This window comes from Burkholderia sp. Ed8, from assembly GCF_040761425.1.
Lineage (GTDB): Bacteria > Pseudomonadota > Gammaproteobacteria > Burkholderiales > Burkholderiaceae > Burkholderia > Burkholderia seminalis.
In genome coordinates, this window is record NZ_CP142885.1 from 398,437 (window position 1) to 453,562 (window position 55,126).

The window sequence follows — 55,126 nt, forward strand, 5'->3', positions numbered from 1 at the left end:
GTACCTGTCGAGCAAGGAAGTCGAGCTGAAGCACTATGTCGAGCTCGCGACGAGCGCGATCATGCCGCTCTACGACGCGAGCGGCCGCAATGCGCGCGACGACGCGCTGCTGCGCACGCAGGCGCTCGCGATGCTGCAGAAAATGGATTTCGGCCCGGACGGCTATTTCTTCGTGTACGACCTGCACGGCAATGCGCTGATGCATCCGCGCGAGCCCGAACGGGTCGGCCACAACTACTGGTCGATGCGCGACCCGCAGGGCGCGCTGACGATCCAGAAGCTGATCGGCGCGGCGTCGAGCGGCGGCGGCTACGTGCGCTACGCATGGCAGCGACCGTCGACGGGCCGCGTCGCGCCGAAGCTCGGCTACGTCGTCGCGCTCGAACGCTGGGGCTGGATGGTCGGCACCGGCATCTATCTCGACGACGTCGACACCGCGCTGCAGCGCATCGACGCGCGGGCATCCGCGAACATCGAGCGCACGATGAGCTGGCTCACCGCGATCGCGCTGACCGGCGCGGCGGCGATCGCCGTGTGCGCGCTGGTGCTGAACGTCAGCGAGTCGCGCAGCACCGACGCGAAGCTCAAGCTGCTCGCGCAGCGCATCGTCGAATCGCAGGAGCAGGAGCGTGCGCGGCTGTCGCGCGAGCTGCACGACGGGATCAGCCAGATGATGGTGTCCGCGAAGCTGATGCTCGAATCCGCGCTCGCGCGCTTCGAGCGCGGCACGGCGCGCGTGCCCGAAGCCGAGCAGGCGCTCGCGTCGGGTGTCGGTCGGCTCGGCGACACGCTGCGCGAAGTGCGGCGCATCTCGCATGCGCTGCGGCCGTCGATGCTCGACGATCTCGGCCTCGCGGCCGCGCTCGAACAACTCGTGCGCGAACTCGGCGCCGAAAGCGGCATCGACATCGGCTATACGCAGGTCGCGCACAGCGGCGCGCAGCCGCTGCCCGAGGCCGTCAACACCGCGCTGTTCCGGATCGCGCAGGAAGCGTTGAGCAACATCGTGCATCATGCGCAGGCGTCGCGCGCGGCCGTCACGCTCGACGTCGGCGCGCACGCCGTCACGCTGACCATCGCCGACAACGGCTGCGGCTTCGACGCCGAACGCTCGCAGGCCGACGCGCGCCGCGGCATCGGCCTGCGCAACATGCGCGAGCGCCTCGACGCGCTCGGCGGCACGCTGACGATCGCGTCGCAGGTCGGCCACACGATCGTCGCCGCGCGCGTGCCGCTGCGCGGCGTGACGACACGCCCCATGACAGGAGACTTTCACGCATGAGCGCCCCCGACTCCGCCCGGCCCGCCGCCCGACTGCTGCTCGTCGACGATCATCCGCTCGTGCGCGACGGCCTGCGGATGCGGCTCGAGGCGGCCGACCTGTCGGTGGTCGGCGAAGCCGGCAACGCCGACGAGGCGCTCGCGCTCGCCGCGTCGCTCGAACCCGATCTCGCGCTGATGGACGTCGGCATGAACGGGATGAACGGCATCACGCTCGCGGGCGTGTTCCACGAGCGGTTTCCCGGCATCCGCGTGCTGATGCTGTCGATGCACGACAACGTCGAATACGTGACGCAAGCCGTGCGGGCCGGCGCGAGCGGCTACCTGCTGAAGGATTCGCCCGCGAGCGAGATCGTCCGCGCGATCGGCGCGGTGCTGGCCGGTCAGACGTTCTTCAGCGAAGGGCTGGCCGCGCGGATGATCCACGCGAGCGCGACCGCGTCGCCGCTCGATCGGCTGACGCCGCGCGAACGCGACATCCTCGATGCGCTGGCGCAAGGGTTGTCGAGCAAGCAGATCGCGCAGCAGACGGGGCTGTCGGTGCGCACGGTCGAAACGCACCGGCTCAACCTGAAGCGCAAGCTGGAGATCGAAGGGCAGGCCGAGCTGATCAAGTTCGCGGTCGAGCATCGGCGGCGGTAGGTCGGTACCCCAAGCGCATCCCCTCACGATTCGCCGTTCAATTTCATACTCGTCCAATCGACCGCTCCCCGGGTCGATGGAATCCTTTCGCTTGCCGCAGCAGGCGACATCGTCATGAGCCGCGCCCTCCCGCGCGTGACGTCGTCACGCGGCACACGGTATCGCCGGCACGGGTCGGCGACCGGAACCGGGGAGCGAAATCATGAAACGCCGTATCGCGGTGGTCGGCGACGCGCTGGAGACCGGGGGAAGCATCCTTGCCTATGCGGGGCCGACATTCACGTTCGGCAGCCCCGGTCGCCCGGTTGCGTTGATCGGCGGTCTCGCATTCTGCGATGCATGCCAAGGCACCGGGCCGATCGCCAAGGCCGGCGGGCCGCGACGTCTCGAATTCATGGGTGAAACGGCCGCCGATGGTGACGTCGTCTTATGCGGCTGCCCGACACCGCCGCGCATCGTCGCGGTCCTCGCCGGCGAATCATGGTGCGATGACATGGCGGAAACGGCAGGCATTGTGACGTCCGGCGAAAATCGGAAAGGCGGTGTCGTGTCGATCATCGCGGGCGCTTACGACGAATCCGTTCACGCCATCGGAAGTGGTGCGTCGACAGGCTATCCGTACGTTATCGAAACGTCGGACGGACGCATCCACTCGGGCCACCTCGACGACAGCGGGCATCTGCCGCGCATTCACACTGCCAGTGAGGATGAATACGTCGTCTATTGGGGCGACGAAGCGCTCGCCCGATCAAGCGGGGACGCATAGTGCCGAACCCGAGGACAACCGTGAAGACAACCGCCGTGCCGGAATCGCACAAGGCAGTCGAGTTGAAGTCCGTGACGTTTTCCGAGCTCTGGAACAACTACGCTCACGGCAACCCGTACGACGATCCGAACGGACAATACAAGAACCAGTGTGCAATCCGGATGAGCGTGACGCTGCACAAGGTCGGCATCGCAATGAAGTCGTTTTCGCAGAAGCGGGTTCGGCCGATGCCGGGCAAACCGACGATAGGCCGCCTTCTGATTGGCGGAAAGCCGACAGCCACACGCGCGTACGAATTCGCCGAGTGGTTAAAGCTGCGGCCGGTCGCGGGGCTTTCCGCTCCGGAGAACGTAACCGGTGCCGATTGGGAAAGCCGAGTCAGAAATCGCACCGGCATCATTTTCTTCTTCGGGTACTGGCAACAACAGGGAGACGCTATCGACGACTTGAGCGGCGGGCACATCGACCTCTGGAATGGTACCCGTCTGCCGGTATCCAGTACGCGCGGTATCGCCGCCTCGATAGGCAGACGGATCGGAATATCCAGTCTGCAGATTCCATTCACTGACCTCGGTTACTCCGATCTGGCAAAATCGAAAACCATTCTTTTTTGGGAAATCAGGTGAAACGAGCCGGCTTGTCGCTTGCGTACTGGATAGCAGGCCTCATCACGACCTGGCTCGCATGCTGGATCGGTAGTCGGATCGATTGGCGGATTCATACCGGTTGGCGACTGTACTTCGGCCGCCACTCGTGCCACGAAATCGACCTCTGCTCGCCGCCCTGGCCCGTTTTCGCATTGCTCATCGCATTTCTTCTCGGCCCGTCGCTCGCATTCGCCTTGGCGGGTTGGAGAATCGGTCGTCAGCGCGCCACGGCCCGAAAACGGGTGCTTTCCTTGATCGCCTTGGTGACACCCACGATGCTGATCTACATCGCGTCGTATGTGATTCGATAGCACGCATCGGCACATGACGCACAGTCAACGCGCAGCGATGAAAAAGGGCGCCCGAGGGCGCCCTTCATGCATCCGGACCGCGGCCTTGAATCAGCCGTCAGTTCGTCCGCGAATTGTGCTTCTGCAGATACGCGATGAGCCCGTCGATCCCGCCCGACGACAGCTGGCTCTTGAACTGCCCCTGGTACACCTGGATCAGCCACGCACCCGACATGTCGATGTCGTAGATCTTCCAGTCGTTGCCGACCTTGCCGAGACGGTAGCCGACCGACTGGCTGTCGCCCGGCGTCGTGACCGTCGACTGCACGAGCGCGTCGGCGCCCGACGCGCCGCCGGCCTTGAACGAGAACTTCGCGTCCTGGCTGCCGAGCTGCGCGAGCGACGCGGCGTAGGTGCGCGTCATCAGCAGCCGGAACTGCTTGTACAGCTCCTGCTGCTGTTGCGGCGTGGCCTGCTTCCACGCATCGCCGACCGCGATGCGGGTCGTGCGCTCGAAGTTGGTCGCGGGCAGGAAGCGCTGCTCGACGACTTGCGAGACTTTCGCCATGTCACCGCCGCGCGCGGCCGGGTCGGCCTTCATCGCATTGACGGTGCCCTCGACCGCATTGCGGACGATGTCGACCGGCGCGCTCTGCGCGAAAGCGGAAACCGACACGGCGGCGGCCGCGACGAAAGCAAACAGATGACGTTTCATACGGATATCGCACTCGATGGGAAAAAACGACCGGCTCCTTGCATCGGCCGGTGAAGCAAAGTATACCGGGCCCGACGCCCCGGTGCCTCACGGTGACCGACTGTTACCTTTCAGCCGCATTTGTCACAGGCCGCGCGGCCCCGCACCGATTATGTAAATATCCCCATACAAACGAACCGGTCATCGGTACCGATTTCGCCGCCACGAGCAAATCTCCTTCCCGCCCCGAAACCCGCAACGTCACGACCGCCGCCACGCCGCGCCGGTATACTTGGCTACTTTGCCCTTGCCAGCCGCTCCCCACCGCCACATGGTGACATCTCTCATCGTCCGACTCGTCGCATGGTCGGTGCGCCGCCCCGTCTGGGTCGTCGTCCTGTCGCTCGTCATCGCCGCCGTCAGCGGCGTCTACGTCGCGCAGCATTTCAAGATCAATACCGACATCAGCAAGCTCGTCGATGCCGAGCCGCAATGGGCCGCCCTCGGGCAGGCCGTCGACAAGGCGTTCCCGCAACGCAACGGCACGATCCTCGCGGTCGTCGAGGCCCCCGCGCCCGAATTCGCGACTGCCGCCGCGCATGCGCTGACCGAAGCACTGCGGAAGGACGCGGCCGCCGGCCGCATCGGCCAGGTCGCCGAGCCCGGCGGCGGGCCGTTCTTCGAGCACAACGGCCTGCTGTTCCTGTCGCCGCAGGAAGTCGCCGATACGACGTCGCAGCTCGCGAGCGCGCGACCGCTCGTCAACGAACTCGCGAAGAACCCGAGTCTGACCGGGCTCGCCACCACACTGGCCACCACGCTCGGCCAGCCGCTGCTGACGGGCCAGGTGAAACTGCCCGCGATGGCGAAGCTGCTCGCGCGCAGCGCGGCGACGGTCGACGACGTGCTGGCCGGCAAGCCGGCCGCGTTCTCGTGGCGCGCGCTGGTCGACAACGATGCCGCGCAGCTGCCCGCGCGCGCGTTCGTCACCGTGCAGCCGGTGGTCAACTACGGCGCGCTGAAGGCCGGCGCGGAAACGAGCCAGGTGATCCGCGACGCGGCCCGTTCGCTCGACCTCGAGAAGCGCTACGGCGCGGCCGTGCGCCTGACCGGCGAGCAGCCGCTCGCCGACGACGAATTCGCGTCGGTCGAAGACGGCGCCGCACTCAACGGCGTGCTCACGCTGCTCGCCGTGCTCGTGATCCTGTGGCTGGCGCTGCGCTCGAAGCGGATGATCGGCTCGGTGCTCGTCACGCTGTTCGTCGGTCTCGTCGTGACCGCCGCGCTCGGCCTCGCGATGGTCGGTTCGCTGAACATGATCTCGGTCGCGTTCATGGTGCTGTTCGTCGGCCTCGGCGTCGACTTCTCGATCCAGTACGGCGTGAAGTACCGCGAGGAACGCTTCCGGGATCCGCGCATCGATCACGCGCTGATCGGCGCCGCGCATTCGATGGGCATGCCGCTCGCGCTGGCCACCGCGGCCGTCGCCGCGAGCTTCTTCTCGTTCATCCCCACGGCTTATCGCGGCGTGTCCGAACTCGGGCTGATCGCGGGCGTCGGGATGTTCGTCGCGCTGCTGACCACGCTCACGCTGCTGCCCGCGCTGCTGCGCCTGTTCGCGCCGCCGGGCGAATCGAAGACGCCGGGCTTCCCGTGGCTCGCGCCGGTCGACGACTACCTCGATCGTCATCGCAAGCCGATCCTGATCGGCACGCTCGCGGTCGTGATCGGCGCGCTGCCGCTGCTCGCGTTCCTGCACTTCGACTTCAACCCGCTGCACCTGAAGGATCCGAACAGCGAATCGATGGCGACGCTGCTCGCGCTGAAGGATTCGCCGGAAGCCGCGGTCAACGATGTCACGCTGCTCGCGCCGTCGCTCGCCGAAGCCGACGCGGCCGCGAAGCGCCTCGACACGCTGCCCGAAGTCGGCCGCACGACCACGCTGTCGACCTTCATCCCCGCCGACCAGCCGGCCAAGCGCGCGGCGATCGCCGCGGCCGCGAGCGACCTGCTGCCGGCGCTGACGCAGCCGGCCGCGCCGCCCGCGACCGATGCGCAGCGCGTGGCCGCGCTCAAGCGCGTGTCGGACCTGCTCGGCTACGCGGCCGAAGATCACCCGGGCCCCGGCGCGGCCGCCGCGCAGCACCTGTCCGCGTCGCTCGCGAAGCTCGCGGCGGCCGACAGCGCGACGCGCGACCGCGCCGAGCGCGCGTTCGCCGACACGCTGCGCATCGCGCTCAACCAGCTCGCGTCGCTGCTGCAGCCGCAGGACATCACGCGCGAATCGCTGCCGCCGCAACTCGTGCGCGACTGGGTCGCGCCGGACGGCCACGCGCTCGTGCAGATCTCGCCGAAGGTGCCGAAGGGCGTCGACCCGAACGACGACACGATGCTGCGCCGTTTCGCGAAGGCGGTGAAGGCCGCGGAACCGGGCGCGACCGGCGGGCCGATCTCGATCCTGCATTCGGCCGACACGATCATCAACGCGTTCCTGCACGCGGCGCTGTGGTCGATCATCTCGATCACGATCCTGCTGTGGATTACGCTGCGCCGTTTCGGCGACGTGCTGCGCACGCTGGTGCCGCTGCTCGTGTCGGGCATCGTGACGCTCGAGATGTGCGTCGTGCTCGGCATGTCGCTCAACTTCGCGAACATCATCGCGCTGCCGCTGATGCTCGGCGTCGGCGTCGCGTTCAAGGTGTATTTCGTGATGGCATGGCGCGCGGGGCAGACGGGGTTGCTGCACTCGAGCCTCACGCATGCCGTGCTGTTCAGCGCCGCGACGACGGCGACCGCATTCGGCAGCCTGTGGCTGTCACACCATCCGGGCACGTCGAGCATGGGCAAGCTGCTCGCGCTGGCCCTGACCTGCACGCTGATCGGCGCCGTGGTGTTCCAGCCCGTCCTGATGGGCAAACCGCGCGTCAAACGTGCCAAGAACCAATCGCAAGGAATCAATGAATAAGGTGCGAATCATTGCGGCGACCGTCGCCGCCAGCGCGATGCTGTCCGGCTGCGCGACGGGACCGAACCGCAATCCCGACGACCCGCTCGAGCCGATGAACCGGGCGATGTACAAGTTCAACGACACGGTCGACACGAACATCGCCCAGCCGATCGCGAAGGGGTACCAGAAGGTCACGCCGACGCCGGTGCGGACCGCGATCAGCAACTTCTTCTCGAACCTCGGCGATCTCGGCAACATGGCGAACAACCTGCTGCAGTTGCGCATCACCGATGCGACGCAGGATCTGATGCGCGTGGCGATGAACTCGCTGTTCGGCGTCGCCGGCCTGATCGACATCGCGACGCCGGCCGGGCTGCCGAAGCATCACCAGGATTTCGGGTTGACGATGGCGCGCTGGGGCATGCCGTCCGGCCCGTACCTCGTGCTGCCCGTGTTCGGGCCGAGCACGGTCCGCGACGGCGTCGGCCGCGCGGTGGACGTGCGCTTCAACCTGCTGAACTACATCGAGCCGGCCGCGCGCAACCCGATGTACATCGCGCAGTTCATCAGCGCGCGTTCGGACCTGCTCGGCGCGACCGACCTGCTGAAGCAGGCCGCGCTCGATCCGTATTCGTTCGTGCGCGACGCATACCTGCAGCAGCGCAAGTCGCTGACGTACCGCAGCCAGTCGTCGTCGGCCGCGCTGCCGACCTACAACGAGCCGGGTGAAGCCGGCACCGTGCCGGCCGCGACGCCGGCCGTGCCGGGGCTGCCGAACTACGAGGATCCGGGCGATGCGGGCGGTGCATCGGGCGCCGCGCCGAACCCCGCGCCGGCTGCGCCGGGGTTGCCGCAGTACGACGACCCGGGCGCGGACAATGCGATGCCCGCGAGCGCGCCTGCCGCGGCGTCGGCCGTGGTACCGGCGGCGACCGTGCCGGCTGCTCCGGCGGCACCCGCAAGCAGTCCGGCCGCGCAGTAACGCCGCACCGGCGGCCGCGCAAGGACAAAGAGCGCTGCATCACGCAGCGCTCTTTTTTTGTCCGTACGAAACGGAGAATCCGGGAGGAGGGGAGACAGCCGCGGCGCGGGCCGCTCAGACGATCCGCATCGCGCCCGTCCGCTCGAACGCGTGCCGCGCCTGGATCAGCGTCGTACGCGCCGCGCGCGCGTCGCTGGCGACCTGCAGCAGCGGGCCGAGCTGCGACGGCTGCTTCAGCAGTTCACGCAGGATCGGCAGGATCGCCGTGCTGCCGTCGTCGCGCAGGCCGGCCGTCGCCGCGCGCGGCAGCGTGCGCCACGCCGGATCGACGATCGCGCGGCACACCGCGAACGGCACGCCGCGCGCCGCCGCGAAGGCCGCCGCGATGTGCGACTCCATGTCGACGGCCAGTGCGCCCTTCGCGTGGTGCAGCGACGTCTTCTCCTGTTCGCTGACGACCGGCGCGCCGACGGCCGCGATCGTGCCGCGCGTGACACGCGCCCACACCGGCGTGTCGTGCAGCGAGGCGACGAGCCGCGTACTCCAGCCCGCGTCGGTCTCCACACGGCCGAACGGCCCGTCGATCGCGTTCGCGATCACGAGCGCGCCGGGCGCCAGATCGGGCGAGAGCCCGCCGGCCGTACCGAAGCTGACGATGCCCGCGCAACCGCGCGCGGTCGCGTCGGCCAGCGCGCGTTCGAGCCGGTCGGCCCGCGCGGCAAACACGGCCTCGACGCCGTCGCCGCGCGCGATGCGCGCCTCGAACGCCATCCCCGTCACCGCGATGACGGGCAATGCGCCGTTGTGTCGTGACACGCCCACGCGTTACATCCCGACCGTGACGCGCGTCGCGTTGTCGCGCTTCAGGTTGCGGTAGCGCGCGAGCGCCCACAGCGGGAAGAACTTGCGATAGCCGTGGTAGCGCAGGTAGAACACGCGCGGGAAACCCGTCGCCGTGAAGCGCGTCTCGTCCCACAGGCCTTCTTCGTTCTGCTGCGCGATCAGGTAGTCGACCCCGCGCGCAACGGCCGGGTGGTTCACTTCGCCGGCCGCCATCAGGCCGAGCAACGCCCAGGCCGTCTGCGACGCCGTGCTCGGCGCCTGCTCGAAGCCGCGGTAGTTCAGCTTGTAGCTGTCGCCGTCCTCGCCCCAGCCGCCGTCCTTGTTCTGGATCGACAGCAGCCACTGCGCGCCGCGCTTCATGCGCGGATCGTCCGGCGTCAGGCCGGCCGCGTTCAGCGAGCACAGGGCCGTCCACGTGCCGTACACGTAGTTCATCCCCCAGCGGCCGTACCAGCTGCCGTCCGGTTCCTGTTCCTTCAGCATGTAGTCGAGCGCGCGGCGGGCCGGCTCGCTGTTCAGCGGCGTCTCGCCGAGCTGCGACAGCATCGACAGGCAGCGGCCCGACACGTCGGCCGTCGGCGGATCGAGCAGCGCGCCGTGATCGGAGAACGGGATGTTGTTCAGGTAGTACTGCGTGTTTTCCGGTTCGAACGCCCCCCAGCCGCCGTCGCTGCTCTGCATGCCGACGACCCATTCGCGCGCACGCGCCATCGAATCGCGATAGGTGTCCGACTGCTTGAGCTTCTGCGCGCGATCCATCGCCATCACGACCACGGCCGTATCGTCGACGTCCGGGTAGTGCGCGTTCGCGTACTGGAACGCCCAGCCGCCGGGCCGCACGTGCGGGCGGCGCGAGATCCAGTCGCCGCGCACGTCGAGGATCTGCAGCGGACGCAGCCATTCGAGGCCGCGCAGCACGGCTTCTTCCGCGCGCGCATCGCCCGTCTCGAGCAGCGCATGCGCGGCGAGCGACGTGTCCCACACCGGCGACAGGCACGGCTGGCAATACGCCTCGTCCTCGTGCACGACGAGCAGCTTCTCGACCGACTTGCGCGCGAGCGCGCGGTTCGGATGATCTTCCGCGTAGCCGAGCGCGTCGTACATCATCACCGCGTTGGCCATCGCCGGATAGATCGCGCCGAGGCCGTCCTCGCCGTTCAAGCGCTCGTCGACGAACGACACGGCCTGACGGATCGCGCGTTCGCGCGTATAGCTCGGGAACAGGCCGTCGACCGCGCGCAGCGCATGGTCGACCACACGGAAGAACGCGAACCAGCCGGCGCTTTGGTGGCCCTGGCGCGGCAGCAGCCCGGCGTTGACGGGCGGATCGATGAACAGCTCGTCGATGCGCACGCCGCGCGGGTTCTTCGCGATCGGGCGCTTCGCGTTCAGCACGAGCAGCGGCACGATCACGGTACGCGCCCAATACGACACCTTCGACAGGTGGAACGGGAACCACTGCGGCAGCAGCATGATCTCGACCGGCATCATCGGCACCGCGCGCCACGGAATCGCACCGTACAGCGCGAGCTGGATGCGCGTGAACACGTTCGACATCTCGGCGCCGCCCATCGCGTGGATCGCCTTGCGGGCGCGCTGCATGTGCTCGGCGTTCTCGTCGTCGCCGATCACCTTCAGCGCGAAGTACGCCTTCACGCTCGCGCTGATGTTCGGCGCGCCGTCGGTGAACAGCGGCCAGCCGCCGTCGGCCTGCTGAATCCGGCGCAGATAGTTGCCGATCTTCTGCTCGAGCGCGAGGTTCGGCGTCTCGCCGAGATAGTGGACGAGCAGCACGTATTCGGCGGGAATCGTCGAATCGGCTTCGAGTTCGTAGACCCAGTGTCCGTCCGCTTGCTGCGCGGCCAGCAGCGCGTCGGTCGCACGCGCGACGGCCGCGTCGACGCCGGCCGGCACCGCGCCGGCGGACAGGGTAGCCATTTCGGTGAGATCGTTCATTGGTCCCTCTGTTTATTGCGTCTGGAGCACGTCCGCGGCCAGCTGGCCGGAACGGATCGCGCCCTCGATCGTGGCGGGCAGGCCGGTGGCAATCCAGTCACCCGCGAGCACGAGATTGGTCCAGCGCGTACGCACGGCCGGACGTTTCATTTCCTGCGACGGCACCGCCGCAAAACCCGCGCGCGGCTCGACGACGAGCTGCCACGCGGGGATGGTTTCCGGGTTCGCGCCGGTCACGCGCGCGACGTCTTCCCAGATGCGCCGCGCGAGCGTGTCGCGCGGCGTGTCGAGCCAGCGGCCCGCGTCGCGGATCGTCGCCGCAAGCTGGCCGCCGCCGGTGCGCACCGCATCGACGATGCCGTTCACGACGGCCGTCTGCAGCGGATGGCCGGCTGGAGACTCCACAGCGAAATACGCGGTCACGACCGCGCTGAACGTGTCGGGCGCGGTGAGTTCGGGCACCAGCGGCCGCGCGACCTCGGGCGGCACGGCCAGCACCACGGCGTCGCCCGGCGCGAGATCGACGCGCTCGCCGCCGACCGAAACCGCATCGACCGCATTGCCGTGCGCGCCGAATTCGAATGCGTCGAGCCGCGAATTCAGCCGGATCTGCGCGCCGCCGTGCTGCAGCATCCGCAGCGCCGGTTCGACGAATGCGCTGCCGAGCCCGTGGCGCGCGACGAGCGGGCGGCTGCCGGGGCCACCCGCGCCGAACGTGCCGCACAGTGCGGCGCGCGCCAGCTCGGCGCTTGCGTGGCGCGGCTCGACGTTCAGCACACCGAGGAAATACGGCCGCAGCCAACGATCCCACAGCACGCCGTCGCATCGCATCGTCTGGGCGATCGAGCGGCCCGTGCGCGCGAACGCGAGCGGCGCGAGCGCGAGGTAGTCGAGCGGCGTCGTGCCCGGCGCGCGCGACGCGGCGTCGAACAGCCACGACGGCCAGCGCCCGTCGCCGAAGCGCAGCGTCCAGCGCTGCCGCGATGCGACGTCGACGACCGGACATTCAGGCAGCGCGGGCCCCGCGAGCTGATCGGCCGCGCCGATCGCGCGCAGGTAGCGCTGCGTCGCGGGCTGTCCCGCGAAGACCGTGTGCAATCCGCTGTCGAGCGTCGCGTTCAGCGTCCCGTCGAACCACGAACGGCAGCGGCCGCCCGCGTGTGCGTGCGCGTCGTGCAGCACGATGCGCCGCCCGCGGCGTTGCAGCTCGACCGCGGCCGACAGGCCCGCGAGTCCGGCGCCGATCACGTGGACGGTTCTGGGCATCGACGCGATCGGCTCAGAACAGCGCGTAGCGCGCGGCGATCATCAGCATGCGCGCCTTCGGCTTGCGCAGCGGCGCGCGCGGCGCGGCAAAGCCGCGTGCGATCGCGGCTTCGAGAATGCAGCGATACGCGCCCGACATGATGCGCGGCGCCTTCACCTGTGCACGCGGGCAGGTATCCATCACCGCGTCGGCCTGGCGGAAGTGCTCGAGCGCGCGCTCGACGAGCGTCGCGCACACGCGCGGCAGCGCCGGATCGCGCACGATCGTCGCCGGGTCGGTGATCGCGATGCCTTCGCGCGCGAGCAGTTCGCGCGGCAGGTAGCAGCGGTTGATCGCCGCGTCGTCGTCGATGTCGCGCAGGATGTTCGTCAGTTGCAGTGCGCGGCCGAGGTGGTGCGACAGCTTGATCCCTTCGGCTTCCGGCATCCCGAAAATCCTCACCGACAGCCGGCCGGCGGCGCTCGCCACGCGATCGCAGAAGAGGTCGAGCGTCGGCTCGTCGGGCGCGCAGATATCCTCGACCGCATCCATCGCCATCCCGTCGATCATCGCGTGGAAATCGGCGCGCTGCAGGTTGAACGCGCGGATCTCGCGGTCGAGCGCGACCAGGTGGCGCGGCGGGCGGCCCGCGAAGCACGCGTCGATGTCCGCGCGCCAGCGGTCGAGGCCCGCGTTGCGCTCGGCGCGCGGCAGGTCGCTGTCGGCGATGTCGTCGACCGAGCGGCAGAACGCGTAGACCTGGAACATCGCGTCGCGCTGCACGGCCGGCAGGATGCGCATCGCCAGATAGAAGGAACTGCCCGATGTGACGGCAGCGGCGTCGGTTTCTTGTTCGTCCACGACGGAATGGGAAACGGCCAAGACGAGCTCCACGGAGACACCCACGCGGGGCGATTGAAGAAGCCATGCCCGGCTGGGATGGTCAGGGTGTCAAATGCGTGCGAGATATGCGAACGATCGACACAGACAGGCACAAATTACCGGCCGGAAGCCGGAATTGGGCGAAAGTATAGCAATCTTTGAAGTTCGATGGCGGACACGCGCCAAGCCCGGCGGGGCGCCGGAGGCCGCCGGCAGCCGGGCGCGGCCGGCCCCGGCGGGACCGGGCGCCGGCGGCGGGTCAGCCGTAAACGATGTCGCGCTGCAGATCGAGCGCGATGAGCCCCATTTCACGCGTGAGCTGCAGCATCGAGCGGCGTTCGAGGCGCGAGCCCATGAAGCTCGTCACGCCGCCGTCGGGCTCCGCGGTGAACTGGAACACCGCACCGCCGGTGCCGAACCATGCGCCCGGCACGTCCGGCGATTCCTGCCAGTCGATCTGCTCGAACACGCGCGCGATACCCGCGCGCACCACGTCGCCCGGGCCGATCGGCGGCGCGATGTCGCCCAGGTCGTCGAGCGAATAGGGGCCGGGCTTGTCAGGCTTCCGGTAGAAAAGATAGTCGACGTTCATGGGGCGCAATCGCAAGTAAAGCGACAAAGTAGCGTGCTTCGGCACAAATGCCTATCGGATCCGGACGAAATGTGGCCTGCACGAGACAAAGGGGACGGATCGAGGCCCGTCACGCGATCGCCCTGCGCGTTCGCGTCTGGATGACGGCCGGTTCGTCTAAGATGACACCTTTCTCGAAAAAATACGGACATCATGGAGACGAACGATACCGCCACCCCGCCGTCCGGCCATCCCGTTTTCGTGCTCGTGCACGGCGCCTGGCACGGCGCCTGGTGTTACGCACACGTCACGGCGGCGCTGGCCGCGCGCGGCTATCTGTCGATCGCGCGCGACCTGCCCGCGCACGGCATCAATGCCCGCTTTCCCGCGTCGTATCTCGAACGGCCGCTCGACAAGGATGCGTTCGGCGCCGAACCGTCGCCGGTCGCGAACACGACGCTCGACGATTATGCGACACAGGTGATGCAGGCCGTCGACGACGCCTACGCGCTCGGCCGCGGCAAGGTCGTGCTGGTCGGCCACAGCATGGGCGGCCTCGCGATCACGGCGGCCGCCGAGCGCGCGCCGGAGAAGATCGCGAAGATCGTCTATCTCGCGGCCTTCATGCCGGGCTCGGGCGTGCCGGGCCTCGACTACGTGCGCGCGCCGGAGAACAAGGGCGAGATGCTCGGCCCGCTGATGCTCGCAAGCCCGCGCGTGGCCGGCGCGCTGCGCATCGATCCGCGCAGCGGCGACGCCGCGTATCGCGACACCATGAAACGCGCGCTCTATGAAGACGTGTCGCAGGCCGACTTCGACGCCGTCACGAACCTGATGACCTGCGACGTGCCGGCCGCGCCGTTCGCGACCGCGATCCCGACCACCGCCGCGCGCTGGGGTGCGATCGACCGCCACTACATCAAGTGTCTCGAGGATCGCGTGATCCTGCCCGCGCTGCAGCAGCGCTTCATTGACGAAGCCGACACGCTCGCGCCCGGCAATCCCACCCACGTGCACCAGCTCGACAGCAGCCACTCGCCGTTCGTGTCGCAACCGGCCGTGCTGGCCGGCGTGCTCGCCGACATCGCGAAAAGCTGAGCCAGGGGCGGGCGCGGTCTATGCGTAGGCAACCGAACGATCGCGCCCGAGCCGCTTCGCGCGATAGAGCGCGGCGTCGGCCTCGCTGACGAGCACGTCGCTGGTCGGCGCGCCGTTCCTCGCGCATGCGCCGCCGACGCTCGCCGTCACCGGCACGCTGACGCCCTCGGCATCGACCGGCATGCTGCCGATCGCGTCGCGCACCTTGTCGGCCACCCGCATCGCCTCGTCGAGATTCGTGCACGGCAGCAGCAGCGCGAATTCCTCGCCGCCGAAGCGGCCGAACGTATCCTGTCCGCGCACGATCGACGCGACGCGGCGCGCCGTCTCGCGCAGCACGGCGTCGCCCGCCGCATGCCCGAAGCGGTCGTTGATCGTCTTGAAATGGTCGAGATCGAACAGCAGCACCGACAGGTCGCCGCCGTAGCGCTGCCAGCGCGCGAATTCGTCGCCGAGCCGCGCCTCGAAGAAACGCCGGTTCGCGATGCCGGTCAGCCCGTCGCGATTCGCGTGTTCGCGCAGCTTCGCGACGGCTTCCTCGCGCTCGCGCTGCATCACGCTCACATGCGTGACGTCGGAAATCGTCACGCACACGGCCTCGACGTCGCGGCCGCGCGTGAGCGGCATGAACGTGCAGTCCTGCTGCATGTAGTCGACCCCGCCGGTGATCGGGCGGTCATGCTCGAAGCGGAACAGGTAGGGCCGCTGCTCCCACGAACTGAATGCGAAGCTGCCGAGCTGGAACACGCTTTCGAGCTTGCGCGACAGCCACGCGCGCGGCAGGTCCGGAAAGCAGTCGAACAGGTTGCGGCCGATCACGTCGGCCGCCGCAATGCCGCTGTGATCCTGCATGAAGCGGTTCCACATCAGCACGGTCATCGAGCGGTCGAGCACGAACAGGCCGAAGCCGACCCGCTCGATCACGAGGTCGCTCAGCGACGGAGCGGCGGCCGTCATAGCGCGGAGAGCAACGCGTCGAGCGCGTCGCCCATCAGCCGGATCGAATCCTCGGCCATCAGCATCACGAAGTGCGCGCGGAACGTGTGGTCCTCGAGCCCGAAGTTCACCTCGAGCAGCAGCGCGACGCTCCACGCGAGCATGTTCGGCTCGAACACGTCGTCGAACGATACGTTCGCGCCGAGCAGCCCCGGCGGGAAGAACACGGGCTTGCGGCCGAGCTCGTCGAGGATCGACGCGACGCACGCGCCCATCAGCACGTTCGCGACGTCGAACACGAGTTCGTCCGGGCTCGCCATCCCGCCGTAGACACCGTCGCCGAACGTGCGGTCGACGACCGACGTGAGCCGCGCGACGCTCGCGCTGCGGCACAGTACGATCGCCTCGCCCTTGATGTCGGAACGGAAGCCCTGGCGCACGGCGGTCACGTTGTCGTGAATGCCCGTCATCTCGCGCAGCGCATTGCCTGCGTCGGCCGCTTTCACGACGCGCACGCGCGGCACCGACAATTCGATGAAGCGCCCGAGCAACAACGCAAGCCGCGCGGCGGCGCGGCCCATTGCCAGGTTGGCGATCTCCTGCAACGCGTCGCGTTGCTCCGCCGTGAACACCGATTCAGGCATACAACCCATACTCCTTGAGAATGGGCAGCAATGCCTCCGACGTCACGGGCTTGGCAACGAATGCGATCGCGCCCAATTCACGCACGCGTGCTTGCGCCTGCGGCTGGATATCGGCGGATACCACGATCACGAACGTGTTCAGATCTTCGTGGCGCAGTGTCTCGAGGACCTGATATCCGCTCATGTCGGGCATCGTCAGGTCCAGAAACATCACGGAAGCTTTGCCGTCACGATAAAGCGCCAAGGCCTCGCGACCATTCGCGGCATACGCGACTTCAACGTCCCAGTCTCCCGGCAGCGCCTTTGTCAGAAGTTTGCGAGCGAGCAGCGAATCGTCGGCAATTACAATCGGCAAAGGCATGGGGCGATGCGGTATACGGAATGGTCTCTCTCGCGTTAACGACCGCGCGGCGCACTTCTTTAGGGGCCATGCGTTCGGGCGCGGGGCAACCGCCTTGCGGCCGTGCGCGGGTATCGCGACGCGGGTGCGCGCGATGCCCGCGCGGCGGTCGCCGGCGGGCGCATCTATCTGTCATAGGGAAAGCAAGGCGCGATTCTCGGAGTAAACCGGAGGCGATGCAACTCGCCATTTTCACCATTTCGAACAGAATTGGTCCGATCGCCCGTCATTCCGAAAACAGCCGCGATCATTTTCGAGATAAGCACGCAAAATTTTTCCTTGTGTACGTTTGCGCTGCCGGATTCGTCGCGTTTTCAATCTGACAATCTCCCCCTGTCGGAATCGACAGGATCGCGGCGCGGCGGGGCTGCGCGGCCGGCCGCCGCAACTCGTTTATGATGGCAGGCACCTCCGCTTCGCCCGCCTCTTCGATGACGTCCGACCGGCCCGCCGACTCCCACGCTCCCGCCTCCCCGCCCGCCGATGACTGGCAGGACGACGGCGGCTACGCGTCCGGCGCACCCGAACATGATTTCGCGGTCCGCCGCGTGACGCTGATCGTGCTGCTGGTCGCGGCGATCGTGCTGCCGTGCATCTACGTGGTGGTGATGGCGTACAACGACCTGAAGACGCGCGAGGCCGCCGCGAGCGACGTGACGATGCGCACCGTGCGGGTCGCCGAGGAACACGCGCTCAAGGTGTTCGACCTGAGCGAGACGCTCGACGCGCGCATCGTCGACCTCGTGCAGGACATGGACGACGCCGCCGTGCGCGACAAGGAGTCCGACATCCACGAAGCGCTGAACACGATCGGCGGCGGCTATCCGCAGGTGGCCGCCGTGTCGATCTTCGGCGCGAGCGGGATGCTGCTCGCCAACAGCCTCTACTACCCGGCGCCGTACGCGTCGATCGCGAACCGCGACGACTTCGCGGGCATCCGCGACGGCAAGGTCATCGAACACATCTCGCGGCTGATGATGGGTCCGCTCAAGCTCGAGAACATTCCGGTGTTCAACACGGGCGTCGCGCGCCGTCATAGCGACGGTTCGTTCGCCGGGATGGTGTCGATCGCGCTGAAGTCGTCGTATTTCAATGCGTTCTATCGCGACCTGCTCGGCGGCGCGAGCACGCCGATGACGATGGCGCTCGCACGCTCGGACGGCGCCGTGATCGCATCGTATCCGCCGCCGCCGTCGCTCGCGCACACCGATCGCTCGGTCACGTTCGGCGACACGCGCAACGATCCGCGCGCGGGCGTCGTGCGCGTGCGCCACGATGGCGCGAGCAGCGAGATCGTCGCGTACCGCCAGGTCGGCAGCTATCCCGTATACGTGACCTGCGCGTACCGCACGTCGGCGATCTGGCATGAATGGTACGAACACCTGAGCGTGCTGTTCATCTCGATGTTCGCACCGTCGATCGCGCTGTGGTCGGTGATCTGGCTGTCGCTCAAGCGGTTGAAGGCGGAAGAGGAGGCATGGGATCGCTGGCAGGCCGAAGCATCGATGCGGCGTTCGATCGAGTCGGCATACCGGCAGTCGCGCAAGATGCAGGCGCTCGGCAACCTCGTGGGCAGCGTCGCGCACGACTTCAACAACCTGCTGATGATCATCTCGAGCAACGTGCAGATCGCGCGGCGGCGCGGTGTCCAGCATCTCGACAAGGAACTCGGCGCGATCGAGCGCGCGCTGAAGAACGGGCAATCGCTCACGCGCCAGCTGCTCGGCGTCGCGCGCAAGCAGCCGCTGCACAACGAGACGATCGATGTCGGCCAATGGCTCGGCACGTGCCGCGAACTGCTGAAGACGTCGCTCGGTTCGAAGTCGTCGCTGGTCGTCGCGATCGAGCCCGGCGTCTGGCCGATCCGTGTCGACGTCGCGGAACTCGAGCTCGCGGTGATCAACCTCGCCGTCAACGCACGCGACGCCATGGCGGCCGGCGGGCGCTTCACGGTCGGCGCGCGCAACGTGACGCTGCGTCGCGAGGACGGCTTCCCGCTGACCGGCGACTTCGTGCAGATCTCGCTCGACGATACGGGTTCGGGCATGGCGCCCGACGTGCTCGCGCGCGCCTTCGAGCCGCTGTTCACGACCAAGGCGCCGGGGATGGGGACGGGGCTCGGCCTGCCGCAGGTGTTCGCGTTCTGCGAGCGCTCGGGCGGCCTGGCGACGATCGACAGCGCGGTCGGCGCCGGCACGTCGGTGCGCCTCTATCTGCCGCGCGCACGCGCCGAGGACGTCGTCGCGCGGCCGCAGGCCGTCGCGCACGATGCCGGTTCGGGCACGCTCGCCGGCCTGCACGTGCTGCTCGTCGAGGACAACAGCGAGGTCGCGGCCGGCACGGAAGCGCTGCTGTCGCTGCTCGGGCACCGCGTGACCTATGCGCCCACCGCCGACGACGCGTTGCGCCTGATCGAAGGCGCGGCCGCGAACGACGCGTTCGACCTCGTGATTTCGGATATCCACATGCCGGGCCGCCTGAACGGCATCGACCTCGCGGAAGCGGTCGACAAGCGGCCGGGGAAGTTGCCCGTGATTCTCGTCACGGGTTATGCGGAGGAACTCGACCGCACGCGCACCGTCAACGTCCGCGTGCTGTCGAAGCCGTTCGACATCGCGCTGCTCGACGAAATCCTGCTGGGCATCCGCGAGGCGCGCGACGCACGGCACGCCGGCGCGTGACCCGCTGCATGCGGGCCGGCGCCGGCGGCGGGGCGGGCGTGACGCTCAGGCCGATTTGAGCAGGCGCACCCAGCCCGCGTAGCGATCGACGAAGCCCTGCAGGAACTTGCGGGTGTCCTCGCTGACGATCTGGCCTTGATCGTCGATACGAGCGGGATCGTGCTTGATGAACATCTCGGGCTGACCGAGCGTCTTCACGTCGAGGTACGCGAGCACGTTGCGCAGGTGCTGCTGCGCGAGCGCGGTGCCCGCGGCGCCCGGCGACGTGCCGAGCACCGCACCCGGCTTGCCCGACCACGAGTTGGAACCCCACGGGCGCGAGCCCCAGTCGAGCGCATTCTTCAGCACGCCGGGAATCGACCGGTTGTATTCGGGCGTGACGAACAGCAGCGCGTCGGCGGCTTCGATCGACTGCTTGAAGCGCTTGGCGACGTCCGGGAAATCCGCGTCGTAGTCCTGGCTGTACAGCGGCAGTTCGCCGATCTCGACGAACTCGAACGAAAAATCGGCGGGGACGAGCGAGATCACGGCGTGCGCGAGCGCACGGTTCGTCGAAGTACGGCGCAGGCTGCCGACGACGACCGCAACACGATAGGACATAGCATTCTCCTTCCGGTGAGTGAGGAATCGGATCGATTGCTTCCGAATGGGCGACAAAGGTCTGTTTATAGGCAAGCCAGCCCGCGAGCCGTCCCACGGGGCCGTCCGGCCGACTTTCCACAAGGTTTTCCACAGAAATTGTGGATAACTCGACCGTTATGTTCCGACGTTACAGATTGCCCGCCGCGCGACGCCGTCGACGCGCGAGCCGGGGTTCGGCAAGCATAGCGCAGCCGGCAGGCCGGTTTCGTGAAATCGTGACGGAACATGCGTTGCGGGCAAGCGGCGCGCCCAGTAAGCTGCTCGCACCGCGATGCGCGCGCTCTGTCGCGCAGGCGCGACCGTTTCGACACACTGCAACCCAGACATGCCGTCCGCCTACGACGATCCCGTTTATCTCGCACAACTGCGGCGCGACCTGCTGCGCTTCGCGCGACTCCAGCTCCGCGATGCCGACGCGGCCGAAGACGCCGTGCAGGAGGCACTGACCGCCGCGTGGTCGCACGCGGGCGATTTCGCCGGGCTGTCGGCTCACAAGACGTGGGTGTTCGGTATCCTGCGCAACAAGCTGATCGACGTGCTGCGCGCGCGGCAGCGGACGGTCAATCTGTCCGCGCTCGACGCCGAACTCGACGGCGAATCGGTGCTCGACCGCGAACTGTTCAAGGAAAACGGGCACTGGGCCGCGCATGCGAAGCCGCGACCGTGGCCGAAGCCCGAGACGCTGTTGCAGCAGCAGCAGTTCTGGACGCTGTTCCAGGCCTGTCTCGACCACCTTCCGGAACAGATCGGGCGCGTGTTCATGATGCGGGAGTTCCTCGACGTCGAGATCACGGACATCTGCAGCGAATTGACGCTGACGACGAATCATTGCAGCGTGCTGCTGTATCGGGCGCGCACGCGCCTGCGAACCTGCCTGAGCGAAAAAGGGATGACGACCGAAGATGCTGCCGGGGAAATGTACTGACATCACGCGACTGCTGTCGGATGCGCTCGATCGGCATCTGACACTGCACGAGCGACTGCAGGTGCGCGTGCATCTGCCGACCTGCAGCGGATGCAGGGCCTATCGCGGACAGATTTCGCTGTTGCGGACGGCCGCGAAAGCGGCGGCGGGGCGGGCGCCGGACGATGACGGTGCGCCGTCCGGTGAACGCTAGGATCCGGTTCGTCGTGTTGCCGCCGTCGTCCGTCGCGTCGCGGACGGCCGATGGCCCGGCGATCGCGTCGGCGTCGGATGCCGGTGCGAACGTCGGGCTGATGCAATAAGAAAAATACGCCGGGCAATAATTATTCGAACAGCGCCTTCACCGATTCGGGCGGCCGGCCGATGGCCGCCTTGCCGCGGTACACGACGATGGGCCGCTGCAGCAGAATCGGGTGCGCGGCAATCGCGGCATAGGCTTCGGCGTCGGTGAGATCCGCGCGAGCCAGATTCAGCGCCTTGTACGGCTCCTCGCCATCGCGCAGCATGTCGCGAACGGGGCGGCCGAGCTGCCGATGCAGCGTTTCCAGTTCCTCGACCGTCGGCGGCGTCTTCAGGTACTCGACGACGTTCAGCGGCGTGCCGGCGGCATGCAGCGACTCGACCAACGCAAGCGTCTCGCGCGACTTCGAGCATCGGGGGTTGTGGTAGATCGTGATCATCATTCAGGCCTGGATGGTAGAGCCCGGTATTGTAGCCAGTCTGTGCCGGGGGCCCCGAAGGTGGTCAGGGGGCGATCGCGAGTGGGCTTGTGTATCGCCGCGGCGATCGGACAGGTGGCACCTCGTCGATGCGAGCCGCGAGAGGGGTGTGCTATCCGGAGAAACTTGAGTCCAAGAATGGATGTGTTTATGCGCATAAAGTCGGGCAGCGTGCGATCGCGGGATGAGGCGCGGAATCTGCGAGCCAATGCATCGTGGTTCCCTTTGCATTGAGAGAGGGGGCGGGGAATGGCGTGAGCCGCTTGGTTTATGCGCATAAATTCCGGTCGCCGGAGGAGGTGCGTCGCGATTCACGGCGTGGTTGCATGTCGATACTCCACGGCCTCGATGGACCGCCGAATCGATATGCGGCTTGGCCACGGCATCATCGCGCATCGGATTCAGGCGGAGACCGCGCGTGGCCCGTCGTTCATCGCCATCGAGCGTCACCGGTTTATGCGCATAAACGCGTCGCGCCTGAACAGGCCGTCGCATCGATGCCCACGCGCTCAAACCACACGCACCATTAAAGCCACATGCTTGGTCAGGGTACGCCGCTCACGACCCTCGCTCGCGAACGACAGCCCATTTGGCCTCGATGTTGATCCGCTCGATCCCCGCCGAGTTTATGCGCACAAACTCCCCGACTCTCTGGCAAGCGTCCCCCCATCCATCGAAAGGGCAGTGCTTCGGGACATCGTAGAGCGCGCCCACTCATCTCGCCGACATCGATCGCCGCGACACATCCATCGAGTAGTCCATCGACATCGCCAGGCCTCCGCCACACGATCCGATCGAGCCATCGATCTCCTCCGTCCCGTTTATGCGCATAAACCGATAGCCCGAATGGCTAATGCGTAGTTGTCGAACGACAATTTCATTGAAATTCAAATATCGTCCTGTAGAATTCCAACGACCAAAACAGGAGTGAAAATTGGCCGCGGAAATCATTGCAGTCACTCAACAAAAAGGTGGCGTCGGCAAAAGCACGATTGCCATGCACCTCGGCGCCGCGTTCCATGAAAAAGGGAAACGCGTCCTCGTCATCGACGCAGACCGTCAAAACACGCTGGTTCACTGGTCGAGCGCATCCGGCGACAGCGACGACGGCATCCCGTTTCCGGTCGTCAACCTCGCCGAAGCCGACGGCCAGATCCATCGCGAGATCAAGAAGTTCATCAACGACTACGACATCATCGTCGTGGACTGCCCACCGTCGATCACCGAGAAGGTGTCCGGTGTCGTCCTGCTCGCCGCATCGATTGCCGTGATCCCGACTTCGTCGTCGCCGGCCGACTACTGGTCGAGCGTCGGGCTGGTCAAGCTGATCCAGCAGGCGCAGGTCATGAACGAAGACCTCCGCGCGGTCTTCCTGCTGAACAAGACCGAAGAGAAGCGCATGCTGACCCGCGAGCTCAAGCGCGCGCTCGAGGAACTCGGCTTCCCGTTGCTGAAAACGCAGATCCCGACCCGGGAAGCGTACAAGCAGGCGATGGCGCTCGGTCAGACCGTGCTGCAGATGAACGATCGCGGCGGCAAGCTGGCCGCCGCCGAAATTCGCGCATGTGCCGACGAAATCGTCGCCATGCTGCCCTGACTTTATGCGCATAAAGGAGTCACATGAAACCTTCCCAATTTGCCAAAGGATTCCAAGCGCGCCCGGATATCACGACGAGCGAGAAGCGCACCGCGCTTGATCGGCTCAATGCGATCGACGGCATCGTCAAATCCGAGACGCCCACGCCGACGCCGACCAAATCCGCAAAGAAAGACATCGCTTCGCCGCCTGCTCCGGAATTCACGATCGATCCGTCGATCGACGAGTCGCCGCAATATCGTGCGTGGCGCCTCGAGAATCGTTACGCACCGGGCCAGGTGATCGAGCTGTCGCTGAAGGCGATCAAGCACAGCCCGTTCAACCCGCGGCACTTCTATCTGAAGGCGTCGATTGCCGAACTCGCGGTCAACCTCGCGAAGCAGGGGCAACAGCAGGCGATCCACGTGATTCCGGATTACGACAATCCGGGCACGTATTTCGTCAGCGACGGCGGTCGCCGCGTGCGGGCGCTGAAGGAAGCGAACAAGGAGTCGGTCAAGGCGATCGTGATCGACGTGCCGATCGGCATCCAGAGCTACAAGCTCGGCTACGACCTCAACGTCCAGCGCGATTCGCAGACGGTGTTCGACAACGCCGTCGTGTGGCGCCGCTTCCTCGACGACAAGCATTTCCAGAGCCAGAAGGAGCTCTCCGAGCACCTCGGGCTCGACGAGTCGACGGTGGCCGTTGCGCTGTCGATCGGCAAGCTGCCGGAAGCGATCATGCAGGAAATGGTCGCGCGTCCCGACCGCTTCGGTTCGAACATGGCGTATCAGGTCGGCCGCTATCACAATGCGCGCGGGACCGAGGCGACGCTGCGGCTGATCAACAAGATCGTGTCGGACGATCTCAGCACGCGCCAAGTGTCGGACATCGTCAAGGGCCGCGTCGCGGCGCAGGAAACGCCGAAGGCCGCGGGCCGCCAGCGCTATGCGCAGCGTCTAGAGATCAAGCTCGGCGGCAAGTCGGTTGGCGACCTGAAGTCGTATGGCGAGGATCGCATCGAGTTGCGCCTGCGCGGCCTCCCGAAGGACAAGCGCGACGCGATTCTCGAGCAGCTCGAACGGATGCTGTTGTCGGAGTGATGGAAACGGCCGGCAGGGCCTGGTGAGGACGCCGGGCCCGCCCGATCGAGGGGCGGGGCCGGCGGCGGCCCGTCAGCGGGCCTGAGCGGGCCTGAGCGGGCCTGAGCGGGCCTCAGGCGGCCCGCGACTGGTTCAGCGTGAACGACAGCAGGTCGCCGTCCGTCGGCTCGCCCCAGGTCTTCTGGGCCAGCCAGTCGAAAAAGGCCGTCTCGGCCAGCTTGGAATCGAGGCCGCGCTTGCGCCAGTCGTCGCGCAGATGCGAGCCCATCGTCGGCAGCGCCTCCGCTTCGAACGATTCGCGCGCCACTTCGCGTTCCGCGTCGCCCTGCTCTTCGTACAACACCTTCGCTTCCTTGCGGCGGAACGCCGAGAACTCGCTCAGCAGGCGCGCCTTCAGGTCGTCAGGCTGGGCCGCCGCGACCTTCGCGGACGGCGTGCCGGCCGGCAGCGCATCGACCGACTCGACCGGCGGCGCATAACCCTTCTTCAGCGCATCCTTGAACAACGCCGGCGCGCTGCGCACCGGCGGCAGCGTCGTGCTGCGCATCCGCTGTTCGGTCATCTGCAGTGCGGCGCGAATCCGATTCTCCTCGCTGTCCGCATAGAGCGTCTGCGCTTCCTTCAGCGGGATTCCGAGCTTCACCATCCGGTCGACCAGCGTGCTGTCGAACACGTTCGGGTGTTCGTCGAGCGCGAGCATCGGCTGCTTGCGCTCGGTCACGCGGAACTGGATCTCGGCCACCCGGCGTCCTTCGCGGTGCTCGATCAGCTCGACGAAGATGTTGGTGACCGCGTTGACTTCCGCGATCGCGGGGCGCAGGTAGTCGCGCTTGAAGTACTTGTACTCGCGCTTCGCCTCGTCGCCGGCTTCCGTATCGGGCGTACCCGACAGGATCGGCCGCCACCATTCCCACGGCTCGCGCATCGTCAGGTGGCTCGGGTTCGTCAGGTAGCGCACGCAGATCTCGTACAGTGCGAGACCCGCGCTGCTGCGCAGCTGGCTCTGGAACTGCAGGCTCAGGCGCGCGTACTGGACCGGGTCGAGCAGTTTCTTCTTGATCTTCGGCGCGAACGAGAATTCGACCCACACGCGGCGGGTCGTCGGATCCTCGAGAATTTCGGCGTCGGCGATCAGCGTCGAGATCCCCCACTTGCGGCCAGGCTTCTGGCTCGACGTCCCCGTGCTCCATTCGACCTGCACCGACACCATGCGACGCAGGTGTTCCTTCACCAGTGCGGTGTCGTTCGAATCGAAAGCGGAGTTGGCAACGATGTCCGACAGCAGCGCGCGGTAGGTATCGCCCGAGTCGTCGGCCTGCTGCGCGACGGCCAGCAGGACATTGAACAGCTTGCGAGTGAGGAGCGTGATCTTGCCGCTTTTCGGCTGAATGGCAATCGCCTCGACGGCCTTGCGCAATTCGGCGGAACTGGCACTCACCACATCCACATCGGTTTTCTTGGCGCGCTTCGTCGTGGCCATACGTCGGGTCGGAGGTGAAGTTTCCCGGAAGGATAGCGCCTGCGGTGATGTGCGTCCAGAACGACATGCTCACCATAGCCGGTGAAGCACGCGTGCAAAACAGCACTCACCCCAGTGACTCCCGAAAACCCTCACCGGTCCGTCATTGCGGCGTTCCGGACTCTTCCAGACGTGCCGCGGGATGCGCGGATTCACAGAATTTCACCTGTGCTCGACACGTGCGGAATTCGCTCCCGTATCAGCTCACCTTTCGATTTGTCGTAATTTTGCGACTTCACGGCCGGGGGTTCGGCACAGGGTTGCGATTGCCTTGCACCCTGCGTTCCGGATCGCCTCGCGGCGGCCTGTATGCATGTACAGGCGCGGCTCGCGGGAAGATCGGAATCGGGTCCGGCGTTCGACACGGCGCCGTCGAAACCGGCTCGTGCGGCCCGATCGGGCCTGATTTGCAGGTCCGGGCGCGCATTGTACAGCGGCCCAATCGGATCAGGTCCCGAAAATACTCACCTTGAGCACAGCTTGTTCTTTTACCTGGATGCCGACGAAGGCCCGACTCACGCGGGATTGACCGGTACCGCCTCCCGAAAACGCTCACCTTGCCGAAAAAAGGCTGTGCGTCGACAGGCACGGGAATGGCTCCCGAAAAACCTCACCGTAACCACCGCGGTATCAAAAACCTCAATGCGTTCCGATACTTATGCACAGAAGGCATTTGGCTGTGCGCGGTAGATGTCCCCCGAAAAACCTCACCTTTCGGCGGGAATCCTTCATACGACGACCCTGGGTCCGCCCCCGAAAAATCTCACCTGTGCCAAAAAGTGGCACAGCAAAAACGAGATTTCTTCCAGTCCTGGCGGGCTTTTCGGCGAATTCGGCCCCTCAAGGGTCCCGAAAAGCCTCACCTTTGCCCATTTTTCGGGCAAATTCCATTCCCGAAAAGTCTCACCTGTGAGCGAGCGCACAGCCTGTGATCCATGCCCCGAAAAAGCTCACCTCAGCGGGATCAGGGCAGGAAAACCCGGATTTCCCTCCCGAAAAACCTCACCTTTAGGGCATCACGGGCCCCTGAACGCACTTTTGCTGTGCAAAATGGCGCTCGGTTCCCGGAAATCCTCACAGCAAAATCTCGCGGAGTCCCGTGAAACCTCACCTTTCGCCCAAACTGCCTAAAAGATGGGCAGAATCGGGGCGCAAAGAAGGTCCCGCAAATTCTCACCTGTGTCTGCACAGGCAGAAAACTGTGCAGTCAGGCAGCGCGCGGGTTCTGTGGCTGTGCGGCCCCGAAAACGCTCACCTTTGGGAAATCTCGTGTTTCACTGTGATCCCGAATCCGCTCACGTCCTTTCCTGCAACGGCTCACGCTGCTCCCTGAACCCCATCACGTCAGCTCCCGCAGACGATCACCTTGGCTCCCGTAAAACTTCACCTTGTCGGCTGGAAAGCCTTGCTACATAAGGCTGTGCCGTGGCGTTAACGTTTTTAACTAAGGGTTCAAGGGTGTTTACTTCTAATACTCTCAAGACATCGGCTGACGAGTTTTCCACAGACACCCCAACCCCTGAACACCCGCCGGCAAACGGATCCGTCGGATGTGAAACAAATGCCCAAATTCGGGGTCCGCTGGAAAATGCTTGTACAACAAAGACTTGGCTGCTTTTCTTCGCTTTGTTTCACGGAATCCCGAACCACATTCGTCCGGATAGGCTCACAGACCCGCTTTCTGTGCATTACGACGTAAATTCACCACGCCTGCACAAAATTGGTATCAGGAAATACGTATTTCGTTATGATTGCCACACTTCAACGTTTGTGAGCCTGGTCATGACCCTGGATGAAATGCGCCAAGTCATTCGCGACGAACTGGAATCGCTGCGTGCCAGCGGTGCACGTCGTCAGGAATTGTCGCTGCATGCATGCAAGCGGTTGTTCTTCGATCTCGGCATCCGGCCATCGGCCGCCAATGTCCGCGATCTCACCCAGACCGGCAGCGCCAGCGACATTCCGAAAGACATCGATCATTTCTGGGAGCGCATCCGTTCCGCGTCCAAGATTCGGCTCGACGGTGCGGCGATCCCGAAGGCCGTCGAGGAAAAAGCCGGTGCATTGCTCGGCGCACTCTATGAAGAAGCGCTGAAAGCCGCGCGCGACAGCCTCGATGGCGATCGTGAACAGGTTCGCGCCGGCATGGCCGACGCCGAACGGCGGTTGCGCGACGCAACCATCCGCCAGCAGACGCTGGAAGAGGCGCTCGCCCGCGGCGAAACCCGGAACGAGCAACTGCAGGCCCGCGTGACCGAACTCGAAGTTCAACTCGTGTCGCAATCGACGCACGGTTCGGCAAGCGAAGCCACGTTGCTCACCACAATCGCCCGACTGGAAAAGGAACTGGCCGCGGCGGCGGCCCGCATCGACACCGAGCAGGCGCAAAACGCTGCGTTGCGCGACCGTATCGATGCATTGCAGGCCGAATTGCAGCAGCGCACCGAGCACTACGCGCAGCAAATCAAGGACGCCGTGGCCGAAGCCGAACGCCGCGTCAAGCCGATGCTGGTCGAGCTGGACTCGTTGCGCAGCATGGCGTCGAGCTATCAGAGCGGGTTACGCGACGTTCAGCGCAAGGAATTCGATTTTCTGCAGCAACTGAGTTCGGCCAAGGCCCGCGCGGACCGGCTCGAAGAACAGCTGCGCACCCAGGGCGATGAGCTGGAACGCGCGACTCGCGACGCGAATGCGCTCCGCGCGAGCCGAGGAATGAATCCGGAAATCGCCGCGCTGATCCGGCGCCTGGCGGATGCCGGGCAGCTGGATGCGGAAGCGTTTTCCGCGATCGGCACGGCACTGGATCAGGACATTCCGGTGCCGGCCGAGTGCCCGCATTGCGACGGGGAGCCCGAGCTGTCACACAGCGAAGAAGGGTTTGAAGTGGCGTGCCCGGAATGCGAACACGCGTCGGGCGCATGGCCGTCCCGGTTCGAAGCCGTCGCGCGTTTTGCGCGTTCCTGACCCGAAGATCGGCAGCGCTTGCACAGGTGAGAGGATCCGGGACGCTTGAGGTGAGGTTTTTCGGGAGCTGTGAAACGGTGAGGCTGCGTCACGCAAGGCTGCTCACGGATCGTGTCGCGTGAGCAGCCGTTTCCGGATCAGTGAGTTTCGTCGCTGTCGGTTGCGTCACCGTTGTGCGCGGCCAGGCCATCGCGCCAGTTTTTCCACGCGCGATGCAGGCGGTTCGACGAGACCGGCCGCATGAAGCCCAGCCATTTACCCACGCGCTCGGGTGGCACATCGTGTTCGAACAGTTCGGCCGCATAGGTATTGCGCAGCGTTTGCGGGCTCGCACGCGCGGTGCGCGATGACGTGAGCCCCGCCGATTCGACGATCGCGTCGATCGCGCGCAGCATCGTCGCCTTGTGCATCGGCCGCCCGGCGTGCGATGCCGGGAACACGAGTTCTCCGGGGATGTCCTGGCGCTTGCGTTCGGTGAGCCATGCCTCGAGCAGCGCGATCGCAAACGACGCCAGATGGGTTTCGCGCGCGTAATCCGGATGCGCCGCCTCGATCCGCAGCGACGTGCCGCTCGTATTGATGCAACTAATCGTAAGTGCCCGCGCTTCGCCGGTCTTGATGCCGGCGCCGAGAAACGCGGCGACGAGCGCCCGGTCGCGCCGTTCTTTCCAGTACGCGGAACCCGATACGCCGATCGGCGAAAACAGATAGGCGAGCAACGTCGCGCGCTCGGCCGGGGTGAGGAAGCCGGTCGGCTCGTTGTCGCGTGCCTTGCGCCAGTTCGCTTCGCCATCCTGAGCAATGAAGCGGGCCGGGTTCGTCGATGCGTATTCGGTGCGCCGGATGTGGTCGAGCACACGCTCGATCAGGCGCAGATAGCGCATGCGCTGCGTTTTCCTGATCGGCAGCTCGCCGACGAAGTTGGCGATGGTTGCCGTGTCGACCGTTGCCAGATTCTTTTGATGTGCACGCATCCACGTGAGAAAGGCGCCCCATTGCGCGCGATAGACGTCGGCCGACGAGCGACGATAGTCCTGCATCGCAAGCCATGCGTCGAACGCGGCTTCGGGCGAGACGATCCAGTCGGATGCACCGCGGTCGAACAGATCCGGTTCTTCCGGGCGTGTGGCGGTGCCGGGCGAGGTGGGAAGGGACATGGTATTTATTCCGTTAGTTGCGTATATGGTAGCCCTTTCCGCAACGTCTCGGGCAGCGGAGGCTGGACCGGCCGCCGTGCCCAACGGCCGGGGCTCGGCCATCAGTCGCCCCACGCCTTGGACGGACGATGAGCACGCTCGCGAGGCGCCGTGTCGTGCGACGCGGCCGCGGCCGCGGCTTCATACGCGAGGACCGCGAACGAAAAGACGGCGGGCAGCGCATTCGAGCGCCCGAAGTCGATGGGGTCGTCCGTTTCGGGAAACGTCATGTCCGACGGTCGTTCGAACAGTTGACGCATGCCGGCTTCGTGCCGGCTGGCAAAGCCGAGGTCGGCGAGCGCCTCGGCTTCGATCGCGTGCAGCAGGCGCCACGTGAGCGGCACGCGCTGGCGGATGTAGCGCCCGGCAATATGTCGGACGATCAGTTCGAGATCGTGCGCGGCAGCCTTGAAGCTGAGCGCGGCCAAATCTTGTTCTTCTGTCATTGCAGGCTCCTGTCGACCGGGGCGGGCGCCTCGGTGCGCCGGCTCCGGCCCGTGCATGGCGGAATGTCCGTATACTGTACAAACATACAGTATTTTCCGCAACTGGCCTGCATGGCCTGTTGGCCAGCTATCCGTGCCGTCAGCGATGGATCACGATCAGCAGTGCCCGCGCTTCGGCCTTGCCGGGGTTGCGGATCGCGTGCGGCTCGTCGGCCGGGTAGCGTGCGGTGTCGCCCACTTTCAGGCGCCGGCTGGCCGCGGCGGCTTCGATTTCCATCGCGCCCTGCAGCACGGTGAGGTGCTCGCGCGTGCCGGGTTCGTGTGCGTTCGATACCAATGCACCGCCGCCCGGCAGCGTCAGTTCGTACCACTCGAACTTGCCGGCGAGGTCGATCGGGCCCCATACGCGCAGCTGGTACCGGCCGTCGTGGCCGGCGAGCGTCGGAATGTCGTGCGGGCCGTCCACACGGATCGTCTCGGGCGCCTTCGGCTGCGAGAACAATTCGTCGAGCGTGATGCCGAGCGCATTCGTCAGCCGCCACGCGACGGCGATCGTCGGGTTGGCCTTGTCGCGTTCGATCTCGGAGAGCATCGATTTCGATACGCCGGCCGCGCGCGACAGGTCGTCGAGCGTCAGCTTGCGCTCGTTGCGCAGCCGCTGGATCTGTTCGCCGACACGCGGCGGTGTCGCGGCCGGCGGCTGCGGTGCGGCACCGGCAGGCGTGCGCCGCGATCCGGGGGAACTTGCCATTTGGATTCCGTTCGCTTAGAGTTGTTCGATATTTCGAATTCTAGTTCGGAATATCGGATAAATGCGGTCAACCGAACGACCGACTATAACAGTAGCAGGCCGTTGCGCCGCCGCCACGAGCGGTGCGCTGCGGAATGCGAATCCCTGTCAGGAGCTTTGCGATGCGTGATGCCTTTCTCGCCCAGGTGCGCGGGACGCTCGACCAGATCCGCGCGGACGGTTTTTACAAGACCGAGCGCGAGATCGCGAGTCCCCAGGCGGCGGCCGTGACGCTCGCCGGCGGTGCCGGCGTGCTCAATTTCTGCGCGAACAACTATCTGGGTCTGGCGAACGATCCGCGCCTGATCGATGCGGCGAAGGCCGGCCTCGACCAGGACGGCTTCGGCATGGCATCGGTGCGCTTCATTTGCGGCACGCAAACCGTCCACAAGCAACTGGAACGCGCGCTGGCCGCGTTTCTCGGCACCGAGGACAGCATCCTCTATTCGAGCTGCTTCGACGCGAACGGCGGGCTGTTCGAGACGCTGCTCGACGAGAACGACGCGATCATCAGCGACGAGCTGAACCACGCGAGCATCATCGACGGCATTCGCCTCTGCAAGGCGAAGCGCTTCCGCTACAAGAACAACGACCTGGCCGACCTCGAGGCGAAGCTCAAGGAAGCCGACGCGGCGGGCGCGCGCCACAAGCTGATCGCGACCGACGGCGTGTTCTCGATGGACGGCATCATCGCCGACCTGAAAGGCATCTGCGATCTCGCCGATCGCTACGGCGCGCTCGTGATGGTCGACGATTCGCACGCGGTCGGCTTCATCGGCGCGCACGGCCGCGGCACGCCCGAGCACTGCGGCGTCGAAGGCCGCGTCGACATCATCACGGGCACGCTCGGCAAGGCGCTCGGCGGCGCATCGGGCGGTTATGTCGCCGCGCGTCGCGAGGTGATCGAACTGCTGCGCCAGCGCTCGCGTCCGTACCTGTTCTCGAACACGCTCACACCGAGCATTGCCGCGGCATCGCTGAGGGTGCTGGAACTGCTCGGCAGCGACGAAGGCGCGAAGCTGCGCGCGCGCGTGCGCGAGAACGGCGTGCGTTTCCGCCAGCAGATGACCGAAGCGGGCTTCACGCTCGTCCCCGGCGCGCATCCGATCATCCCGGTGATGCTCGGCGACGCGCAGCTCGCGACGAACATGGCCGACAAGTTGCTCGGTGAAGGCGTCTACGTGATCGGCTTTTCGTTCCCGGTCGTGCCGCGTGGCCGCGCGCGCATCCGTACGCAGATGAGCGCCGCGCATACGCCCGAGCAGATCGACCAGACGGTCGCCGCGTTCGTGCGCGTCGGCCAGTCGCTCGGCATCATCTGACGGAGGCGCGACCATGAAAGCACTGGCAAAGCTCGAACGCGGCCCCGGTCTCACGCTCACGCGCGTGAAGCGTCCGGAAGTCGGCCACAACGACGTGCTGATCAAGATCCGCCGCACGGCGATCTGCGGCACCGATATCCATATCTGGAAGTGGGACGACTGGGCGCAGAAGACGATCCCCGTGCCGATGCACGTCGGTCACGAATACGTCGGGGAGATCGTCGAGATGGGGCAGGAAGTGCGCGGCTTCGCGATCGGCGATCGCGTGTCCGGCGAAGGCCACATCACGTGCGGCTTCTGCCGCAACTGCCGCGCGGGGCGCCGGCATCTGTGCCGCAACACGGTCGGCGTCGGCGTGAACCGCGAAGGCGCGTTCGCCGAGTATCTGGCGATTCCGGCGTTCAACGCGTTCAAGATTCCGCCGGAGATCTCCGACGATCTCGCGTCGATCTTCGATCCGTTCGGCAACGCGACGCATACGGCGCTGTCGTTCAACCTCGTCGGCGAAGACGTGCTGATCACCGGCGCGGGCCCGATCGGCATCATGGCCGTCGCGATCGCGAAGCACGTCGGCGCGCGCAACGTCGTGATCACCGACATCAACGACTACCGGCTGGAACTCGCCCGCAAGATGGGGGCGACGCGTGCGGTCAACGTCGCACGCGAGTCGCTGCGCGACGTGATGGCCGACCTGCACATGACCGAAGGCTTCGACGTCGGTCTCGAGATGTCGGGTGTGCCGAGCGCGTTCACGAGCATGCTCGAGGCGATGAACCACGGCGGCAAGGTCGCGCTGCTCGGCATCCCGCCCGCGCAGACGGCGATCGACTGGAACCAGGTGATCTTCAAGGGGCTCGAGATCAAGGGCATCTATGGCCGCGAGATGTTCGAGACCTGGTACAAGATGGTCGCGATGCTGCAGAGCGGCCTCGACCTGTCGCCGATCATCACGCATCGCTTCGCGGCCGACGATTACGAGCAAGGCTTCGCCGCGATGCTGTCCGGCGAAAGCGGCAAGGTGATTCTCGACTGGACGGCCTGAGTCGAGTATCGAGACGGGGCAGGGCGGCGCGTTTGCCGCCTGCCCCGCTTTCGTTGACATGCACATGGTCGGCATCGACGTGCGTGATTCAACGCTTGAGGTGAGACTATTCGGGAGCTGTGTTTGCGGGCGCGAATCGCACATCGGTGACTTGCGATTGCCCGTTCGCTTCACCTGTCAGCCTCTGCTTCGCTTCTTCCGTTTACGCCGTTCGGCGCCTGCCCTCCCTTTCCACGTGCTTCCCTGCTTCGCTCGCCGAGGGCTCGTTCGCGATGCGCCGCCTGCGAGGCCGAATCGAATCGCGCCATCAACCGTGAGCCTGCGAACGTCGTTGCGACTCACTCATACGCGTCGCGCACGGCGTTCGACGGTGCGCGGGTCGCTACCTGCTTCCTTCACCCTTCAACCATCGCGGTTCGAGCTGAAGATTCAGCACGACGAGCCAGCGTTTCGGGCATTGCGGCGCAACGTCAACGGGATCGCCGTGTGCACCGGGAACGGTGACGAACCCGTGCTGCGCCGCGTACCGATACGCGCGCAGGGCATCCGCCTGCAGCCAGAAGCTGACGAGCGCGCACGTCACGAAACGGAACAGCAGCACCGTTGCGGCGTCCGGCGCGAAACCGGCCGCGACCAGCAGGCGGTCGAACGCGAACGTCAGCACATGCGCAACCGCGATCGTGACGATCGTCAGCTTCATCACGCCGCGCAGTCGCAGCGCAGCACGCACGCGCGCCTGGCGGACGTCGAGCGGTGCGCGATCGTTGCCGCCGTCGCGTTTCGGCACGTCGTGTTTCATGACGCGGCACCTGCTTGCCGCACGACGACGCGGCCGACGAGCCGCTTCGCATAAGCCGCATGAGCGCGCGCGGGGCGCGCGGATTCCGGTCGCTGCATGATGTCCTTGTGCCCAGACAGGGTGACCGAAGTGTAGTGAGCGTCCCGTATCGCCTTCAAGAAAAAATGTCGTAAACGCGCGCCGTCAGGCCGCGCTTCAGCCCTTTCGCCGACAGGGCTTTTTCACACGGGGGTTGACGATGGAGAACGATCGTTCTACCGTAAACGCATGAACCCATCTCACGACTCCTCCGGCGAACCGGGTGTTCGCGACCGGCTGCTCGACGCGGCCGAAGCGCTGATCTATTCGGGCGGCATCCACGCAACGGGCATCGATGCGATCGTCAAGCGATCCGGCGCGGCACGCAAGAGCGTTTATTCGCATTTCGAATCGAAAGAGGCGCTGGTGGTCGCCGCCCTCGAACGCCGCGACGAGCGCTGGATGCGCTGGTTCGTCGATGCCACGCAGGCACGCGGCAAGGCGCCGCGCGCGCAGCTGCTCGGCATGTTCGACGTGCTGCGCGACTGGTTCGGGCAGCCCGACTTTCACGGCTGCGCGTTCCTGAATACGTCGGGCGAAATCCCCGACGCCGACGATCCCGTGCGTGTCGTCGCGCGCGAGCACAAGGCACGGCTGCTGGCATTCGTGCGCGCGTGCTTCGATGCGTACGCCGACGAAGCCGGCATCGAGCGCCGCGGGCTCGCCCGCCTCGCGCGCCAGTGGCTCGTGCTGATCGACGGCGCGATCGGCGTGGCGCTCGTCAGCGGCGATGCAAACGTCGCGCGCGATGCGCGCGCGACGGCTGAACTGCTGCTCGATACCGTGTCGCGGTAGCCGACGCAGCGAATTCGAACCGGCTGCGTTCGTTCGCGGCCAGAACCTGAACAGGAGCAACCCATGTCCGCTTCCCCCGAAGTCCGCCCGCCCGTTCCGCCCTTCACGCTCGAAACGGCACGCCAGAAGGTGCGCGCCGCCGAGGACGCGTGGAATACGCGCGACCCGCAACGCGTGTCGCTCGCCTATACGCCGCAAAGCCGATGGCGCAATCGCGCGGAGTTCGTGACGGGCCGCGACGAGATCGTCGGGCTGTTGCAGCGGAAGTGGACGCGCGAACTCGACTACCGGCTGATCAAGGAGCTGTGGGCGTTCGACGGCAATCGCATCGCGGTGCGTTTTGCGTACGAATGGCGCGACGACGCGGGCAACTGGTTCCGCTCGTACGGCAACGAGAACTGGGAGTTCGACGAGAACGGCCTGATGGCGCATCGTCATGCGAGCATCAATGATCTGCCGATTCGCGAGGCGGATCGGCTTTATCACTGGCCGCTCGGCCGTCGCCCGGACGATCATCCGGGGCTGTCCGACCTCGGGCTGTGAGATGCGTGTCGACTCGGCGGAACGCCGCACGCCTCGCCGAGGTTCAATGGTGAGGAAATTCGGGAGGCGATGCGCTGAGGTGAGATTATTCGGGAGGAGGTGAAATGTCGCGTCGGACTGTGTACTTCGCGCAGATCGACGCGACATGGCGCGGGTGACGCAGGCACGTCGATGCGCATCGGTGTGTTCCGCCGCGTGATGCATCTCACCGATCTCATCGGGTCAGGCATCGCCGATCGGTGTGCGCGCGCGTGACGTGCCACTCACCGATCGGATCGACTTCGTTGCGCACGCGTCCGGCGAGGCTGCACGAGTGCGCGAACGCATCGCGTGTTGCTCACCGCGCACGGATGCACGAAGTGCTGCCCGGCCCGCGCCGGGCATGACCGTCAGCCCGCGATCCGCGCGGCGATCGCCTCACCCACGGCCTGCGTTCCTGCGTCACCGCCGAGATCGCGCGTACGCGGCCCGGTGCGCAGCACATCCTCGATCGCGGCGACGATCGCGTCGTGTGCTTCGCGTTCGCGGCCCGCGCCGTTACCGAGAAAATCGAGCATCATCGCGGCCGACCAGATCATCGCGACCGGGTTCGCGATGTATTGCCCCGTGATGTCGGGCGCGGAACCGTGCACGGGTTCGAACAGCGACGGGAACGTGCGGTCCGGGTTCAGGTTCGCCGACGGCGCGATGCCGATCGTGCCCGTGCAGGCCGGCCCGAGATCCGACAGGATGTCGCCGAACAGGTTCGATGCGACGACGACGTCGAAGCGGTCCGGCTGCAGCACGAAGCGCGCGCACAGGATGTCGATGTGCTGCTTGTCGACGGCGATCTCCGGATAGCGTTCGGCCATGTCGGCCGCGCGCGCATCCCACCATGGCATGCTGATCGCGATGCCGTTGCTCTTCGTCGCGACGGTGAGGCGCTTCGCGCGCCGCTGCGCGAGCTCGAATGCGAATTTCAGCACGCGTTCGGTGCCGTGCCGCGTGAAGATCGATTGCTGCATCACGACTTCGCGATCGGTGCCTTCGAACATCGTGCCGCCGACCGACGAATATTCGCCCTCGGTGTTCTCGCGCACGATCATGAAGTCGATGTCGCCCGGGCGGCGGCCGGCGAGCGGCGACGGCACGCCGTCGAACAGGCGCGCGGGCCGCAGGTTGATGTACTGGTCGAATTCGCGGCGGAATTTCAGCAGCGAGCCCCACAGCGAGATGTGATCGGGCACCGTTGCGGGCCAGCCGACCGCGCCGAACAGGATCGCGTCCATGCCCGACAGCTGCGCCTTCCAGTCGTCCGGCATCATCTTGCCGTGCTGCGCGTAGTAGTCGCAGCTCGCCCAGTCGATCTCGACGAAGTCGAAGCGGATGCCGAAGCGCGCGGTCACGGCCGCGAGCGCACGCAGGCCCTCGGGCATCACTTCGCGGCCGATGCCGTCGCCGGGAATCACGGCAATTCTGTAAGTCCTGTCGGTCATGCAAATCTCCTTGGCTGGTCGGCCGGCTGCCGAGGGAGGCGGCGGCCCGTCACGTCATTCTATTTATTTCCATTCGGATTAGAATCGTGTGAAAGGTTAATCGACTTTCCACGAATCGTGAACAAATCCCCGAATCTCGACGACCTGCGCGTGTTCAGCCTGGTCGTCCGCCTGACGAGCTTCAGCGCGGCCGCCGAGCAGCTCGCGGTGTCGCCCGCGTACGTCAGCAAGCGCATCGCGCTGCTGGAGGCGCAGCTCGGTACGCGCCTGCTGCATCGCTCGACGCGCCGCGTGACGGTTACGGAAGCCGGCGAACGCGTGTTCGCGCGTGCCGAGAAGATTCTGGACGACGTCGATCATCTCGTCGAGGACGTGTCGACCACGCGCACGGTGCCGCGCGGCACGCTGCGCATCTCGAGCAGCTTCGGTTTCGGCCGGCATGTCGTCGCGCCGGCGCTGCTCGACTTCAGCGCGCGCTACCCGCAACTGAACGTGCGGCTCGATCTGTTCGACCGGCTCGTCGATGTCGCGGGCGAAGGCTACGACCTCGACGTGCGCATCGGCGACGAGATCGCCGATCACCTGATCGCGCGCCGCCTCGCCGCGAACCATCGCGTGCTGTGCGCGTCGCCCGACTATCTCGCACGACGCGGCACGCCGCGCTCGCTCGCGGATCTCGCGTCGCACGACTGTCTGGCGATCAAGGAGCGCGATCATCCGTTGGGTGTATGGCGACTGAACGTGCGCGGCGAGACGGTCACGGTGAAGGTCGGCGGCGCACTGTCGACGAACCACGGCGAGGTGGCCGTGCAATGGGCGCTTGCCGGGCGCGGGATCGTGTTGCGCTCGATCTGGGAGGCCGCGCCGCTGATCGAACGCGGTGAACTGTGTCGCGTGCTGCCGGACGCGATTCAGCCCGCGAACATCTGGGCCGTGTATCCGGAACGTGTGGCGGCGTCGGCGAAGGTGCGCGTGTGCGTGGATTTTCTGGCGGAGACGCTGGCCGGCCTGAATGCCGCGGCGGGTGGCGATACGGCCTGAAATCGGCGAAAGGTGAGCTTTTACGGGGGGCGTGCGCAGGCACCGGCGCAGCGCTGGACGCGACGCCGATCGGCCTGGCGGGCAGGCCTTCGACGATGCCCGCGAGCGAATCACGCTGCGCTCGACGCACCGAGCATCAGGTCGAGATTCTGTACGGCTGCACCGGATGCCCCTTTGCCGAGATTGTCGAACACGGCGGACAGCAGCACCTGACCGTGATCCTCGTTGACGAATACGCCGAGCCGCAGGTCATTGGTGCCGTTCAGCGCTTGCGGATCGAGATGCGTGATCGCGCGCGCATCGGCAAGCGGCGTGACGTCGACGTGACGCGTGCCGGCGTAATGGTGCGCGAGACACGCATGCAATCGCTCACCGGTCACGCCGGCCGGCAGCAAGCGCAGTTCGATCGGTATGGTGAGCACGATACCTTGCCGGTAGGCACCGTAGGCCGGCACGAAGAACGGGCGGTGTGCGAGCCCGGCGTGCAGCCGGATCTCGGGCGCATGCTTGTGCTCGAGTGCCAGGCCGTACACCTGCAGCGGCCGCCCGCGTGCGGCGGCATCACCCGATTCGAATGCTTCGACGGCCGCCCGTCCGCCTCCCGAGTAACCGGAAACCGCATGAATGCTCACCGGGTAGTCGCGCGGCAGCAGGCCGGCCTGTTGCAGCGGGCGAAGCAGGCCGATCGCGCCTGTCGGATAGCAGCCCGGATTGGTGACGCGCTTCGCTTGCGCGATGTGGTGCGCATGTCCGTCGGCCATCTCGGGAAAGCCGTAGACCCATTCGGGCTGCGTGCGGTGAGCGGAACTCGCATCGATCACGCGTACCGCCGGGTTCCGGATGAAACCGACCGCTTCGCGCGCGGCCGCATCGGGCAGGCACAGGATCGCGATGTCGCACGCGTTGAGCGCGTCGGCGCGGCGTACGGGGTCCTTGCGTTCGGCAGCCGGCAGCGTGAGCAGCCGCACGTCGGCGCGGTCGCGCAAGCGCTCGTGAATCAGCAGTCCGGTCGTACCCTGGTCGCCGTCGATGAAGACAGTGGGAAAGCGCATGATGGTCGTGCTCCTCGCGTTCGGTCGTCGGGGGAAAGCCGTATCGTCCATCGAACGCCTAGAATAGGAAAAGTTGAATTTACTGACTATCCGATTCAGCTTTCCTGAACGAGAGGTGCTTGATGCGCGAGATCAGTCTCGATCGCCTGCGTACGCTGGTCGCGATTGCCGACCAGGGATCCTTCGTCGCGGCGGCGCAATGGCTTCATCTCGCGCCGCCGACCGTCAGTCTTCATATCGCCGAGCTGGAAAGCCGCGTCGGCGCGCCGCTGCTGTCCCGCACGCGCGGAAACGTGCGGCCGTCGACGATCGGTGAAGTGCTGGTGGAGCGGGCGCGGCGTCTGCTGGCCGAGGTCGAGGCCACGCTGGACGACGTGCAGCGACAGGTGCAGGGGCTGACCGGGCGGGTACGCCTCGGCGCATCGACCGGGGCGATCGCACACCTGTTGCCGCAGGCGGTGGCGCGGCTGCGTGAACAGCATCCGGATATCGACGTCCAGATCGCGGTGCTCACGTCGCAGGACACGCTGGCGCGCATCGCGCAGGGCACGCTCGACGTCGGGCTGGTGGCGCTGCCGCAGGCGCCGGTCGCGGGGCTGTCGATCCGCGCATGGCGGCGCGATCCGGTGATGGCCTTCCTGCCTGCGGACTGGCGGCTTCCGGCGCGTGTGACGCCGGCCTATCTGGCGGCGCGTCCGCTGATTCTCAACGATGCGACCACGCGCCTGTCACGGCTCACGACGGAATGGTTCGCGCTCGGCGGCCATCGGCCCGAGCCGCGGATCGAGCTCAACTATAACGATGCGATCAAGAGCCTGGTCGCCGCGGGTTATGGGGCGACGCTGCTGCCGCACGAGGCCGGGGCGCCGCTGCCGGATGCGCGCATCGTCATGCGGCCGCTGCGCCCGGCGTTGTGGCGCGAACTGGGTATTGCCCATCGGGCCGGCCCCGTCGAACGAGCGACGCAGCACGTGCTCGATGCGCTGCGGGCGGTCGGCGCGCGATAGCGGATCGCGGCGCGGTTGCCCGCGCGCGCCGGGCGCGCATTGTTCAGAGCCGGTTGTCCTTCGCGAGCATCAGCACGCGTGCCCAGCGCTGCGCGTCGCGCTTGTCCGTCATCGGCAGCTTCCATTCGCCGCGCCCGGCGTCGCGCACACGTACGACGAGATGCCAGCGGCCGCCGATCGGGGCAGCCTGGCAGCCGTCGAGCTGCGACAGCGTATAACGACCGTCGGCGCCGTCGTGCGACAGCCAGAGCAGCCCTTGCGTCGCGGACAGCCGCAACTCGCCCCACGCGCGATGCACGATGTGCGTCCAGCCCTCTTCCTTCGTATTCGGTGCGATGTCGCGGCGGCGCTTGATCCACCACGCGACCAGTGCGATCGCGATGGCGGCGGCGAGCACGGCGGCCGCGATCGCGACCGGCTGGCCGAACTGCGCGGCGATGACGTGAAACAGGTGAACCGCGCCCCATCCAATCGCGATGAGCGCGAACAGTGCAATGAAAATCGGCATGGTGAATCTGAAAGGAGAACGGCCCGGCGCATGCATCGCGCCGGGCCGCCGTACACGGCATTACCGGCGGCGGTGAATGTCGTGCGTGACGAAGCCCGCGTCGTTGTTGGGCAGCGCGAGGCCGTCCTTCACCGCGAGCGTCTTGCGGATGTCGTCGAGCCCCGCGGACCAATGGTCGCGCATCGTCGACAGACCGAACTGATAGTCCTTGTAGTGATGTTCGTACGCCTTCTGCTGGTAGATCAGGTGCTGGATGTTGTACTTCTTCCCGCTCGACATCGCTTCTGCCTCGACGCACCACGGGTCGTTCTTGCGCTGCTCTTCCGGCACTTGTTCGAGCACGTGACGCAGCACGTTGCGATAGCGCTGTTCGCGCTGCAGCGTGTCGGTGACGAAACGCGTACGGCTCGAATACTGCACGTCCTTCGTGCGTTCGGCGACGTCGGCCATCGTGCGCGGCAGCGGCCCGCGTGCGCTCCACAGATCGACCTGGAACGCGAGCGTGTCGCGGCGCGGCCGGGCGCGGAGCACTTCCATCAGCGGCGTGTTCGACACGACGCCGCCGTCCCAGTAATACTCGCCGTCGATCTCGACGGGCGGGAACGCGGGCGGCAGCGCACCGGACGCCATGAAGTGCTCGGGCGCGAGGCGGATGCGCGAGTTGTCGAAGTACACGAAGTTGCCGGTGCCGACGTTGACCGCGCCGACCGACACGCGCGTCTCGCCCGAATTGATCCGGTCGAAATCGCACAGTTTCAGCAGCGTCGTGCGCAGCGCCGACGTGTCGTACCAGCTGATTTTCTCGGGATGGTCGGACACGCCCGGCAGCGGCGGCGGAAAGCGCGGCACGAAGAAGCCTTGCTGGCCCTGCATCATCGCGCTGGCCGCCTGCGACGCCGTGAAGAACGTGCGGATCTGGTCGATGCTGTTGAACAGCGCGAATTCGAACGCGGCCGGAACCGTCGGAAAGAATGCCGGCTGGCAGATCGTTTCCCAGAACTCGCGCAGGCGCTCGACGCGATGCTCGGGCGCATTGCCGGCGATCAGCGCGGTGTTCAGCGCGCCGATCGAGATGCCCGCGATCCAGTCGAGCGGAACACCCGCCTCGTGCAGTCCTTCGAACACGCCGGCCTGGTACGCGCCGAGCGCGCCGCCGCCCTGCAGGACGAGCGCGATCGTTTCGTACGGCAGCGATCGCGCGGGGGCCGGCGCGCCGGCTTCGTGTTGCAGGTCCGCCGCATCGACGGCCTGCTTTTCCGTGCGGGCATGCGGCTTCATTGCATGAACCAGCCGTGGCTGACGATGAACGATTGGCCCGTGAGCGCGGCGCTCGGGAACGCCGACAGGAACAGCACCGTCTGCGCGACGTCCTGCACCGTCGTGAACACGCCATCGACCGTGTTGCCGAGCATCACCTTCTTCACCACTTCCTCTTCGCTGATGCCGAGCTCCTTCGCCTGCTCCGGAATCTGCTTGTCGACCAGCGGCGTGCGCACGAAGCCCGGACACACGACGTGCGAGCGCACGTTGTGCTTCGCGCCTTCCTTCGCCAGCACGCGGGCGAGGCCCAGCAGGCCATGCTTGGCCGTCACGTACGCCGACTTCAGCGGCGACGCTTCGTGCGAGTGCACCGAACCCATGTAGATCACGACGCCGCCGCGATCGTCCTTGTACATGTGCTTGAGCGCGGCCTTCGTCGTCAGGAACGCGCCGTCGACGTGGATCGCCTGCATCTTCTTCCAGTCGGAGAACGAATAGTTCTCGATCGGGTTGACGATCTGGATGCCGGCGTTCGACACGAGGATGTCGACCGAGCCGAATGCCTCGGCAACCTTGTCGATGCCGCTGTTCACGGCGTCCTCGTTCGTTACGTCCATCGCGACGCCGATCGCCTTGCCGCCCGCCTTGTTGATCTCGTCGGCGACCGCGTTCGCGCCGTCCTGGTTCAGGTCGGCGATCGCGACGGCCGCGCCCGCCTTGGCGAGCTCGAGGGCGATTTCCTTGCCGATGCCGCTCGCGGCGCCCGTGACGACTGCGGTCTTGCCATTCAGGTTGCTCATGTTCGAATTCCCGTGATGAAAGGTTTGACAGGGAGAAGAGACTGCGGACGTGTTACTTGGCCAGGTAATCGTAGACGACTTCGCCGAGGCCCAGCGTCAAATCGGCGACCAGGTGCCGGGCCTCGACGATTTCGAGCACGGGCAGGTCGGCCACGGGCGCAAGCGCATGCGGCGCCAGTTCGAGCGACGCGGGGCCCGTCCACGCGCCTTTCATCTTGATGTCCTGCATGTAATAGCGCACGAGTTCGCAGACGCGCGCGGTGCCGTCGACGTGCGGGATGATCTTCAGCAGGAAATTGGGGCCGGCGAGCCGCTTCGTCTGCTCGTCGATGTCGAGTTCCTTGTGCTTGTAGCCCATCGTGCCGGTGGCGACGCGCACCTTGCCGTAGTCGAGCGTGCCGAGGATGTGATCGGTGTTCACGTGCAGCGTGGGCGACGCGAGCTTCTTCGGGAAGCCCCACAGCTCGCGGCCGCCGGCGATCGGCGGGTGATCGTCGAGATACATCGCAAGCGTATAGCCGCCCGGCTGGCCGTTGTACTCGACGGGGATGACCTGGCCGCTTTCGGTGTAGTCGCCGAAACCGGTCGAATCGGCCATGCGAATGAATTCGTAATGCACGAGCGGCTCGGTAACCTGCAGCGGCTCGGGGACAATTTCACGGAGACGGTCCGGATCGGTGCGATACGTGATGATCAGAAACTCACGATCGACGAAACGGTACGGGCCCATCGGGAAGGCAGGGCTGGTCAACGGCATCGCAAACGCTTTCGATCGGACATCGCTGGCTTTCATGCGGACTCCTTGTTGTTGATCGCTTCGTGGATGAGTGCTCGTAATCGTATGCCTGTGCGTTGCCGTTGTGCGATGCCGCATCTGGAATTAATTGTTGCCGATTTCGAATGATTTGCGGCGTAAATATTGAGATGAACGATACCAACGGCGGGGGAGGCGCCCGGCGGTCCGATGGTCGCACGCGCCGATGACACCACGATGTGAAAAAGGTGAGCCTTTTCGGGGGGGGTGAGCCTTTGCGGGAGACGGTCGCGCGGGAATATGACAATTGTGTGAACTTGTGTTGCGGTGCATGCTCTAAGTGCGTTCGCCGCGGCGGCCTTCGCCCCGGCGGCGAACGCATTAAGCATCGCTTAAGCGGGCGCGCCCTAGCATCGTTCGTATCAGGCCGGGCAACCGGTCGTTTTTTTGCCCCACGCAACCGGATTCATGCAGAACCTCAATCTCACCCTCTTTTCCGCCGTCAACGCCGGGGTTGCGCCGCAGCCGGGCGTCGCCCGCCTCGCGATCTTCGCTGCCGACTGGCTGGTCTATGTGCTGCCGGCGATGCTGCTGCTCACCTGGATCTTCGGCGCGCGCCCGACACGACGCCAGGCGATCGAAGCCGGCGTCGGCGTGTGCGTGGCGCTCGTGCTCGCGCAAGCGATCGGGCATGTCTGGTTCTCGCCGCGCCCGTTCATGGCCGGCGTCGGCACGCAACTGATTCCGCACGCGCCGGACAGCTCGTTTCCGAGCGATCACATGACGTTTGCGTGGAGCATGGCGGTCGGCCTGATGCTCGGCGGCACGACCCGCGTCACCGGGTTCGTGATGGCCGCGCTGGCCGTGGTGATTGCATGGGGGCGCGTGTATGCGGGTGTGCACTGGCCGTTCGACATGGCAGGCGGCGTGCTGGTCGGTACGGCCGGCGCGTTGGCCGCGCACCTGTGCGGGCAACGCGCGATCGCGCTGCTCGAACGGATCGGCGATTCGGTACACGCGGTCGTGATGGGGCGCCGGCACGCGCCCTGAATGAACGGAAATCGGGCAGGACGCCGTCAGCCGGGTGTCTTGGCCGAATCGGCCGAGGCGGACGGGCCGCCGCCCGCATCGTGCAGTTCGGACGTATCGGTCGGGTGCTGAGCGGCATCGCGCTCGAGGGCGCTTTCCTTCAGGATCGCGCACATCGCGACGAACAGCGCGAGCACTACCGCGGCGAGGCCGCAATAGCCGACGATCTTCAGGTGGCGAAGGAAAGGCGAAGCGTGGCTTTCTTTTGTCATGACCGGGCGCTCCTGGGCGGGCTGCGGCGGCTGTCGCCTGACAGCGGCGTCGCAGATACAGATATATACCAGCCGCGATACCGGTGCCAAGCCCGCTGGTGCGCGGACGCCACGATTGTGTCATCCGCCGGCCGACCGGGCGCCCGTTTACCGGGTACCCGCCCCCGTCAGTCTTCCAGCGTTTCGTGCACGGCCGCCGCGCCGCGCTTCCAGTAGGCCGCCGCGCGGATGCGCGACTTGTCGACGCCGCGCTCGCCGGTCAGGTGCTGGCGGACCGCCCGCATCGACAGCGCTTCGCCGGCCGCCCACACGTAGCCGTCGCCGGACGACGGCAACGGCAGGTCGCGGACGGCATCCAACAGCGCATCGCCGTCCGCCGCGTCGGCTTCGGCGCGGAAGCGCCAGACTTCATGCACGTCGGCGCGCGTGTCGAACGAGATTTGCGCGGCACGATCGGCGACTTCCAGCACGACGGCCGCACGCGCACCGGCAGGCAATTCCTCGAGACGCCGCGCGACGGCCGGCAGCGCCGTATCGTCGCCGATCAGCAGATGCCAGTCGAAACCGGTCGGGATGACGAACGAACCGCGCGGGCCGCCGATGCCGAGCCATTGGCCGACACGTGCCTGCGCGGCCCATTGCGACGCGGGGCCCGGATGGTTCAGCACGAATTCCAGATCGAGCTCGCGGGCGGCGCGATCGAAGCGGCGCGGCGTGAAGTCGCGCGCGACCGGCTTCGGTTCGCCTTCCGGAAACTCGGGGCCGTTCGCGCCGAGCGTCGGCATCGCGGGCCGTTCCGCACCGGGCGGGGGAAAAACACCTTCACGTGATCGTCGAACGACGCGGACTCGAAATCCGCGAGATCGGGGCCGCCGAGCGTGACGCGCAGCAGGTGCGGCGTCACGGCACGCACGCGTAGGACCTGCAGCAGGCGGAATTTGAGGGTATGGCGCACGCGGGTAACGGTGCGCTCGGATAGGTTCTGCATCAATCCGTTCTCCTTGAGGTTTGACGGGGCGGCGCGGATCACGCGCCGGAGCCGCCTTCGATTTCGGCCGTCGCACGGCGCATGATGGCCGCGATGCGGCGTTGTTCGTCGGCGTCGGCTGCGCTCTTGTGCAGCAGCGCCCGCTTGAGCGCGAGGCGCGCCTCGACGAACTCCGGCAGCCAGCCGGCCTGCGATTCGTCCGGTGCTTCGTTGCCCGCCGATTCCCCGGCGAACGCGCGGCGCATGAATTCCATCTTGCGTGCGAGGTGCGTGAGGCGAGCGAACAGCGTGTCGACGCGTTCGCGCTGTGCATCGAGATGCGCGCGGCCGGCGTCGGTCAGCGCATAGCGTTTGCGGTTGCCTTCCGCCTGCGATGCGACGAAGCCGACTTCTTCCAGATACGTGAGCGCCGGATACACCATGCCGGGGCTCGGGCTGTAGAAACCGTTGGAACGCGTGTCGAGCGCCTTGATCAGCTCGTAGCCGTGGCTCGGCTGTTCGGCGACCAGCGCGAGCAGCAGCAACTGGAGATCGTCCGAGCTGAACTGGCGGCCGCGCGGCATACCGTCGTCGCCGAAATCGCCAAAGCCGCCCCGGCCGCCCCGGCCGCCGAACGGGCCGCCACCGAACATGTCGTGGCCGCGGCGGTGGCGGCCGATCGCGTACCAGAGACCGGCGAACCAGTCGGGGCGGGCATGCGCACCATGACCGTCGCAACGGTCATGGCCGCGGAAGTGATTGTGTCGCATGATCCTGTCCTATATGTCGAAAAACATATCTAAAGATATATATCGAAAGATAGGGCGTCAAGGGGATTTATTTGGGGTTGGATTGGGTCTGCGAAGGGGACGCCGTGCATCGCGCGATGACCTCCCGCACCGTCGCCCATGTCAACAATGGTCAATTCCGATGCCGGTGTGTTGTGGTCCGTGCACTCAGTGGCGACAATCGGCGCGCTCGCCCGGACGAGCGCGCTTGAGAAGCGGCTCTCGCTTTCCGCGCCCTGGAAAATTCGAATGACGTTCATCCTGCCGCACAATCCACGCCAAGACCGGCGTCAACGCGCCGACGCGCTGCTGCTCGAGGCGGCCGCGGATGACGCATTCGTCCGCGAATCGTTGCGTATCGTCGCCGAGGCCAGGCAGCGCATCGAGGATTCGCGCGTGTTGACTACCGGTGCGGCGCCGCGTGACATGCACGACGGCGCCGATGTCTCGTAAGAGGTCGCCGACCATGGGATCGAAAGCCGCGAACCGTACGTGGAAGGTCGCGCTGGCGCTGGTTGCGCTGGCGGGCGTCGCATGGGTCGCGCTCGGCATGCGCATCCACTTCGGCTACTACGCCGACGACAGGCAGGCCGCGCTTCGGGCGGAAGCGTTGGTCGTGCAGCGCTTCAACGCGCAGGCGTTCGACGCGATCTACGACGACGCGGCCGACGCGATGCGCGCGACCGTATCACGCGCGCAGGCCGTCGACGCGATGCGTGCGATGCTGAAAGCGTACGGGACCATCGTCGAAGACAACGAAGGCGCGACGACCTGCTTTCCCGATCAGGTCCGCATGGTGCGCTGGCTGAGGTCGTCGAACGGGACCGACCTGACGCAGGTGAGCCTGTGGTCGACGCCGGGCGGCGATGCCAAGCTGGTGATGATGCGGATTTCGCCGGGGCGCGTGAGCGTCGATCCCGAGATCGTCCACCGGAATCGCTGCGGTGCGCGGTGAGCGGCAGCCGAACGACGCGCCGCGGGCCGGCGCGTGTGCCCGTTTCCTTCAGATGCCCATCCGCTCCGCCACCCCGTCGCGATCCACGAACTTGTGCTTCATCGCGGCGCCGACGTGCAGGGCCAGCAGCAGGCCGAGCGTCAGCACCAGCGCGCGATGCAGCGTATCGGTCAGGAGTCGCAACGGTTCGTCGCGGCCGACGAGCATCGGCAGGTCCGTGATGCCGAAGAAGCTGACCGCGTGCGCACCGGCGAGGCGGTGCACGTAGCCGGTCAGCGGCACGAGAAGCAGCAGCAGGTACAGCACGCCGTGCAACGCACCGGCGATCCGCGCCTGCCAGGCCGGGACGTTGTCCGGCAGCGGCGGCGGGGTGTGCGTCGCGCGCCAGGCGAGGCGCGGCACGGTCAGCATGAAGATCAGGCTGCCGATCGACGCGTGATAGAACAGGATGCCGTTGAACTGCGGCGAGTTGTGCGGAAACGTATCCATGTAGAGCCCGATCGAGAGGTTCAACAGGATCAGGATCGCGATCGACCCGTGCATGGCGATCGCGAAGCGTGCGTAGGCGGCGTGGTTGGGCTGTGACATGAGCGGTCTCGCAGATTCGGGTAGGGTGCCGCGCACCCGCGCGTCCGGCGCAGCGAACGGCGTGGCGACACCCGATGTACCGGGACCGGGCCGGATTTATTCCCGATGCATGCGTCGCTTGCCGTTGCACCGTATTTCCACGGCAGACGGAAGCAAGCGAAGGGGCCGCTCCCCTCCAGCCCCCGCTGTCAGAACCGCGTACTGAACCCGATCCGCGCGATCGACTGCCGGGCGCCGCTCGATGCGCCGTCCGCATCCATCACGCCGTTGATCTGCGCGTTGCTGCCGTGGCCGGTGCGCTGATGCACGCCGGCGACATACACCATCGTGCGCTTCGACAGCCAGTACTGGACGGCGGCCAGGAATTGATGCGCATGCGCGTTGTCGAGCGTGTCGTTGCCCTTCATGTAGGTATAGCTCGCGCCGACGACCCAGGCGGGCGACGGGTGCCATGCGGCACCGGCTTCGGCCGACCATGCGCCCGCGCCGTTCTGCGCGTTGTGCACGGTCGTGAAGAGCGCCTTCCCCGTGACCGTGCCGACCGTGTAATGCAGGCCCGCGCCCCAGTTGCGCACGCTGGTGGGCGGCAGTCCGCCGACGGCGCCGTATTTCTGGTTCGTATAGGCCGCGCCCGCGCCGAACGGGCCGTTGTCGTAGCTCGCACCGACGCTGACCGTGTTGTTCGCGCCGATCGACCCCGCGACGTTCCCGAAGCCGTACAGCGCACCGAAGGTCAGGCCCGACAGCGACGGGCTCGTGTACTTGACCGAATTCGCGACGCGATTGCTGCCCGCGACGCGGTCCCAGTCGAACGCGCCCGTCGGGTTGTTCGGCAGTGCGAGCTTGTCGAACGGTCCGTTGCGGAAGCCGTACAGGCCGACGAGATCCTGCGCGATCTCGTTGCCGCTGGCGGCCAGCGAATCGACCATGAACTCGTACTGGTTGCCCAGCGTCAGCGTGCCGTACCGGTCGTTCTGCAGCCCGACGTAGGCGGTGCGCGCGAACAGCCCGCCGCCGATGATCGAGCCGTTGCCGAGCGAATACTGGTTCACGAGCCGGAAGATCGCGCGCGTGCCCGCACCGAGATCCTCCTTGCCCTCGAAGCCGAGCAGGTTCGGAAAGAAGATGTTGTCGTCGAATTTCGCGGCGCCGTGGCCGCCTTGATTGCTGACATAGCTGATGCCGGCGTCCATCAGCCCGAACATCGTCACGCTGCTCTGTGCAAACGCCGCAGCCGGAAGCGTGCAGGCCGCGAGTGCCAGTAAGGTCTTTTTCGTCATCTCCAATGTGCTCCTCACATGTTTCCGATCGGATCGGATATTTTTTGATCGAACTACTGATTGATATGAACAAACCCGAACCGGAAGAATCCTGGTTCGGCGGCAACGGAAGGGAGCCGGCCGCGCGACGGGTATCGGCGGGTTTCGCGAATCCGCCGATGCCCCGCGCGCCGAGCGCTAGACCGTCGAGTACCCGCCGTCCACCGGCACGACCGCGCCGGTCACGAACGACGCGCCGGGCGAGCAGAGGAACAGGATCACTTCCGCGACCTCGTCGGCCGTGCCCCAGCGCCCGAGCGGCGTGCGCTCGAGGATGCGGCGCGACGCCTGCGCGTCGGCCTTCAGGCCGTTACTGAGCGGCGTGTCGATCCAGCCGGGCGCGACCGCGTTCACGCGGATGCCGCGATCGGCCCACGCCTGCGCGAGCGAGCGCGTGAGCTGCGCGATGCCGCCCTTGCTCGCGCTGTACGCGGGCCGGTCCTTGCTGCCGAAGTACGTGTACATCGACGCGATATTGACGATGCTGCCGCCGTGTGCCGACAGCGCCGGCCGGGCGGCGTCGGACGCGCGCATCACCGACGTCAGGTTTACGTTCAGCACGAGCTCGAACTGGTCCATCCGGTATTCGTCCGCGTGCCGGCTGATGCCGACGCCGTTGACGAGCACGTCGAGCCGCGGCAGCGCCGCGATCGTACGCGCGAGCGCATCGCTGTCGGTCACGTCGAGCGCCACGCAGCGGATGCCCGCATGCACGGGCGCATGCGGGCCGGCGGCGTCGAGCCCGAGTGCGACGACCGACGCGCCGGCTTGCGCGAACCGCAACGCGGTGCGCGCGCCGATGCCCGACGTGCCGCCCGTCACGACGACGGACTGGCCTTCAAACGCCCACTGACGACTCATGCTCGGCACTCCCGGTGAGTTGGGCGCGACGGGCGGGCCGTTGCGCGGGTGAAACGAGGATCTTGATCTGCGTGCGGTCTGCGAGCAGCGCATCGAAGCCGTCGGCGACGGCGTCCTCGAGCGACACCGTGCGCGTGACGATCGACGTGAGATCGAGCGCGCCCGACGCGACGATGCGCAGCAGGTCTTCGTACGCGTGTCGGTAGCCGACGCTCGCGGTGAACGTCAGCTCGTCGTTGACCGCGCGGAACGCGTCGAAGCCCGCATGCGGCATCAGGCCGACCATCACGAGGCGGCCGCCCTTGCGTAGCGCCTGCATCGCCGACTCGAACGTGGCCGGCAGCCCGGCCGCCTCGAAACTCGCATCGACGCCGAGCCCGCCTGTCGCCGTGCGGATTGCATCCTGCAACGTGCCGGCGTCGAGCGCACGCGCGTCGAACGCATGCGTCGCGCCCACGCGCGTGGCGGCCGCGAGCCGCTCGGGCGACACGTCGACGGCCACGATCGTCGTCGCACCCTGCAGCTTCGCGAGCATGATCAGCAGCAGGCCGATTGGTCCCAGCCCGAACACCGCGCAGGTCTCGCCGAGCCGCAGTGCGCCGCGCCGCAGCGCATGCAGCGCGACGGCGGCCGGCTCCATCACCGCGGCCTGCTCGAGGCTCACGCCGTCGGGCAGGCGATGCAGCATGTAGGCCGGCACGACCGCGAAGTCGGCCATCCCGCCGTCGCCCATCAGCCCGGCGAAGCCCATCGACACGCACAGGTTGTACGACCCGGCGCGACAGTACGCGCACTGGCTGCAGCGGTACTCGGGCTCGACCGCGACGCGGTCGCCCGCGCGCAGCGCCGTCACGCCTTCGCCGACTTCGACGACGGTGCCGCAGAACTCGTGGCCGAGCGTCAGCGGCGCGGTGCGGCGCGACAGCGGGTGCGGCGCGTCGACGGGAATCGCGTGGGGGCCGTCCGCATATTCGTGCAGGTCGCTGCCGCAGATCCCGCAATACGCGATCGCGATGCGCACGTCGTCGGGGCCGACGCGCGGCGTGTCGATGTCCACCAGACGGACGTCGCGCGGGCCATGCCATTGGAGTGCCCGCATGTCAGCGTCCTCCGAGGTTTGGCGTGTCGAGGCGGCTGGCGGCGGCACCGGCGAGCGCGCGCTTGCGCAGCACGGCCGGCGCGGTTTCGACGAGGCCGAACGACAGCACGCACGCGAGGATCGCGCCGGTCGCCGACGTCCACATCGCGAACTGCAGGCCATACTTGTCCGCGGCAAAGCCTGCGACAGTCGGCGCGACGAAGCCGCCGATCAGCTCTCCGGCGCCCATGATCAGCCCGAGCGCGCTGGCGATCGCGCGCGGCGGCACCGTTTCGGCCGGGATCGTCGCCATGAACAGCGTGAAGCAGCCGAGGCCCGTATAGGTGACGAACACGAGCGCACCGAGCGCCCAGACCGACCCGACATGGATCATCACCAGCGGGCACACGGCCGCGATCAGCGCGAACACGATCATCGTCGGCTTGCGGCCGATCCGGTCGGAGATCGCCGGCACCGCGAAGCCCCAGAACACCCACGCGGCGCCGAGGCAGGTCATCACGACGCCCATGTCGGACGGCGACAGGTGGCGGCTTTCCACGAGGAAGACGGGCGCGAACGAGATGATCACGACGAACCACGTGAGGAAGAAGCAGCTGATCAGCACGCAGAGCAGGATGTTGCGTTCCTTCAGCAGCGCCCAGCGGTTGATCGCCGCGCCGCTCGCGGCCGGCGCGCCGGTGCCGTCGGCCTGCACGTGCCGCGCGCCGCCGGGCGGCACTTCGCGCACCCAGCGCCAGATGCAGAACGCGATCAGGAAGCCCGGGATGCACGACACGTAGAACGCCTCGCGCCAGCCGTACGCGGTGGCGATGCCGATCACGACCGGCGGGCCGATCATCGCGCCGAGCAGGCCGGCGGCCGAACCCTGCAGCAGGCCCATGTTCAAGCCGCGGCGGCTCGGCGTCGAGCTTTCGACCATCAGCGATTGCGACAGCGGCAGCACGGGGCCTTCCGCAATGCCCATCAGCGCGCGGAACGCGATCAGGCTCGCGAAGCCGCCGACGAGCCCGGAGAGTGCCGAGCACACGGAAAAGCCGAGCACGGCGGCGATCAGCAGCGGCTTGCGCGTGCCGCGCGCATCGGACCATGCGCCGGTCGCGGCGCCCGACAGCGCCCACGTGAGCGCCAGTGCGGACGACACCATGCCGAGCTGCGTGTTCGTCAGGTGCAGCTCGGCCGACATGAACGGGAACAGGAACGACAGCGCGAGGCGGTCGAAGAAGACGAAGCCGAACGTCATGAACAGGATCAGCAGCAGCCTGTTCTCGTACGTCCAGGGGGACCGGGAGGAAGACGGGGATGTCATGGGGCGCCTCGTCGTGCGTCAGCGGAACAGCTTCTCGATCGCTTGCGCGCCGAGGCCGACCTTCTCGTAATGCGCCTTGCACATCGCGATGTACGAATGCACGTCGAAGTAGCCGTCGGGGTTGCCTTCGTCGTCGAGCCAGATCAGCGGCCCCTTGACGATGAAGAACGCGCGCATCGGCTCGGGGTGATCGAACGCGACGAGCGTGTGGCCTTCGCCGGGCGTTTCGTACACGAAGTCGCCCTTCGTCGCGGTCCATTCGTGTTCCAGGTAGCCCCATTTGCCGGACAGCGTGTACGCGAACACTTCGTGCGGGTGATAGTGCCGGTTCACGAGCCCGGCTTCCTTGGCCATCAGGATGTCGCACCATTTGTTCTGCGACGGCGAGATCCACAGCGGCCGGGACGAAACCGTTTCGGTGAACGGAACGTAATAGCGTTCGTCGTCGGTGGCCGCGTTCGGGATGTACGCTTCGGGCAGCGCATCGGGCTTGAACGGATTGGCAATCGCCGGAATGTTTTGCCAGAATTCGGATACGGCTTGGTCGACCACGGTTTGTCTCCTTCTATGGGTTGTCGTGGGCTCGACTTTAGCCAGCCGGTGCGCGCCGCTCTTGACTGGGCTGGACGAATTGCTTGACCGCGCCGGACATTGCATCGCACCAAAATCCAGACGAACCATCCCCCAATCCGTGCCGCTCCGCGCGGCGGGCGCCCGCAGGAGGCGACGTGACGAATTCGACCGTTTTTTCACGCACGCGAGGCTCGACGGCCGACGTGCCGGCGCGCGACAGGATGGCGTACTGGGATGCGTTCAATGCGGCGACGCTGGTCGGGCTGCGTTGCTCGTCGCTGTCGCCGGCCGGGCTCGAGGTCGAGAAGACCGATATCGCGCTGCCGGGCCTCGGCATCGCCGACATCAGCGGTCAGGATCACGTGATCGAGCGCAGCCCCGCGCTGGTGCGCCAGCTGCCGAAGGAATCGCTGTTCGCGTGCCAGATCCTGAGCGGGCGCGCGTATTTCATCCAGCGCGACCGGTGCCTGCTCGCGGAAGCCGGCGATGTCGTCGTCTACGACACGCGCGTGCCCTATCTGTTCGGATTCCTGACGCCGATGCGGCAGCTGCTGATCGACATGCCGGTCACGTCGTTCGACGAGCGGCTCGACGCGGAGCTGGCCGCGCTGCCGCTGCGGATCGCGCCGAAACCGGGCGCGGGCGCGATGCTCGGCGCGACGTTGCGCGCGAGCGTCGAGCGTTTCATGAAGGATCCGGTGGCGCACGATGCCGCGCGGTTCGTCGAGCATACGCGCACGCTGATCGCGGAACTCATCGACACGGAAGTCAACGGCGCGGGCGCGTCGCGTGCGTCGCTGTCGTACCTGCTGACCGCGAAGCAGTACATCGCGACGCATCTCGGCGAGCCGGAACTCGGGCCACAGGCCGTCGCGGACGCGGTCGGGCTGTCGCTGCGGCATCTGGGCCGGCTCTTCGCGGCCGAAGGCGAGTCGATCACGCAGCACATTTGGTCGGAGCGGCTGTCGCACGCGCATCGCGAGCTGACCGACGCGCGGCTGCGCAAGACGAGCATCGGCGAGATCGCGTTTCGCTGGGGGTTTTCGAGCCAGGCGCACTTCAGCCGCGCGATCCGCGAGCGCTACGGCGCGTCGCCGATGGCGCTGCGCGATGCGGCGCGTGCGGCCGGGGGCTGAGGCCCGGCTTTCGCAGGTTCGGCGGCGCGTGGGTCACGCGCCGCTTTTGCTTTCGGCGCGGTGCCGCATGCCGCACGCGCGCCGCGTCACTCCGCCAGCATGAACTCGGCGCAGCGCTCCGCGATCATGATCGTCGGCGCGTTCGTGTTGCCGGACACGATGCGCGGCATCACCGAGGCATCGCAGATCCGCAATCCGTCGACGCCCCGCACGTTGAGGTGCGGCGTGACGACCGCCTCGTCGTCGTTCCCCATGCGGCACGTGCCGGCCGGGTGATAGACGGTTTTCGCGCGGCGCCGCACGTAATCGGCGAGCGTCGCGTCGCTCAACGTCTCGGCTTCGCGGACGATGCGCGAGAGCGACGGTGC

Annotated in this window: 56 protein-coding genes (2 of these 56 running past the window's edge); 23 read left to right on the forward strand and 33 right to left on the reverse strand. The window is 66.6% G+C overall.

Annotation, left to right across the window (positions count from 1 at the left end; genetic code table 11):
- The 4 genes from VXM69_RS01820 to VXM69_RS01835 all read left to right on the forward strand — a co-directional run.
- Positions 1 to 1,282 carry the 3' portion of a cache domain-containing protein gene (locus VXM69_RS01820; protein ID WP_049028716.1) on the forward strand. The gene continues 131 nt to the left of window position 1, outside the view, so 1,282 of the gene's 1,413 nt are visible here — the last part of the coding sequence; its start codon lies beyond the left edge, outside the window; its stop codon occupies positions 1,280 to 1,282.
- Entirely contained in the window at positions 1,279 to 1,923 is a 645-nt protein-coding gene (locus VXM69_RS01825) for a response regulator transcription factor (protein WP_124608468.1), read from the forward strand. Before VXM69_RS01820 ends, VXM69_RS01825 begins: the two co-directional genes overlap by 4 nt.
- Before the next feature lie 202 nt (positions 1,924 to 2,125).
- Positions 2,126 to 2,689: a PAAR domain-containing protein gene (locus VXM69_RS01830; protein WP_049028718.1), complete on the forward strand. Its 564-nt coding sequence runs from the start codon at positions 2,126 to 2,128 to the stop codon at positions 2,687 to 2,689.
- Complete coding sequence (locus VXM69_RS01835) at positions 2,689 to 3,315, forward strand: type VI secretion system amidase effector protein Tae4 (RefSeq protein ID WP_367188890.1); 627 nt, start codon at positions 2,689 to 2,691, stop codon at positions 3,313 to 3,315. Before VXM69_RS01830 ends, VXM69_RS01835 begins: the two co-directional genes overlap by 1 nt.
- A 429-nt stretch (positions 3,316 to 3,744) precedes the next feature.
- On the opposite strand, the gene VXM69_RS01840 is transcribed toward VXM69_RS01835, so the two are convergent.
- Complete coding sequence (locus tag VXM69_RS01840; RefSeq protein WP_034187567.1) at positions 3,745 to 4,341, reverse strand: phospholipid-binding protein MlaC; 597 nt, start codon at positions 4,339 to 4,341, stop codon at positions 3,745 to 3,747.
- Between the two features lie 310 nt (positions 4,342 to 4,651).
- On the opposite strand from VXM69_RS01840, the gene VXM69_RS01845 reads away from it, so the two are divergent.
- Together VXM69_RS01845 and VXM69_RS01850 are read left to right on the forward strand one after the other, a co-directional pair.
- Positions 4,652 to 7,285 (forward strand): MMPL family transporter, encoded by a 2,634-nt coding sequence (locus VXM69_RS01845; RefSeq protein ID WP_367188891.1) that lies wholly within the window; start codon positions 4,652 to 4,654, stop codon positions 7,283 to 7,285.
- On the forward strand, positions 7,278 to 8,249 hold the full coding sequence (locus tag VXM69_RS01850; protein WP_367188892.1) for a VacJ family lipoprotein: 972 nt from the start codon (positions 7,278 to 7,280) through the stop codon (positions 8,247 to 8,249). Before VXM69_RS01845 ends, VXM69_RS01850 begins: the two co-directional genes overlap by 8 nt.
- Positions 8,250 to 8,363: 114 nt before the next feature.
- On the opposite strand, the gene VXM69_RS01855 is transcribed toward VXM69_RS01850, so the two are convergent.
- The 5 genes from VXM69_RS01855 to VXM69_RS01875 all read right to left on the reverse strand — a co-directional run bounded on the left by VXM69_RS01855 (position 8,364) and on the right by VXM69_RS01875 (position 13,768).
- Positions 8,364 to 9,020: a phosphorylase gene (locus tag VXM69_RS01855; RefSeq protein ID WP_051700964.1), complete on the reverse strand. Its 657-nt coding sequence runs from the start codon at positions 9,018 to 9,020 to the stop codon at positions 8,364 to 8,366.
- A 54-nt stretch (positions 9,021 to 9,074) separates the two neighbouring features.
- Positions 9,075 to 11,048 carry a squalene--hopene cyclase gene (shc, locus tag VXM69_RS01860; protein WP_034187564.1) on the reverse strand — a complete coding sequence of 658 codons (1,974 nt, stop codon included), beginning with the start codon at positions 11,046 to 11,048 and terminating at the stop codon, positions 9,075 to 9,077.
- Between the two features lie 12 nt (positions 11,049 to 11,060).
- Complete coding sequence (hpnE, locus tag VXM69_RS01865; protein ID WP_367188893.1) at positions 11,061 to 12,314, reverse strand: hydroxysqualene dehydroxylase HpnE; 1,254 nt, start codon at positions 12,312 to 12,314, stop codon at positions 11,061 to 11,063.
- A gap of 13 nt (positions 12,315 to 12,327) precedes the next feature.
- Positions 12,328 to 13,176 carry a presqualene diphosphate synthase HpnD gene (hpnD, locus tag VXM69_RS01870; protein ID WP_367188894.1) on the reverse strand — a complete coding sequence of 283 codons (849 nt, stop codon included), beginning with the start codon at positions 13,174 to 13,176 and terminating at the stop codon, positions 12,328 to 12,330.
- A 259-nt stretch (positions 13,177 to 13,435) separates the two neighbouring features.
- Complete coding sequence (locus VXM69_RS01875) at positions 13,436 to 13,768, reverse strand: hypothetical protein (RefSeq protein ID WP_034187561.1); 333 nt, start codon at positions 13,766 to 13,768, stop codon at positions 13,436 to 13,438.
- Between the two features lie 192 nt (positions 13,769 to 13,960).
- Between VXM69_RS01875 and VXM69_RS01880 the strand changes: the two genes are divergently transcribed.
- Positions 13,961 to 14,845 (forward strand): alpha/beta fold hydrolase, encoded by an 885-nt coding sequence (locus VXM69_RS01880; protein WP_367188895.1) that lies wholly within the window; start codon positions 13,961 to 13,963, stop codon positions 14,843 to 14,845.
- 18 nt (positions 14,846 to 14,863) lie between these two features.
- On the opposite strand, the gene VXM69_RS01885 is transcribed toward VXM69_RS01880, so the two are convergent.
- From VXM69_RS01885 to VXM69_RS01895, 3 genes are read right to left on the reverse strand one after another with little or no spacing between them, the layout of a single operon-like run.
- Positions 14,864 to 15,802, reverse strand: coding sequence for a GGDEF domain-containing protein (locus VXM69_RS01885; RefSeq protein WP_059559274.1), 939 nt, complete (start codon positions 15,800 to 15,802; stop codon positions 14,864 to 14,866).
- Complete coding sequence (locus VXM69_RS01890) at positions 15,799 to 16,425, reverse strand: chemotaxis protein CheC (protein ID WP_034187558.1); 627 nt, start codon at positions 16,423 to 16,425, stop codon at positions 15,799 to 15,801. Before VXM69_RS01890 ends, VXM69_RS01885 begins: the two co-directional genes overlap by 4 nt.
- Positions 16,418 to 16,786 (reverse strand): response regulator, encoded by a 369-nt coding sequence (locus VXM69_RS01895; protein WP_034187557.1) that lies wholly within the window; start codon positions 16,784 to 16,786, stop codon positions 16,418 to 16,420. The genes VXM69_RS01890 and VXM69_RS01895 overlap by 8 nt, the downstream gene beginning before the upstream one ends.
- Before the next feature lie 470 nt (positions 16,787 to 17,256).
- Here VXM69_RS01895 and VXM69_RS01900 point away from each other — a divergent pair, with 470 nt between their 5' ends.
- A complete protein-coding gene (locus tag VXM69_RS01900; protein WP_343727239.1) occupies positions 17,257 to 19,506 on the forward strand; it encodes a response regulator in 2,250 nt (749 codons plus the stop codon).
- A gap of 45 nt (positions 19,507 to 19,551) precedes the next feature.
- Here the strand turns inward: VXM69_RS01900 and VXM69_RS01905 are convergent, their stop codons facing one another.
- On the reverse strand, positions 19,552 to 20,106 hold the full coding sequence (locus VXM69_RS01905) for an NADPH-dependent FMN reductase (protein ID WP_367188896.1): 555 nt from the start codon (positions 20,104 to 20,106) through the stop codon (positions 19,552 to 19,554).
- Between the two features lie 367 nt (positions 20,107 to 20,473).
- Between VXM69_RS01905 and VXM69_RS01910 the strand changes: the two genes are divergently transcribed.
- On the forward strand, positions 20,474 to 21,073 hold the full coding sequence (locus VXM69_RS01910) for an RNA polymerase factor sigma-70 (RefSeq protein WP_034187554.1): 600 nt from the start codon (positions 20,474 to 20,476) through the stop codon (positions 21,071 to 21,073).
- Positions 21,051 to 21,266 carry a zf-HC2 domain-containing protein gene (locus VXM69_RS01915; RefSeq protein ID WP_049036026.1) on the forward strand — a complete coding sequence of 72 codons (216 nt, stop codon included), beginning with the start codon at positions 21,051 to 21,053 and terminating at the stop codon, positions 21,264 to 21,266. The genes VXM69_RS01910 and VXM69_RS01915 overlap by 23 nt, the downstream gene beginning before the upstream one ends.
- 130 nt (positions 21,267 to 21,396) lie before the next feature.
- Here VXM69_RS01915 and arsC read toward each other — a convergent pair whose 3' ends face one another.
- Positions 21,397 to 21,753 carry an arsenate reductase (glutaredoxin) gene (gene arsC / locus VXM69_RS01920; RefSeq protein WP_034187837.1) on the reverse strand — a complete coding sequence of 119 codons (357 nt, stop codon included), beginning with the start codon at positions 21,751 to 21,753 and terminating at the stop codon, positions 21,397 to 21,399.
- A 973-nt stretch (positions 21,754 to 22,726) separates the two neighbouring features.
- On the opposite strand from arsC, the gene parA reads away from it, so the two are divergent.
- Both parA and VXM69_RS01930 read left to right on the forward strand, forming a co-directional pair.
- Complete coding sequence (gene parA / locus VXM69_RS01925; RefSeq protein ID WP_367188897.1) at positions 22,727 to 23,389, forward strand: ParA family partition ATPase; 663 nt, start codon at positions 22,727 to 22,729, stop codon at positions 23,387 to 23,389.
- 23 nt (positions 23,390 to 23,412) lie between these two features.
- Positions 23,413 to 24,474 (forward strand): ParB/RepB/Spo0J family partition protein, encoded by a 1,062-nt coding sequence (locus tag VXM69_RS01930; protein WP_069705640.1) that lies wholly within the window; start codon positions 23,413 to 23,415, stop codon positions 24,472 to 24,474.
- Positions 24,475 to 24,586: 112 nt separating this feature from the next.
- Here the strand turns inward: VXM69_RS01930 and VXM69_RS01935 are convergent, their stop codons facing one another.
- Complete coding sequence (locus tag VXM69_RS01935) at positions 24,587 to 25,954, reverse strand: replication initiation protein (RefSeq protein WP_034187552.1); 1,368 nt, start codon at positions 25,952 to 25,954, stop codon at positions 24,587 to 24,589.
- Between the two features lie 1,821 nt (positions 25,955 to 27,775).
- Here VXM69_RS01935 and VXM69_RS01940 point away from each other — a divergent pair.
- On the forward strand, positions 27,776 to 28,957 hold the full coding sequence (locus tag VXM69_RS01940; RefSeq protein WP_049036024.1) for a DNA-binding protein: 1,182 nt from the start codon (positions 27,776 to 27,778) through the stop codon (positions 28,955 to 28,957).
- A gap of 137 nt (positions 28,958 to 29,094) precedes the next feature.
- Here the strand turns inward: VXM69_RS01940 and VXM69_RS01945 are convergent, their stop codons facing one another.
- From VXM69_RS01945 to VXM69_RS01955, 3 genes are all read right to left on the reverse strand, one after another.
- Entirely contained in the window at positions 29,095 to 30,114 is a 1,020-nt protein-coding gene (locus tag VXM69_RS01945; RefSeq protein ID WP_124670775.1) for a tyrosine-type recombinase/integrase, read from the reverse strand.
- A gap of 101 nt (positions 30,115 to 30,215) precedes the next feature.
- Positions 30,216 to 30,599, reverse strand: coding sequence for a DUF2471 family protein (locus tag VXM69_RS01950; protein WP_069705638.1), 384 nt, complete (start codon positions 30,597 to 30,599; stop codon positions 30,216 to 30,218).
- 139 nt (positions 30,600 to 30,738) lie between these two features.
- Entirely contained in the window at positions 30,739 to 31,350 is a 612-nt protein-coding gene (locus VXM69_RS01955; protein WP_034187549.1) for a helix-turn-helix domain-containing protein, read from the reverse strand.
- A 161-nt stretch (positions 31,351 to 31,511) separates the two neighbouring features.
- Between VXM69_RS01955 and VXM69_RS01960 the strand changes: the two genes are divergently transcribed.
- Positions 31,512 to 32,711, forward strand: coding sequence for a glycine C-acetyltransferase (locus VXM69_RS01960; protein WP_367188898.1), 1,200 nt, complete (start codon positions 31,512 to 31,514; stop codon positions 32,709 to 32,711).
- Positions 32,712 to 32,724: 13 nt separating this feature from the next.
- On the forward strand, positions 32,725 to 33,753 hold the full coding sequence (gene tdh / locus VXM69_RS01965) for an L-threonine 3-dehydrogenase (protein WP_034187547.1): 1,029 nt from the start codon (positions 32,725 to 32,727) through the stop codon (positions 33,751 to 33,753).
- Between the two features lie 382 nt (positions 33,754 to 34,135).
- On the opposite strand, the gene VXM69_RS01970 is transcribed toward tdh, so the two are convergent.
- Positions 34,136 to 34,552 carry a hypothetical protein gene (locus tag VXM69_RS01970; RefSeq protein WP_124608465.1) on the reverse strand — a complete coding sequence of 139 codons (417 nt, stop codon included), beginning with the start codon at positions 34,550 to 34,552 and terminating at the stop codon, positions 34,136 to 34,138.
- A gap of 267 nt (positions 34,553 to 34,819) precedes the next feature.
- Between VXM69_RS01970 and VXM69_RS01975 the strand changes: the two genes are divergently transcribed.
- Both VXM69_RS01975 and VXM69_RS01980 read left to right on the forward strand, forming a co-directional pair.
- A complete protein-coding gene (locus VXM69_RS01975) occupies positions 34,820 to 35,425 on the forward strand; it encodes a TetR/AcrR family transcriptional regulator (protein ID WP_059559282.1) in 606 nt (201 codons plus the stop codon).
- A gap of 63 nt (positions 35,426 to 35,488) precedes the next feature.
- Positions 35,489 to 35,968 (forward strand): nuclear transport factor 2 family protein, encoded by a 480-nt coding sequence (locus tag VXM69_RS01980; protein ID WP_049036013.1) that lies wholly within the window; start codon positions 35,489 to 35,491, stop codon positions 35,966 to 35,968.
- A gap of 389 nt (positions 35,969 to 36,357) precedes the next feature.
- Here VXM69_RS01980 and VXM69_RS01985 read toward each other — a convergent pair whose 3' ends face one another.
- A complete protein-coding gene (locus tag VXM69_RS01985) occupies positions 36,358 to 37,443 on the reverse strand; it encodes a tartrate dehydrogenase (protein WP_034187543.1) in 1,086 nt (361 codons plus the stop codon).
- A gap of 117 nt (positions 37,444 to 37,560) precedes the next feature.
- Here VXM69_RS01985 and VXM69_RS01990 point away from each other — a divergent pair, with 117 nt between their 5' ends.
- Positions 37,561 to 38,484, forward strand: coding sequence for a LysR substrate-binding domain-containing protein (locus tag VXM69_RS01990; protein ID WP_034187542.1), 924 nt, complete (start codon positions 37,561 to 37,563; stop codon positions 38,482 to 38,484).
- A 110-nt stretch (positions 38,485 to 38,594) separates the two neighbouring features.
- On the opposite strand, the gene argC is transcribed toward VXM69_RS01990, so the two are convergent.
- The gene (argC, locus tag VXM69_RS01995; RefSeq protein ID WP_367188899.1) at positions 38,595 to 39,536 is read right to left on the reverse strand and encodes an N-acetyl-gamma-glutamyl-phosphate reductase; all 942 of its coding nucleotides are present in this window, start codon (positions 39,534 to 39,536) and stop codon (positions 38,595 to 38,597) included.
- 122 nt (positions 39,537 to 39,658) lie between these two features.
- Between argC and VXM69_RS02000 the strand changes: the two genes are divergently transcribed.
- Complete coding sequence (locus VXM69_RS02000; RefSeq protein ID WP_049036010.1) at positions 39,659 to 40,543, forward strand: LysR family transcriptional regulator; 885 nt, start codon at positions 39,659 to 39,661, stop codon at positions 40,541 to 40,543.
- A 43-nt stretch (positions 40,544 to 40,586) separates the two neighbouring features.
- Here VXM69_RS02000 and VXM69_RS02005 read toward each other — a convergent pair whose 3' ends face one another.
- The 4 genes from VXM69_RS02005 to VXM69_RS02020 are packed head-to-tail and all read right to left on the reverse strand — an operon-like array spanning position 40,587 to position 43,904.
- Entirely contained in the window at positions 40,587 to 41,051 is a 465-nt protein-coding gene (locus tag VXM69_RS02005; RefSeq protein ID WP_034187539.1) for a hypothetical protein, read from the reverse strand.
- 60 nt (positions 41,052 to 41,111) lie between these two features.
- Positions 41,112 to 42,329, reverse strand: coding sequence for a patatin-like phospholipase family protein (locus VXM69_RS02010; protein ID WP_034187538.1), 1,218 nt, complete (start codon positions 42,327 to 42,329; stop codon positions 41,112 to 41,114).
- Positions 42,326 to 43,111, reverse strand: coding sequence for a 3-hydroxybutyrate dehydrogenase (locus VXM69_RS02015; protein WP_069245808.1), 786 nt, complete (start codon positions 43,109 to 43,111; stop codon positions 42,326 to 42,328). Before VXM69_RS02015 ends, VXM69_RS02010 begins: the two co-directional genes overlap by 4 nt.
- A 52-nt stretch (positions 43,112 to 43,163) precedes the next feature.
- Positions 43,164 to 43,904 carry an acetoacetate decarboxylase gene (locus tag VXM69_RS02020; RefSeq protein ID WP_034189773.1) on the reverse strand — a complete coding sequence of 247 codons (741 nt, stop codon included), beginning with the start codon at positions 43,902 to 43,904 and terminating at the stop codon, positions 43,164 to 43,166.
- Between the two features lie 429 nt (positions 43,905 to 44,333).
- On the opposite strand from VXM69_RS02020, the gene VXM69_RS02025 reads away from it, so the two are divergent.
- Positions 44,334 to 44,915 carry an undecaprenyl-diphosphatase gene (locus VXM69_RS02025; protein WP_367188900.1) on the forward strand — a complete coding sequence of 194 codons (582 nt, stop codon included), beginning with the start codon at positions 44,334 to 44,336 and terminating at the stop codon, positions 44,913 to 44,915.
- Between the two features lie 26 nt (positions 44,916 to 44,941).
- Here the strand turns inward: VXM69_RS02025 and VXM69_RS02030 are convergent, their stop codons facing one another.
- The 4 genes from VXM69_RS02030 to VXM69_RS02045 all read right to left on the reverse strand — a co-directional run bounded on the left by VXM69_RS02030 (position 44,942) and on the right by VXM69_RS02045 (position 46,903).
- Positions 44,942 to 45,166, reverse strand: coding sequence for a hypothetical protein (locus tag VXM69_RS02030; RefSeq protein ID WP_034189771.1), 225 nt, complete (start codon positions 45,164 to 45,166; stop codon positions 44,942 to 44,944).
- A 167-nt stretch (positions 45,167 to 45,333) separates the two neighbouring features.
- A complete protein-coding gene (locus tag VXM69_RS02035) occupies positions 45,334 to 45,834 on the reverse strand; it encodes a siderophore-interacting protein (RefSeq protein ID WP_367189213.1) in 501 nt (166 codons plus the stop codon).
- Complete coding sequence (locus VXM69_RS02040) at positions 45,828 to 46,154, reverse strand: siderophore-interacting protein (protein ID WP_367189214.1); 327 nt, start codon at positions 46,152 to 46,154, stop codon at positions 45,828 to 45,830. The genes VXM69_RS02035 and VXM69_RS02040 overlap by 7 nt, the downstream gene beginning before the upstream one ends.
- Before the next feature lie 38 nt (positions 46,155 to 46,192).
- Complete coding sequence (locus VXM69_RS02045; RefSeq protein WP_034189770.1) at positions 46,193 to 46,903, reverse strand: PadR family transcriptional regulator; 711 nt, start codon at positions 46,901 to 46,903, stop codon at positions 46,193 to 46,195.
- 267 nt (positions 46,904 to 47,170) lie between these two features.
- Between VXM69_RS02045 and VXM69_RS02050 the strand changes: the two genes are divergently transcribed.
- Together VXM69_RS02050 and VXM69_RS02055 are read left to right on the forward strand one after the other, a co-directional pair.
- The gene (locus VXM69_RS02050; RefSeq protein WP_034189769.1) at positions 47,171 to 47,374 is read left to right on the forward strand and encodes a hypothetical protein; all 204 of its coding nucleotides are present in this window, start codon (positions 47,171 to 47,173) and stop codon (positions 47,372 to 47,374) included.
- A gap of 13 nt (positions 47,375 to 47,387) precedes the next feature.
- Positions 47,388 to 47,876, forward strand: a complete 489-nt coding sequence (locus VXM69_RS02055) for a hypothetical protein (RefSeq protein ID WP_367188901.1) — start codon at positions 47,388 to 47,390, stop codon at positions 47,874 to 47,876.
- A gap of 48 nt (positions 47,877 to 47,924) precedes the next feature.
- Here VXM69_RS02055 and VXM69_RS02060 read toward each other — a convergent pair whose 3' ends face one another.
- The 6 genes from VXM69_RS02060 to VXM69_RS02085 form a co-directional block, all read right to left on the reverse strand.
- On the reverse strand, positions 47,925 to 48,464 hold the full coding sequence (locus VXM69_RS02060) for a cytochrome b/b6 domain-containing protein (protein ID WP_034189768.1): 540 nt from the start codon (positions 48,462 to 48,464) through the stop codon (positions 47,925 to 47,927).
- A gap of 188 nt (positions 48,465 to 48,652) precedes the next feature.
- Positions 48,653 to 49,744, reverse strand: a complete 1,092-nt coding sequence (locus VXM69_RS02065; RefSeq protein WP_034189767.1) for a porin — start codon at positions 49,742 to 49,744, stop codon at positions 48,653 to 48,655.
- 177 nt (positions 49,745 to 49,921) lie between these two features.
- Entirely contained in the window at positions 49,922 to 50,644 is a 723-nt protein-coding gene (locus VXM69_RS02070) for an SDR family NAD(P)-dependent oxidoreductase (protein ID WP_367188902.1), read from the reverse strand.
- Positions 50,622 to 51,743, reverse strand: coding sequence for a 2,3-butanediol dehydrogenase (locus VXM69_RS02075; RefSeq protein ID WP_343726458.1), 1,122 nt, complete (start codon positions 51,741 to 51,743; stop codon positions 50,622 to 50,624). The genes VXM69_RS02070 and VXM69_RS02075 overlap by 23 nt, the downstream gene beginning before the upstream one ends.
- Before the next feature lies 1 nt (position 51,744).
- Complete coding sequence (locus VXM69_RS02080) at positions 51,745 to 53,049, reverse strand: MFS transporter (RefSeq protein WP_367188903.1); 1,305 nt, start codon at positions 53,047 to 53,049, stop codon at positions 51,745 to 51,747.
- An 18-nt stretch (positions 53,050 to 53,067) separates the two neighbouring features.
- A complete protein-coding gene (locus VXM69_RS02085) occupies positions 53,068 to 53,601 on the reverse strand; it encodes a 2,4'-dihydroxyacetophenone dioxygenase family protein (protein WP_034189763.1) in 534 nt (177 codons plus the stop codon).
- Between the two features lie 176 nt (positions 53,602 to 53,777).
- Here VXM69_RS02085 and VXM69_RS02090 point away from each other — a divergent pair, with 176 nt between their 5' ends.
- Positions 53,778 to 54,758, forward strand: a complete 981-nt coding sequence (locus tag VXM69_RS02090) for a helix-turn-helix domain-containing protein (RefSeq protein ID WP_034189762.1) — start codon at positions 53,778 to 53,780, stop codon at positions 54,756 to 54,758.
- An 86-nt stretch (positions 54,759 to 54,844) separates the two neighbouring features.
- Here VXM69_RS02090 and VXM69_RS02095 read toward each other — a convergent pair whose 3' ends face one another.
- Positions 54,845 to 55,126: the 3' portion of a GMC family oxidoreductase gene (locus VXM69_RS02095; protein WP_034189761.1), read on the reverse strand. The gene runs 1,284 nt beyond the window's last position; 282 of the gene's 1,566 nt are visible here — the last part of the coding sequence; its start codon lies beyond the right edge, outside the window; the stop codon is at positions 54,845 to 54,847.

Excerpts from the sequence above, each read along its gene's own strand:
- VXM69_RS01845 (WP_367188891.1), top strand. The coding sequence starts at position 4,652 with ATGGTGACATCTCTCATCGTCCGACTCGTCGCATGGTCGGTGCGCCGC.
- VXM69_RS01830 (WP_049028718.1), top strand. The coding sequence starts at position 2,126 with ATGAAACGCCGTATCGCGGTGGTCGGCGACGCGCTGGAGACCGGGGGA.
- VXM69_RS01930 (WP_069705640.1), top strand. The coding sequence starts at position 23,413 with ATGAAACCTTCCCAATTTGCCAAAGGATTCCAAGCGCGCCCGGATATC.
- VXM69_RS01880 (WP_367188895.1), top strand. The coding sequence starts at position 13,961 with ATGGAGACGAACGATACCGCCACCCCGCCGTCCGGCCATCCCGTTTTC.
- argC (WP_367188899.1), bottom strand. The coding sequence starts at position 39,536 with ATGCGCTTTCCCACTGTCTTCATCGACGGCGACCAGGGTACGACCGGA.
- VXM69_RS01900 (WP_343727239.1), top strand. The coding sequence starts at position 17,257 with ATGACGTCCGACCGGCCCGCCGACTCCCACGCTCCCGCCTCCCCGCCC.
- VXM69_RS02000 (WP_049036010.1), top strand. The coding sequence starts at position 39,659 with ATGCGCGAGATCAGTCTCGATCGCCTGCGTACGCTGGTCGCGATTGCC.
- VXM69_RS02045 (WP_034189770.1), bottom strand. The coding sequence starts at position 46,903 with ATGCGACACAATCACTTCCGCGGCCATGACCGTTGCGACGGTCATGGT.
- VXM69_RS01910 (WP_034187554.1), top strand. The coding sequence starts at position 20,474 with ATGCCGTCCGCCTACGACGATCCCGTTTATCTCGCACAACTGCGGCGC.
- VXM69_RS01950 (WP_069705638.1), bottom strand. The coding sequence starts at position 30,599 with ATGACAGAAGAACAAGATTTGGCCGCGCTCAGCTTCAAGGCTGCCGCG.
- VXM69_RS01970 (WP_124608465.1), bottom strand. The coding sequence starts at position 34,552 with ATGAAACACGACGTGCCGAAACGCGACGGCGGCAACGATCGCGCACCG.
- tdh (WP_034187547.1), top strand. The coding sequence starts at position 32,725 with ATGAAAGCACTGGCAAAGCTCGAACGCGGCCCCGGTCTCACGCTCACG.
- VXM69_RS02005 (WP_034187539.1), bottom strand. The coding sequence starts at position 41,051 with ATGCCGATTTTCATTGCACTGTTCGCGCTCATCGCGATTGGATGGGGC.
- VXM69_RS01905 (WP_367188896.1), bottom strand. The coding sequence starts at position 20,106 with ATGTCCTATCGTGTTGCGGTCGTCGTCGGCAGCCTGCGCCGTACTTCG.
- VXM69_RS01975 (WP_059559282.1), top strand. The coding sequence starts at position 34,820 with ATGAACCCATCTCACGACTCCTCCGGCGAACCGGGTGTTCGCGACCGG.
- VXM69_RS02025 (WP_367188900.1), top strand. The coding sequence starts at position 44,334 with ATGCAGAACCTCAATCTCACCCTCTTTTCCGCCGTCAACGCCGGGGTT.
- VXM69_RS02065 (WP_034189767.1), bottom strand. The coding sequence starts at position 49,744 with ATGACGAAAAAGACCTTACTGGCACTCGCGGCCTGCACGCTTCCGGCT.
- VXM69_RS02020 (WP_034189773.1), bottom strand. The coding sequence starts at position 43,904 with ATGAAAGCCAGCGATGTCCGATCGAAAGCGTTTGCGATGCCGTTGACC.
- VXM69_RS02075 (WP_343726458.1), bottom strand. The coding sequence starts at position 51,743 with ATGCGGGCACTCCAATGGCATGGCCCGCGCGACGTCCGTCTGGTGGAC.
- VXM69_RS02080 (WP_367188903.1), bottom strand. The coding sequence starts at position 53,049 with ATGACATCCCCGTCTTCCTCCCGGTCCCCCTGGACGTACGAGAACAGG.
- shc (WP_034187564.1), bottom strand. The coding sequence starts at position 11,048 with ATGAACGATCTCACCGAAATGGCTACCCTGTCCGCCGGCGCGGTGCCG.
- VXM69_RS01985 (WP_034187543.1), bottom strand. The coding sequence starts at position 37,443 with ATGACCGACAGGACTTACAGAATTGCCGTGATTCCCGGCGACGGCATC.
- VXM69_RS02060 (WP_034189768.1), bottom strand. The coding sequence starts at position 48,464 with ATGTCACAGCCCAACCACGCCGCCTACGCACGCTTCGCGATCGCCATG.
- VXM69_RS01935 (WP_034187552.1), bottom strand. The coding sequence starts at position 25,954 with ATGGCCACGACGAAGCGCGCCAAGAAAACCGATGTGGATGTGGTGAGT.
- VXM69_RS01955 (WP_034187549.1), bottom strand. The coding sequence starts at position 31,350 with ATGGCAAGTTCCCCCGGATCGCGGCGCACGCCTGCCGGTGCCGCACCG.
- arsC (WP_034187837.1), bottom strand. The coding sequence starts at position 21,753 with ATGATCACGATCTACCACAACCCCCGATGCTCGAAGTCGCGCGAGACG.
- VXM69_RS01960 (WP_367188898.1), top strand. The coding sequence starts at position 31,512 with ATGCGTGATGCCTTTCTCGCCCAGGTGCGCGGGACGCTCGACCAGATC.
- hpnE (WP_367188893.1), bottom strand. The coding sequence starts at position 12,314 with ATGCCCAGAACCGTCCACGTGATCGGCGCCGGACTCGCGGGCCTGTCG.
- VXM69_RS02010 (WP_034187538.1), bottom strand. The coding sequence starts at position 42,329 with ATGAAGCCGCATGCCCGCACGGAAAAGCAGGCCGTCGATGCGGCGGAC.
- VXM69_RS01945 (WP_124670775.1), bottom strand. The coding sequence starts at position 30,114 with ATGTCCCTTCCCACCTCGCCCGGCACCGCCACACGCCCGGAAGAACCG.
- VXM69_RS02040 (WP_367189214.1), bottom strand. The coding sequence starts at position 46,154 with ATGCAGAACCTATCCGAGCGCACCGTTACCCGCGTGCGCCATACCCTC.
- VXM69_RS01875 (WP_034187561.1), bottom strand. The coding sequence starts at position 13,768 with ATGAACGTCGACTATCTTTTCTACCGGAAGCCTGACAAGCCCGGCCCC.
- VXM69_RS02015 (WP_069245808.1), bottom strand. The coding sequence starts at position 43,111 with ATGAGCAACCTGAATGGCAAGACCGCAGTCGTCACGGGCGCCGCGAGC.
- VXM69_RS01940 (WP_049036024.1), top strand. The coding sequence starts at position 27,776 with ATGACCCTGGATGAAATGCGCCAAGTCATTCGCGACGAACTGGAATCG.
- VXM69_RS02070 (WP_367188902.1), bottom strand. The coding sequence starts at position 50,644 with ATGAGTCGTCAGTGGGCGTTTGAAGGCCAGTCCGTCGTCGTGACGGGC.
- VXM69_RS01840 (WP_034187567.1), bottom strand. The coding sequence starts at position 4,341 with ATGAAACGTCATCTGTTTGCTTTCGTCGCGGCCGCCGCCGTGTCGGTT.
- VXM69_RS01825 (WP_124608468.1), top strand. The coding sequence starts at position 1,279 with ATGAGCGCCCCCGACTCCGCCCGGCCCGCCGCCCGACTGCTGCTCGTC.
- VXM69_RS02055 (WP_367188901.1), top strand. The coding sequence starts at position 47,388 with ATGGGATCGAAAGCCGCGAACCGTACGTGGAAGGTCGCGCTGGCGCTG.
- VXM69_RS02030 (WP_034189771.1), bottom strand. The coding sequence starts at position 45,166 with ATGACAAAAGAAAGCCACGCTTCGCCTTTCCTTCGCCACCTGAAGATC.
- VXM69_RS01895 (WP_034187557.1), bottom strand. The coding sequence starts at position 16,786 with ATGCCTTTGCCGATTGTAATTGCCGACGATTCGCTGCTCGCTCGCAAA.
- VXM69_RS01890 (WP_034187558.1), bottom strand. The coding sequence starts at position 16,425 with ATGCCTGAATCGGTGTTCACGGCGGAGCAACGCGACGCGTTGCAGGAG.
- VXM69_RS02050 (WP_034189769.1), top strand. The coding sequence starts at position 47,171 with ATGACGTTCATCCTGCCGCACAATCCACGCCAAGACCGGCGTCAACGC.
- VXM69_RS01850 (WP_367188892.1), top strand. The coding sequence starts at position 7,278 with ATGAATAAGGTGCGAATCATTGCGGCGACCGTCGCCGCCAGCGCGATG.
- VXM69_RS01980 (WP_049036013.1), top strand. The coding sequence starts at position 35,489 with ATGTCCGCTTCCCCCGAAGTCCGCCCGCCCGTTCCGCCCTTCACGCTC.
- VXM69_RS01855 (WP_051700964.1), bottom strand. The coding sequence starts at position 9,020 with ATGGCGTTCGAGGCGCGCATCGCGCGCGGCGACGGCGTCGAGGCCGTG.
- VXM69_RS01885 (WP_059559274.1), bottom strand. The coding sequence starts at position 15,802 with ATGACGGCCGCCGCTCCGTCGCTGAGCGACCTCGTGATCGAGCGGGTC.
- VXM69_RS01915 (WP_049036026.1), top strand. The coding sequence starts at position 21,051 with ATGCTGCCGGGGAAATGTACTGACATCACGCGACTGCTGTCGGATGCG.